This window comes from Pedobacter kyungheensis (assembly GCF_000812965.1).
GTDB lineage: Bacteria > Bacteroidota > Bacteroidia > Sphingobacteriales > Sphingobacteriaceae > Pedobacter > Pedobacter kyungheensis.
This window is the reverse complement of the sequence record NZ_JSYN01000020.1, coordinates 57,672-115,342: the sequence shown is the minus strand read 5'-3', so window position 1 is coordinate 115,342 and position 57,671 is coordinate 57,672. Positions and strand designations below refer to the sequence as shown.

Here is a 57,671-nt window from a genome sequence, read left to right as displayed (position 1 = left end):
CGAAGGTAGATCCGTCTATCCGTTATGCAGAGGTGTTATTGATCTATGCCGAAGCTTTGAACGAAATCAATGGTTCTTACAACATTGCTTCGTGGGATGGCAGCAAAACACACGCCATATCACGTAATATTTCGGAAATGAAAAGGGGAATTCAGCCCATTCGTATCCGTGCAGGTTTACCCGATTATGCTGGCGATGTATATTCTGATCCGAATAAATTCCGCATTAAATTAAAAAGGGAGCGCCAGGTTGAGCTGTTTGCCGAAGGACAACGTTATTTCGATTTGCGCCGCTGGGTAGATGCACCATCAGAAGAATCGGCACCGGTTTACGGTTACAATGCCTATGCTACCAAAGCCCAGGCCGATCTTTTTCATGTACCGGTTGAAACGCCTTCACTGCCTTCAATTTTTACCCTAAAAATGTGGTTCTGGCCTATCCATTACGATGAGCTAAGACGCAACAAATACCTGACACAAAATCCAGGCTGGACAAATCCTGAATAATTATTAGAATCTGCAAAATGAAAAAAAGTATCTATATACTATTTTTAGTGATAACAACAGCGGTATGCTTTGTATCATGTAACGATGAATGGAAAGAAGAACAATTTGTTCAGATGGCCTCATTCAAATCGAACCCAACCGCGCAAGGGGTAACCTGGTGTTATGTAAGGTATAATGCCGAAGGAAAAGTGCGTTTTAACCTGCCTATAATTATGAGCGGTTCTACGCCAAATGCTAAAAACCGTACCATTCACATCGGTTTAGATCCTGATACCCTGGCCCGGTTAAATCAGGAACAATATGGGCATCGCCAGGAATTGTATTTCAGGCAGCTGGATAATAAATACTATACCATGCCCCAAACAGTAGATGTGCCCGCAGGTGTAAGTACGGTTACTGTGCCTGTTGATTTTAAACTGGGCGACCTCGATCAGGCCGATAAATGGGTGTTGCCATTACAGATTTTAAACGATGCTTCGTACGATTATCAGGCTAATCCGAACAAGTACTATCGCCGTACCATGTTGCGCATTACGCCGTTTAACGATTATTCGGGCGAATATGGAGGTACTTTATATAAGATATTTCTCGAAGGCGATACCGAACCCTTAACTTTAAATACCTACCGCACTTTTGTGGTTGATGATAAAACCATTTTCCTTTATGCCGGAATCAGGGATATCGATTATCTGGACCGTAAAAAGTATAAGGTGTTTATCAGGTTCACGAACGATAATATCGATATACAAAAGAAAAAATTGGAGGTCTGGAGCGATAATTTGGATAATAAATTTAAGCTTGGTGCAGCACAATCTTACTACACCAGAGATGAAGCCTGGGATGCCAAACTGCCATACCTGAAACATGTTTACACCACATTGTTTCTCTCGTATGAGTTTGAAGATTATACCACCATCCCCGGCCAAAGGTTGAAATATAAGGTAGAAGGTACTTTATCTATGCAACGCGATCTGAATACGCTGATTCCTGATGAAGATCAGCAGATTCAATGGTAAGATAAGTTTGGTTTAGTTTTGTATAAGGAAGGCTGTCCGTAATTTTTCGGGCAGCCTGTTTTTGTTTAAAGCGTTTTCGGTAAATGATTCGTGTGGCCACGAACCATGGCTGTAGGGTGTTTTCTTAGTTTGTCAGTCTGAGCTTGTCGAAGACCGTGGACATTCCATTAGAAAAAACGTCATCTCGACTGAAGCGCAGCGAAATGCCTGCCCGTACAGGCGGGGAGAGATCTATAACAGATTTATCTTCGCTACGTACTTTCGCGATAGATAATCGAAGATCGTTTGAAGAAAGCAGGAGAGGCCCTGAAACAAGTTCAGGGTGACGCGTGTTTGTCCGTCATCTCGACTGAAGCGCAGCGAAATGGAGAGATCTATAAACAGTTTTCTCGACTTCGTTCCCCCCGATAGCTATCGGGGCCGCTCGAAATGACGACCCCGTGGAGAATTTTAATTTGTCAGTCTAAGTAGTCAAAGACCTTACAGTTTCAACTAGTTATTCCTGATCGAAAAACTACTAAACAACCCCTTTTGCGATGGATTTCCCTTCACCACAATACCAGCCCGGTAGCCCATGCCCCAAGGCACATATTTAGCTGCTAAAAATTCCGTACGGTGCAGGCTCACCCAATCTGAACCCGCTTTTTTATAGAAAAATTCGATCTGTTTGCCATCATTACTAATCTGCATTTTAAGCTGTGCAGGCCCTGTCAGGCTTTCTTTGCTGCTTTTAAGCTCCGTATAAGTTCCTTCGAAATTGTCAAAAACCACCAGGCCCTCTTTGGAAGCTGTAATGCCTGTTCCACCAAGTTCTCCCGGCCATTTGCTTTTAAAAATAGCGCCGCCCAAACAAATCCCCGCTTTGGCATCGCCAGGGTTCACCTGAGCCTCAATATTGAAGTTTACGGTTTTAATATATTGGCCCAAAAAGGTACCCAAAGCATGATTTTCGTCAGAAGCAGCCAGACTTAAGCCATTCGCAAATGTCATTTCAGGTCTTGTCGCTTTTGAAGGCCACTGCCAGGCCAGGTTCAATTTGCTGTCTTTTTCAAAATTGTCTGTAAAATCAAGATCTGATTTAGGCCGGTTAGGTACAGTTGCATTGTGCAATAGCGGCCAGCCATCGGCCCCCACAATTAACTCTTCAATAACCCCCTCTCTTCCCACAAAAACATCGTAACTTTTGTTAAAAGCATGGTAAAGCATAAACAGCCTGTCATCAGCAGTTTTTACCACAGTTCCGTGCCCGGGGCAATTCCATTTATTGGTACTTACCATAATCGGGTTGTTGGCGTATTTCTCCCAAACCCCGCTCGAGAGGTCTTTGGTGCGCGCTATTCCGGTTTTGTAGTTGCACCTGGCGTCGCAGCAGCCTCCAACAGAATATAAACTGTAAATGTATTCGCCGAGACTAAAAAAGCAGGCCCCTTCAACCAGTCCGGTTTCCCAGGGTTGGTTATTGGTAAAAACTTTACTTTTTTGTCCAAGCAATTGGGTGCGACTTTCGTTAATTTCCTGTTTCCAGATCCAGCTTTCTTTACCACAACCGTTGCCGTCGTTTTTCCAAAAAGCATAAATTTTACCATCGTGCTGAAGTTCAAAAGCATCAATCGCACCGCACTCATCTTCTATAATTACGGGCCCGTTATCGGTAAACTTTCCGGTTTCAATTTTATCGGCATCAATCCAGGCAACACCGCATTGTAAACCCGGGTTGCCTTTGGTTGCCCGGTTGTGGGCAGTATAATAGGCATATATCCGCTTTTGTTTCGAATCGTAAACCAGCTCAGAAGCCCAGAAATTATTTTCGCCCCATTGGTTTTTCATATCCTTAAAACCTTCAGGGAAAACGTGATTAACCAGTTTCCAGTTTTTAAGATCGGTTGATTTGTAAATGGTGAAATAAGGCGCCCACTCGTTTGTGGTAGAAGTGGCATAGTAAATATTATCAACCCTGATGATAGATGGATCCGGATTATCGCCCGGTAAAGCCGGATTAACCAATTGTGTAGGCACGTGTGGTGTGCTGGCATTATCTACGCGTGTTTTCTTAATTCCACAAGCGGTTACACTTAAGCCAATAAATGCGTAAATGATACTGTTTCTTAGGTGATGCCTGGTTAGCGATTGTTGGGTTTCCTGCGTTTGCAGGTGCTTTGCTTTCTTTTTTAAAAATCTGGATAGCGAAAAATGAATCATGTATTTCGAGGTGAAAAAGTTAGTCTGTTATTTGTTTGTTTCTCGAAAGTAACGAATTCTGAACACGATGAAAGTGAGGTCTGGCACTGAACGCTGGCATATCAGACCTTTTTTATTACGGATTAATGCAGCGTTTTTATTATATTTTTTGTGTTTAAGTTTCTGTTTGTCAGTGTTTTGTTTATATTTAATCGATCGCTTACAATTTAATTTTTTACACAGAATTTCGTTTTTACATCCATTTTTTGATCAGGTAATTGAGACGAATCGACAATAAATTGAACATATTTTGCAAGGAGCATTGGCTTACTTTGAAAATAAGAAACCAATTATAAACAGTGTAGCAGGTTCTGACAGCGATATGCTGCGGCCTAAGTGGCAGGATATTGATAAAGCTGAAATGATTTACCATAAACTTAGCATATTGAATTATCGTCCATCAACACTCCATTTAAACACATTTAAATCACTATAAAATTAAAATTAATGAAAAACTACAGGTTAATTTATACGCTTCTCTTAGGTATTTTTGCAGTAAATATGGCTTATGGACAAAATACCTTAAGCAAAGCCGAAAAAAAGGAAGGTTTCAAATTGCTTTGGAATGGTAAAGATGCCACAGGCTGGCGGGCCATATTTAAAACGGAATTTCCGGCCAAAGGCTGGGAAATTAAAGATGGCATTTTAACTGTATTGCCATCAAACGGAAAGGAGCAGGGCTCAGGTGGCGATATTGTTACCAAAGATGAGTATTCGGCTTTTATTCTAAAATTCGATTTCAAGCTGACTCCGGGCGCCAACAGCGGTGTAAAATATTTTGTAACCGAACAGGAGAAAACCAATTTATCGGGTATTGGCTTAGAATTTCAGGTGCTGGATGATGAAAAACATCCGGATGCGAAACTGGGTAAAAACGGTAACCGTAAACTGGGTTCTTTGTACGATCTGATTCCTTCAAACAAGCCAGCTTCGGTAATTAAACCTATTGGCGAATGGAACAGCGGCGAAGTTAGGGTTTATCCAAACAACCATGTGGAGCATTGGTTAAATGGTGTAAAAGTGGTTGAGTACGAACGTGGATCAGCAGCTTTTAAAGCTTTAGTGGCAGGTAGTAAATACAAAAACTGGAAAAACTTTGGCGAAGCCCCAAAAGGTCACATTCTGATTCAGGATCATGGTAACCAGGTTTCGTACAAAAACATTAAAATTAAAACCCTTAAGTAAGGTTATGGAAGAATCAAGAAGAGATTTTATTAAAAAGGCTGCTATTGCCGCTGCAGGTACCTATGTGGGTACTTTCGGCATGTCGGCAAAAAGTTATGCCAATATTCTCGGGGCTAACGACCGTGTGAGGGTTGGAGTGGTTGGCTTTTCCGACCGTTTTAAAGATACGCTGTTTCCCTGCTTTTTAAACCACAATAAAGAACTGAATTTTGATATTGTAGCCCTTTCTGATTTATGGAATTACCGCCGTAATTTAGGTGCCGACTATATCAAAAACAAGATTGGCCATGGCATTACCGCCTGCAAAAACAACGATGAACTTTATGCCCTGAAAGATCTGGATGCGGTAATTATCAGCACGCCCGATTTTGCACACGCCCTACATGCTATCGAAGCAGTTAACCACAAAAAAGATGTGTACTGCGAAAAACCTTTTGCCGAAACCATGGATGATGCCAACGCTGCGTTAAAAGCCGTACGATCATCTAAACAGATCTTACAGATTGGCTCGCAACGCCGTAGCGGACAAAATTATCAGGCTGCTGCCGATTTTATTAAGCAGGGCAAATTTGGCGATATTACCATGGTCGAGCTCAGCTGGAATGTAAATCAGCCCGGTCGCTGGCGCCGCCCCGATTTGGTAGCGAAACTGAAAGAAGAAGATACAGACTGGAAACGCTTTTTGCTGAACCGGCCTTACGAAGCTTTCGATCCAAGGATTTATTTGGAATACCGCTTATTCTGGCCGTACTCATCGGGTATGCCAGGGCAATGGATGAGCCACCAGATTGATACCGTGCACTGGTTTACTGGTTTGCAGCATCCGCGCAGCGTTACGGCAAACGGTGGCATTTACCAGTGGAAAGATGGCAGGCGGAATTGGGATACCACAACTGCTGTTTTTGATTATGGCCCGCTTGATGATCTGACTAAAGGTTTTCAGGTGGTATTTACTTCGAGAATGCACAATGGAGATGAAAAACCTGCCGAAATTTACTACTCGAATGGAGGGGAATTGAACCTGATTACCAATACCATATCGCCACAGGGTGGTTTAACCGCAAGGGCTGCCGCTGCAATGAAAATGCAAGCCAACCTGTTACCAGAAATTAAACTGGCTGCACCATCGGCTGCGGCTGCATCGGCCAATACCGGGGCAGATGTGCTGAGCTCTAACCACATGCGTAACTGGCTGGAGTGCATCAGAAGCAGAAAAGAACCTAATGCACCTGTTGAAGCAGGTTACCAGCATTCCATCGCCAATATCATGACTAATGCTGCTGTGCATACCGGAGAAAAAGCAACTTTCGATGCCAGCCGTAAAGAAGTGATGGTAGGAGGCAAAGTATTTAAATACTAAATTAATCTCAATCAATCAGAAATGCCCGGATAAATTCCGGGCATTTTTAGTTTACGCGAGACCTTGTCCCCCTTTGAAGGGGGCAGGGGGATGATGCGCGCTAATAAGATGTGAGTTAATGCCCTTCGACAGGCTCAGGGTGACAAACAAATTTTGAAGGGGGCAGGAGGATGATTAATAGCCAAAGCATTAAGATTCCCGCCTGCGCGGGAGCGACGGTTCCCGTTTGGGAGATATGCGTTCAATTTTTGCGTTTTGCCATTGGAGTTCGCAAAGATGATTTATCTAAAAAAGTAAATCTAAGTTTCCCCTTTGAAGGTAAGCCCCTTATGGTCGTCACCCTGAATCTATTTCAGGGTCTCTCCAATCATGAGATGCTGAAACAAGTCCGATAGCTATCGGACCAGCATGACGTTTCCCGTTTGGGGAAATTCTTCAATTTACCCTTCACCATCCTTACTTAACGAATTCATATACTCCTGTGGCGATACCTTAAAATACCTTTGAAAGTTTTTATTAAACAGACTTTGCGACCCATAACCCACCATTTTGGCGATTTCGAAGAAACTGAATTCGTTCTGTGCTATGAGTTTGGTCGCTTTTTTAAGCCGGGTAACATCAATCAGTTCTTTTGGCGAGAGCGCCGAAATGGCTTTAATCTTACGGTAAAGTGTAGGCCGGCTCATGTGCATGTGCTCGGCAAGCTGGTCGATATCCAGGTTGGGGTCCTGAATATTTTTGCGCACATACTCATCCAGCCGTTTTAAAAATGCTTCTTCTGTTTTAGAATTGGCCACTACGCGTACATCCTCGAAAGGTGCACTGGCGAAATGCGCTTTAATTTTTACCCGGTTTTGCAAGAGGTTGGCCACTTGCAGGCGTAACAATTGCGGCGAAAAAGGCTTTTTGATATATAAATCGGCCCCAACTTCCAAACCTTCTATGTGCGCCTTATAAGTGTTTTTGGCAGTCAGTAATATAATTGGGATGTGGCAATATTCTACGTTTGATTTAATGAGCTGACAGAGTTCAAAGCCATCAATTCCGGGCATCATGATGTCCGAAATAATCAGATCGATAATCTCCTTATTCAGAATTTCCTGTGCAATCTCTCCGTTAATGGCCAGATGTAATTTATAGGTGCCTGCAAAAACCTGAGTCAGAAACTCCAGGATATCTTCATTATCATCAATAATTAAAATACTGTCGGTCATATCTATTTTATCTTTTTCCAGCTACTCAGCTTAAATTCAAATTTTTGGTGGATGGGTAAAGTTAACTCGAAAATTACCTGGTTAACTTCACTTTCTGCTAATTTTAACGAGCCATTATGCAATTCGGTTAGCGATTTAGCTAGCGAAAGGCCAATTCCCGTTCCCGGTTTATCCTTACCATACAGTCTGAAAAATGGCTCGAAAATCTGCGCATGGTATTGTGCCGGAATGCCCCGGCCATCGTTGCTAAAGGTAATGGTAAAGTGCCCTTCTGTTTCGGTTGAGGTGCTTAAACGTACATTTACCTTGCTGGTACCATATTTAATGGCGTTCGAAATGAGGTTGTTGCAAATCTTTACCAAAGCTTCCCGGTCTGCAAAGGCAATTAGCGGATTTTTAGGCAGCTCCAAATCGAGTGTAATATTGCTTTTCTGCGCTTCCTGTTTAAAAATTTCAATTTGCTCTTTTAACAGGCTGTTGATATTGGTGTTAACAAAGTTTAAACCAAACTGGTGCATTTCTGTTTTACGGAAATCGAGCAGCTGATTGGTTAGCTTAGCCAAACGGTTGGCATTTTTTTCAACCATTAATAAACTGCTTCTAAAAGGTTGTTCTTTGGCCTGGTCCATCATCATCTCAACAGGACCCAAAATTAGTGTTAAAGGTGTTTGGATTTCGTGGGCTATATTGGTGAAAAATTCAATCTTAGCCTGATAAATTTCTTTTTCCTTTTCGTGTTCGAACAGTTGTAATTTGTTCAGGTTTTTGCGTTCGATATATCGGTGATAGTAACGGATCGCCAGAAAAAGTGCCGTTGCAATCAGCACCAGATAGCAAATATAAGCCGTAATGCTTTTCCAGAAAGGTGGCCTGATTTTGATAAAAAGACGTCGCTCTTTACCTGTCCAGCTTTCTACATTGCTTTTTGCACATACTAAAAAGGTATAATTGCCGGGCGATAAATCGGTAAAATAGGCTTTCCGGTTGTTGTTCAGGTAGGTGGTCGCCAGATCTACACCTTTCATTACATATTCGTATCGCGTAACTTCGGGCGAGGAATAGTTAAGAGCAGCAAACTCAATACTGAAATTATTCTGGTCGTGTGCGAGCACAATGGTATCGGTAAAAGAAATCGATTTGCTAAGCGGACTGTTTTTATCATTCGGAAGCACCTCTTTGTTGTTGATCTCGAAACCGGTAATGAAAGTGGGAGGGGCCGTATCTTTCTGCTCAAAATCTTTGGGGTTAAACGAAATCATCCCCCGTACGGAGCCAAAATACATGCGTCCGGTTGGATCTTTATAGGCAGAACTGAAATTAAACTGATCGGTAATTAAGCCGTTTGACTGGGTATAAACCTTAAATTTTTCTGTGCGCAGGTCAAAACAGATTAAACCTTTTAGCGAGCTTATCCACAGGTGCTTAGAGCCATCTTCGAGCGCGCGGAAAAGAATGTTTGTGGGCAAACCGGTTTCTGTAGTAAATTTTTTAAGCTTTTTCCTATCCGGACTTAACCTGATTAAACCTCCGCCCTCAGTAGTAAACCACATGGCCTTATTGCTGTCTTCCATAATGCCACATACCGGAAATTCGCGTACCGTACTGTTTTTAATTTTATCGCCGAAGGTAATGTTGCCCTGTTTGCCGGTTTTAGGATGGTACCAAAATGCACCACGTGATACGCTACCCGTCCAGATATTGCCAAAACGATCTTCCCAGATATCGTAAACATAAGAGTTCACCGGAATTTGTTTAACCCGTTTAAAAGTTTTGTTTTTTGGATTAAAAATAAACAGGCCTGAGCCCATGTTGTAGCCGGTACCTACGTAAATGGTACTGTCTTTGGCCAGGTAAATTGAAAGTACAAAGTCACTTGTTTCCTCATTTTCTTCACCAATGGTTTTAAAACGTTCCCTAACCGTGCCTTTGTTAATATCAATAATTTCCATTCCGTGCAAAAACGGGCCAACAAACAGCTGGTTGCCCAGGGCAAGCAAGCCATGGATATTAGGGTAAGATAAATTACCTGCTTTGCCATTGGCGGCGTAATTGGTAAAGATTCCGGTTTTGGGGTTAAACTTATTTACACTGGCATCTTCAGTACCAATCCATAAATTTCCTTTGTTATCAGGACAAATTTCGCGCACAGCATTGCCTGAAATAGAATTGGTGCCTACCAGTGGATAATATTTCTCAAAGCGGGCATTGTTCTTCGAAAAGTAACTCAGGCCTCCAAAATAAGTACCAGCCCACATGCCTCCCTCATTATCGCGGCAAACCGTATAAACCGCATTATCGGGCATAGAGTAAGGATCGCCGGCACGCTTGCGTAAGTTCTGGCTGGTGTTGGTGGCTAAATTATAAATGTAAATGCCCGATTCGGTCGCGATCCAGTATTCCTGTTTTTCGCCTGCAGTGATATCACGTACATAAATATCGGTATTGTCGCTGCTTTTAAGTATCAGCGATTTAATTGCCCCGGTATGTGAGTCGTAACTTTTTAAGCCCTGTTTAAAGCAGCCCACCAATATCCGGTTATTGGCAATTGGAAAGACTTTACTAATCGAGCGCCGGTTTGCAGGCACACGCTGGTCGATGATACTTACCGTGGTTTTAGCTCCATTTTGAGGGTTGTAGGTAACCAGTTGCCCATCGTCATTGCCAATTACAATATTACCACGGTCATCGAGCGCAATACAGGCTGCATTAATTTGCAGGTTTACCACCCGGTTATCGTGCTGGGTATATTTATGAAGTTCTCTGTTGGCTAAAAAGAAGAGATTGTTTTGCCTGTCTACCAGAATGTAGTTGATGTATTTTTGCAGGGTGGGCTCAAGCGGCGTAAATACTTCCTTGCGCGGATCGTATTTAAAAATACCGCGGCCGGTACCAATCCACAACATGTTCTTTTTATCTTCGGCCAGGCATACAATAATGTTGTTGCCTACATTACCAAATTTACTTTTTTCGTTTTTAAAGGTTTTAAAAGTATAACCATCAAAACGGTTCAATCCGCCACGGGTACCCACCCAAATCATGCCTTTTTTATCCTGTAAAATGGTATTTACCGAATTGTGGGCCAGACCATCATCTGCCTGATACTGTTTAAAGTAATAGGATTGTCCTTCGCAGGTAGAAACTGCAAAAAACGAAACCAATAACCAGAAAGATAAAAGAAACCGCATAGTTAAGCCAATATCAAATATAGAGATAAATTGAAGTGTTGAATCGGCATTACGCTAAACCTATTACAAGTGTGGGTTTGGTGTTTGTTGTTATTTGTTGATTATCAGTTTGTTGTTCTGTTTTGAGTTTTTGTAAAACACTCGATTTGAGACATATCGACAAAAAGATGAACAAATTTTACGGCCCTCAATGTTTTACTTTGATTTTGCAATTAACCAAATTATAAACCTTACTGCAAAATCTTCTACCGGCTAAACTATGCCATTGCAGTTTTAGTATTTTTTTATGAGAAACAAAATGTTAGCTAAACTGGCCGCTGCGCTGGTAATTTTAGCGGGTTCTTGTCAAAAAGGGCCATCAACTGGTATTACTGAAGAAGGACCCCAAACTGAAAAGCTTCAGGTACAAAATGTTATTGCTGCTGCACCTGTATTGGGCACTTTAATTGATGGGGCTATTTACAGGATAAGGGGTGTATCATCCTTATCAAACGGGCCGGTAGTTGAAGTTACCGGTAATTCTACAGCCGAAAATGCTGCTATACAACAATGGTGGTGGTTCCCCAACAATGGACAGAAATGGAAACTGGTAAAAATTGATGCCACTTACTACAAATTGGTCAACGTAACGAGTAATAAATGCCTCAAATCGCCATCGGCAACATCGGGCGATATTTTGCAGCAAGGCACCGACGATGGTAGTGATGCACAACAATGGGCTATTAATTACACGGGCAGCAACAATGTGTACACGGTTACCAATAAAGCTACCGGAATGAAAATGACAGTAGACCCTGAGAGCAGTACACCTGGCGCCAAAATAAGGCAAAAAACAACGGTAACGGGTACTCAGGATCAGTTTAATTTCCATGATACCAATTTTCAGAACCCGCTGATTGATGCCAGCAGACCAGATCCTTACGTGGCGGAGAAAGATGGCTATTATTATTTTATGTACACCAGGGGGAATAAAATAGGCTTGCGGAAAACCAAATCCATGTCTTTACTCTCAACAGCGGTTGAATCGGTTGTATGGACACCGCCTGCCGGAACGGCTTATTCTTCCAACATCTGGGCGCCCGAACTGCACTTCCTTTCGGGAAAATGGTATTTATATTTTGCAGCCAATGATGGTGGAGATGTGAGTCACCGCATGTTTGTGCTCGAAAATCCCAATGCCGACCCCATGACGGGTACCTGGACGTTTAAAGGGAAAATCAGCGATCCGAGCGATCAATGGGCTATTGATGGTTCGGTGTTAACCACTGGCTCGGCAAATTATTTCATTTGGTCGGGCTGGGAAAACGTAGCCACCAAATTTAAGCAATACCTATACATTGCGCCAATGTCAGATCCATGGACCATCAGCGGCGACCGTGTAAAAATATCATCGCCAACCAATAACTGGGAAAAATATGAACCCAGTGGGAATTTAGGTGCAGGGGTTAACGAAGGTCCGATTATGTTACAAAAAGATGCCAGCAGCCCGGTATTTATCATTTACTCGGCCAGCCGCTACAGCAGCGATAATTATTGCTTAGGACAAATTCAGCTTAAAGCAGGTGGTAACCCGCTGGTGGCTGCCGACTGGATTAATAAAAAACAGGTTTTTGTTAAAAGTGATGCCAACGGGGTTTATGGTCCTGGCCACAACGGTTTCTTTACCAGCAGTTATACCGATCCTAATGGGGTACTGCATAAAGAAAACTGGTTTATATACCATGCCCGTAGCGTAGCCAATACCACAAATGGAGCAAGAACGCCGCGGATGCAAAAACTGAGCTGGAATGCAGATGGATCGCCAAACTTTGGAACTGCAGTTGCCACCGGAATCAACATTCCAATTCCGGTAGGTGAGTAAGGTACTTTAAGTAAGAGCAGCCATGGTGGCTGCTCTTTTTGCTTTTACAGCACAATTGATATAAAACGACAAAAGAATGAACAAATTTTTCAGGGTACATTCTCTTACTTTGAAATGAAGAAACCAAATATCCACGCCCGCATACCAGATTAAAAAAATGAATGGGAAGTAAATTATCCAATATCGTCATTTCGAGCGGAGTGCAACGCAGTCGAGAAATCTGTCTCAATAGATTTCTTCCTGCCCGATGCAGGCGGGCGTTCCGCCACCGGTGAAAGGCCGGTTGGCTACAGTCGAAATGACGGTTCTTTTATTGGAGTGTCAACAAAAGTTATTTAAAGCTCCAAACAACCAAAAACAAAACTTAACCAAATATGAAATATAGTGTTTTACAAAAAAAAATTATAGCGCTCACCTTTTTACAAGTCGCCGTATCTGCTGCTTTCTTAAATGCAAATGCCGAAAACACGGCGGCAGATAGATTGGCAAATAAAAAGCTTTTGGTTGCCAGCTATAATCTGGCCGATATTATCATAACCGGTAAAGTAACTGATGAAAAAACAAAATCGCCCATCCCTGGCGTTACAGTTAAGGTAAAAGACAGCCAAACCATTGCCGTAACCGATGAGAATGGTGTTTATAAAATAACTGTTCCGAACGAGCAAACCATCCTTACCTTTAATTATGTAGGTTATGATGTGCAGGAAAAACAGGTTGGTAGCCTGAAAAACATCAATATCATATTAAAATCGGCCCAGGCCAATCTGGAAGAAGTGGTGGTAGTTGGTTATGGTACGCAAAAGAAAGCCGATGTAACCGGATCGGTCGTGCGGGCAAATTTAGACGATTTTAGAAATGCACCAACCACCAACGTAGCTAACCTTTTACAAGGAACGGTACCAGGACTAAATGTGGGGCAGGTTAACCGCGCAGGTGCAACGCCGGGCATCAGCATCAGGGGACAGAACACTTTGGGCGGTAACCAGAATGTGCTGATCATTTTAGATGGAGTGCAGTACAACGGTTCGCTAACTTCGATTAACCCCGATGATATAGCCTCTATAGATGTACTTAAAGATGCAAGTGCCACAGCAGTTTACGGTGCACAAGCCGCAAATGGAGTGCTACTAATTACCAGCAGAAAAGGTGCTGTTGGCCGCACGCGGATTTCTTTTTCAACCCAATATGCTACTCAAAAACCCAATATCGATCTCAGGCCCATGGCGCGCGATGAATATTTAGATCACATTAAATATTTATACTACGATCAGGCTTTCCTGGCTCCGGATTTTACTCAACCTAATCCGGCATTCGATCTGATTAGCAAGGTAGACCCATCGATGAAAGATGCACAGGGAAACCTGTTACCGAATGATTTTAGCTGGTATGATGAAGCGACTAAGAGAGGTTCGATTGTTGATAACCAGTTGAGTGTATCGGGCGGAACCGATAAAATCAATTACCTGTTGTCGGGAAGTTTAACCCGCAATTCGGGTTTTATTGAAAACGATAATTTCAAGCGAAAAAGCATCAGGGCCAATATCGAAACCAAAGCTACCAACTGGTTAACCATTGGTTTACAATCTTTCGGAACCTTTGTAAACGAAGATGGCGTAGAACCCAATTTTACCGATATCAACTTGATGTCGCCATTAATTTTGCCCTGGGATAACAGCGGAAACCTGAAAATTAATCCTTTCGGTACCAATTTAACTAACCCTTTGTTAAGCTACCAGGCCGACGATTACGATCGCCACAATTATTTCTTCGCAAATGTGTATGGCAATGTACAGCTGCCCATTAAAGGCCTGAGCTACAAAATCAGCTTCGGTAATAATTACAGGCTTGATTTTAAAAACATTTCGAATATGTACGATGCCAATCTAACCGGGCAGGCATCAAAAGAAACCACCACTTATTACGATTATACCTTCGATAACCTCTTAACCTATAACAAAACCATTGGCAAACACAGTTTTACCGGAACATTGTTGTACGGTGCTATTGAGCGCGAAAACAGTTATACCAGGGCTTATTCAACCGGCTTTTCGCGTTTAACACTGGGTTATGATAATTTACAGCAGGGAACCAACAGGTTTGCCATCTCAAACGCCTGGAAAGAGTCTTTAAATTACCAGATGTTCCGCTTAAACTACAATTACGAAAGCAAATACCTGTTTACCGGTACCATTAGAAGGGATGGTTTTTCGGGCTTTGCAGAAAATAATAAATACGGTATTTTCCCTTCCGTATCTGTAGGATGGGATATCTCTAAAGAATCGTTTTTTAAAGTAAACTGGGTTGATAACCTGAAATTAAGGGTAGGTTATGGTGTGGCCGGAAATCAAACCTCACGGTATTCATCACTGGCTAATGTTGGGGTAAGTGCGGCTTATGTTTTTGGCGATGGTGGTTCTACCCAGTTTGGCCAGCAGGTAAACGGTATGGCTAATCCCGATTTAAGATGGGAGCGTACCACCGGTGCCAATATTGGTTTAGAATTTACACTCCTTAAAAACAGGTTATCGGGTACTGTAGAGTATTACAACACCAAAACAACCGATCTGCTTTACTCGGTTAATATTCCGGTAATCACCGGCTTTAACAATGTGTTAACCAACATTGGGCAATTAAATAATCAGGGTGTAGAGTTTTCTTTAAACTCAAAAAACATCAATAGCGGCGGTTTTCAATGGAATACCAGCCTCAATTTTGCCCGCAATGCCAATAAGATTGTTAAACTTCTGGGCGATTTAAATGGCGATGGTGTAGAAGATGATTTGCCGCAAAGTGGTTTGTTTATTGGTCAGCCTACGGCTGTAATTTACGATTATCAGGTTAACGGCATCTGGCAGGTAGGCGAGCAAATCCCGACAGGTTATTCGCCGGGTACCTACCGTATTGTAGATCAGAACGGTGATGGCGTAATTAATGCCAGCGACAGAGCCGTTTTAGGCTCATCGGCTCCGGCTTACCGCTTGAGTTTGCTCAATAATTTCCAGTACAAGAACTTTACCTTAAGCATCTTTTTAAACTCCATTCAGGGTGGTAAAAATTCTTATCTGGCGGGTAATACGCCAAGAATTATCAGAGATGATAATGCCATCAGAAATAACTACCTGAGTGGTATCGATTACTGGTCGCCAGATAACCCCAATGGCAAATATCCCCGTTCTATCGTGTCGGCAACATTAAATCCGCCACTTTTTCAAAACCGCAGTTTTGTGCGCTTACAAGACGTATCGCTCTCTTACAAATTTACCGGAAAACTGATTGAACGCCTAAAATTGCAAAACTTAAATGTATTTGTAAGCGGCCGTAACCTGGCTACCTGGACCAACTGGGAAGGCTGGGATCCGGAAACCAATCAGGGATTAACCAATGATGGAAGACCCGTATTTAAAGGATATGCGGTAGGCCTTAATGTTACATTTTAAACCAAAAGCGATGAAAAAGATAACCCTAACCATAATAGCTGCATTTACCATTCTGTTTTCTGCCTGTAAAAAAGATTTTCTGGATGAAGAACCTCTTGATTTTTTAACAACCGATAATGCTTACATTACCGCTAAAGATTTCGATGCGGCGGTGAACAACCTGTATAGCCGGATAAGGCTCGAATTTTACAGCAGCGGCGAGCAAAGACCATTCGATTATGTATTTGGCTGCGATCTGGTTTTTGACGGCCAACCCGCTACCACCAGACATACCAATATGGTGGCGGCCTATTCGCCTTTGAGTACCGAAATTCCGCTAATTCACTGGACTTCTTTGTATAAAATCGTAGCCGAATCGAATACCATTATCGACAGGCTTCCTGCCTCATCGTTAACCGGTGCCGAAAAAACATTAATGGAAGCCAGGGCGAAGTTTTTCAGGGGTATGGCCTACCGTACGCTGGCCTATTTATATGGTGGTGTACCTTTAAATATTACTGAGGCTGTAGGCGCAAAAACCGACTACGTGCGGGCGCCTAAAGCAGAGGTATTGGCTCAATCCATCAGCGATTTGAAATTTGCCGCGGCAAATCTGCCAGCAATAAATCAGGTACAGGATGGTGAAATCAATAACCTGGCGGCGGCTCACCTTTTATCTGAAGTTTACCTGGCTGCAGGGCAGTTCCAAAATGCTGTTGATGCAGCTACTACGGTAATCAGTAATCCAAATGTGGGCCTAATGACAACCAGATTTGGGGTTAAAGCTTCAGATGCAACCAAAAATGTATATTGGGATTTATTTCAAAAAGGCAATCAGAACAGAAAAAACGGCACCAATAAAGAAGGCCTTTGGGTAATCCAGTTCGAAACGGATGTACCAGGTGGTGGTACCGTTTCTACAGGTATCGGCGGTTCTTACCAGATGGAAAGACATTTTGCACCTCAATTTCTCAATTTCCGACTTGCGGGGAGCAGTGTTCAGCCATTTTTATACCCCATTAGCGATTATACTGGTGGCAGGGGCATTGGCTGGGCCATTCCAACCAAATATTTTTCGGATGTAATCTGGCAGAGCGATTTTAATAACGACCTCAGAAATGCGCCATTCAATTTTGTACGCGAATTTAAAGTAACCAATCCGGCACACCCGCGTTTTGGCCAAACCATATCTACCATCAATCCACCGGCTGGCATTACCGTACCACGCAGAGATTTTTATGCTTTCCAGTCGAAGGTTACTACACCGGGCGATCACCCCGATGGCATGTTCCAGGATAAGTCGCAGCTTTTGCTTAAAGCCAGTGCTGGTGGAACCTACGCTGATCAGTACATGTTCAGGCTGGCAGAAACCTATTTGCTCAGGGCAGAAGCCTATTTAGGTTTAAGCCAGTTGGATAAAGCCGCCGCTGATATAAATGCTGTAAGGGGCAGGTCGAATGCTTCGGCAGTATTGCCGGCAAACGTTAATATCGATTATATTTTAGACGAACGCATGCGCGAACTGGGTTCGGAAGAGAAAAGAAGAATTACCCTGATGCGTTTAGGTTTGGTGTACGACCGGGTAAAAAAATGCAATCCTTATTACAATGATGTTTTAACTACTTACAATCTGTGGCCTATTCCGGCTTCAGAAATTGAACGTAACAACGGTGCTAAACTGGCACAAAACCCAGGTTATTAAGCGTAAGGTAAAAAATAGCAAATGAAAACAACTGTAATTGCATACTTGCTTAGCTTATGTTTGCTGCCCGTACTCAGTTATGGGCAGCAACCTGGCAAACAACCCAATGTGGTTATTATCATGGCCGATGATTTGGACAGCCGGCAGCTGAGCTGCTATGGTGGTAAGAATCTGAAAACCAGTAATATCGATCAGTTGGCGGGCGAAGGCTTACAGTTTAACAATATTTACGCTTCACATGCCACCTGTGTGCCTACGCGGGCATCGCTTTTTACGGGTTTGTATCCCATCAGGCATGGTTCGTACCAGAACCATAAACCTGTTTACCCCAATATAAAAAGCATTGGCCATTATTTAGCCGATTTAGGGTATAAGGTGGGTCTAACCGGCAAAGATCACAGCACCAAACCTGCCAGTTCTTTCCCTTTCGATATTATTAAAGGTTTCCAACCCAATTGTGTTTCCAGTAATGATGAATATGATCTGGCTGGGATTGAAAAATACATGACCGCGGGCGATAAACCTTTTTGCCTTTTTGTAATGAGTATCAATCCGCACATGCCCTGGGATCAGGGCGACCCGACGGAATTTGATGCTGAAAAACTGATTTTGCCACCCAATCTGGTCGATACCAAAGAAACCCGCGCACAGTTCAGGAAATACCTGGCCGAAGTAAGGCGTCTGGATAATCAGGTGGGTGATTTAATGCAGCTCATTAAAAAGAATAAGCAGGAAGAAAATACCATTTTTATTTTTCTGGGCGAACAGGGGCCACAGTTTGCCGGTGGCAAATGGACCTGCTGGGATTACGGACAAAAAAGTTCGATGATTGTACGCTGGCCGGGTGTAATTAAAGCAAAAACAATAACAGCTGCCATTGTGCAATACGAAGACATTACACCAACCCTCATCGATATCGCCGGAGGAAAACCCATTGCTGCCTTAGATGGCCAAAGCTTTTTGCCGGTATTGAAAGGTACTTCGAAACTGGCCAGAAACTATGCCTATGGCATGTACAACAATATACCCGAAGGACCTGCTTATCCCAGCAGGAGCATTCGCAGCAATCAATATAAGCTGATTTTGAATTTATCGCCAGAGAAAACCTACGGTATAAAATGGTACAATACACCCGGCGATTTGGGCGTGTGGCAATCGTGGAAAGAAAAGGCAAATAGCGATCAGGCAGCAAACGTTTTGGTGAAAAGAGTAACCAACAGACCTGCCATTGAGTTTTACGATGTACTGAAAGACCCCTACGAACTGCATAACCTGGCCGGTAACGATGGCTACCAAAAGACGATATCAGCTTTTAAAACAGAACTCGAAAAATGGATGAAAGCACAGGGCGATGAAGGCGCAGCGGTTGATGTACCTTTTAACCATAAATAACAGGAAAGATGCTAAAAGGAGTACGTATAAAACGGGTGATTTTATTGTTTAACGTTCTTGCGTTATTGGGCAGTTGTGGTGCCCGTAAGGAAAAATTACAAAGCAATCAAAGTTTAGATGTCTACATTTTAATGGGGCAATCCAATATGGCTGGCAGAGCGGCATTACGCGCCGAAGATAGTTTGGTGCAAAATAAAAACGTATTGATGTTTACAAAAAATATGGAATGGGCAGCTGCCAAAAATCCGGTACATTTTGATAAACCAGGTATTACCGGAGTTGGTCCGGGTTTATCTTTTGGGTTGGCCATGCAGCAGCACGCCAAAACAAAGCGCATTGGATTGGTTCCAACAGCTGTTGGCGGTACCTCTATCAATGCCTGGGTGCCCGATGGCTACGATAAGGCTACCAAAAAATACCCCTACAACGACGCCGAAAAAAGAATTATTGAAGCCATGAAAGCAGGAACAGTAAAAGGAATTATCTGGCACCAGGGCGAGGCGGATAGCCAGGCAGACAGCGCCCGGATTTACCTGCCCAAGCTCATTGCACTGATACAACGATTAAGGAAATTAACCGGAAATGAGGCTTTGCCTTTTGTTGCCGGAGAGTTGGGCCACTTTAATCCGAAATACGCAAATATTAACCAACAATTGGCCAAACTGCCCGGTTTAGTAGCCCATACAGCCGTGGTAAGCGCAGCAGGGTTAACCGATAAAGGCGATCATACCCACTTCGATACCCAATCGGCCATTTTACAGGGCAATCGCTTTGCGGAAAAAATGATCGCATTACAAAAACAGAAATAGGGGAAAGCATGATGAATTTGATGTATAAGAATGAAACAACAAATCCTTTAAGGTTGCGCAGTAAGCGGGCAACGGAACAAGAGATCAATAAGGTAAACGTATTGATTGACCTTTTGGGTTATGGCATTGTTGAACTGCCCGTAACCTACCGCTTAAAGTTTGAACATACCAGCCCCAGGGTTTGTCATGTAGCCTGCCACATCAGTTTACCCGATCCGGCAACTCATACCTGGCTGTATTCGCCCGATTTCAACATGGTTTTTGCCGAAATTGATGGAGGTATCGGACATGTGGTGAGTTTCAGTGGCGCAGGCCTCAACAAAAATGTTTACTACCAAACCATGGTAAATGTAGTTTCCGACTATATTTTTCTGAAGGAGAAGTTTTTTGGTTAATGGCCTCGCCATCAAATTAAAAGTAATCGTCATCTCGATCAAACAGCATAAGCTAAAAAACAAGAAGTCGAGTTTAATAACCAGTGTACTATAAAACTTGACTTCTTTACGTATCCAATTTTCAGATGGCTATCGGATGTAGCATAGCGGAATAGAGAACTGATTATTTACCATAGGGAACTTAAAATAAACCTTACCAATAACAATGAACTCAAAATATAAAAAACTAGCACAAACCTGGCGTTGGTATGGTCCAAACGATCCGGTTTCCTTACAAGACGTTAAACAAGCCGGGGCAACCGGAATTGTAACGGCCTTACACCACATTCCTCACGGCGAAATATGGCCTGTTGAAGATATTCTGGAGCGCAAGGCAATTATAGAGGCTGCTGGCTTAACCTGGGCAGTAGTAGAAAGTGTACCCGTACACGAGGCCATTAAAACCCGAAGGGCAGATTCCGACCGGTATATCGAAAACTATAAAATATCACTCAAAAATCTGGCAGCCTGCGGGATCAAAATTGTTTGCTACAACTTTATGCCGGTTTTAGACTGGACCCGCACGCAACTCGATTTAGAAATGACTGACGGCTCTAAGGCCTTGTATTTCAATTGGATTGATCTGGCTGTTTTTGATTTATATGTCTTGAAAAGAAGCGGGGCAGAAAGCGATTATCCTCAATCTGTTTTGGAAAGGGCAAAAACCAAATTTGCGACTTTAAATCAGCAGCAGTTAGATGAGCTGCGGGTTAATGTTTTGATGGGTATCCCGAACGAAAAAGAAATTGAATTAGAGGCACTTCGCAGCAGCATTAATGAATATGAAAAAATTGGCTTTAATGGCCTGCGCCAAAATCTGGTGTACTTTCTGTCAGCCATTGCTGAAGTATGCGAAAGTGAGGGGATCAAAATGACCATTCACCCTGACGATCCCCCTTACCCGATTTTAGGCTTGCCAAGAATTGCCAGCAGCCTCGATGATTTTAATTATATCCTGCAAAGTGTAAACCAGCCTTTTAATGGCGTTTGTTTCTGCACCGGATCCTTAGGCGCGGGGGTGGATAATAATGCCCTCGAAATATTTAATGCTGTTAAAGAGCGGGTTTATTTCGCGCATTTGCGCAATGTAACCAAAGATGAGGATGGCAGCTTTTACGAAGCAGATCATTTGGGAGGCGATGTAAACATGTATGAAATCATGAAAGCTTTATCGGAAGAAAATGCTTTGCGCAAACAGCAAATCCCGTTCAGGCCCGACCATGGGCACCAGATGCTGGATGATTTGGCCAAACAAACCAATCCCGGTTACTCGGCCATTGGCCGTTTAAGAGGTTTGGCCGAACTGCGCGGACTGGAGCTTGGCGTAACCGGCAACTATTAAATCAACATTAACCAAATTATAAACCTGTATGACTAAAAAACTCTCAACTTTACTCGTATTGTTCATTTCCTGCCAGTATTTATTTGCGCAGGGCAATTTGCTAAAAGACTTTCCCGAAGGTTTTGGCCCTAAAGAAGTAGGTAAGCGATTGGCTTACCGCTTTGTGGATAGAAAGCACATGCTACATGCTGGCAAGTGGATCAGCTATCCCGAAACTTTCAACTGGACGGGTGCCCTGAAGTACGCTGAGAAAACCAAAGATAAAAAGCTGTTTTCCTTGTTGGAAGCACGTTTTGATAAGCTAACTGCCGATGAGAAACAATTGCTGCCGATTATGAACCATGTAGATCTGAACATGTTTGGAAGCCTGCCTCTGGAATTCTATCTGGCTACCAAAGACAAGAAATATCTGGAACTGGGCTTGCCCTATGCTGATACGCAATGGCAGCTCCCCGAAAATGCCAATGCCCAGCAGAAAGCCTGGGCCGATAAAGGCTTTACCTGGCAAACCCGCCTGTGGATTGACGATATGTACATGATTACCATTGTACAGGCACAAGCCTATAAAGCTACCGGCGACCGTAAATACATCGATCGCGCTGCTAAAGAAATGGTGCACTACCTGGATGAGCTGCAACGCCCCAATGGCCTTTTTTATCATGCACCCGATGTTCCTTTTTACTGGGGTCGCGGCAATGGCTGGATGGCCGCAGGGATGACCGAAATTTTGCGCCTGTTACCAAAAGACAGTAAAGAGCGTCCGCGTATACTGGAAGGCTATAAAACCATGATGAAAAGCCTTAAAGATTTTCAAAGCCCTACAGGTATGTGGAACCAGTTGATTGATGCACCAGATTGCTGGCCCGAAACATCCGGAACAGCCATGTTTACCTATGCCTTAATTTCGGGCGTAAAACAGGGCTGGCTCGATCAAAAAGAATATGCTCCTGTTGCACGGAAAGCCTGGCTGGCTATGGTGCCTTATATTAACGAAAAAGGCGATGTACGCGAAGTTTGCGTGGGTACCAATAAAAAGAATGACCGGCAGTATTATTATGATCGCCCACGCAATGTAGGCGATTCTCACGGCCAATCGCCATACCTGTGGTGTGTTTTGGCACTTATGGAAAAATAAATCAGCTTAAAAGGTCTTCATTGTGCTGTATTTGGTTTTACACCGGCCGCCTCATCCGGCCGGTTTTGCACAATCTGATAATCCCGGGGCATTCGTTCCGGGTTATCTTTAAGCCACAGATTAACAGATTAGATACAATCTGTGACTTTTAAACGAATTTCATTGGTTTAGTTCAGCATCCGGAAAGTTTCATCCATAATATTTCTTCGAAAAAAACATTTATTTTAATTTTCACCTTGTCATTTGTCAATATCTGTTTGCAGCGAGCAAGGTTGAAACTTAATTTCGGTCGGATTATTTTAATGAATAATGAACGACTCAACAAAACTGGAAGATTTAAAAATGGCTTTACTTCAAAAAATTAAGCCAACAACCATCGACCGGAACTTTTGCAACTTACTTTCCATAGCAATATTTAGTGCACAGAACGATTATCTCAGCACAGCTACACTGATGAGATTGTTTGGCCTTTTACCCATGGATGAACGGAGCCTGAATCCGAAGGTGATTGATATGCTCTACCGTTACGTAAATGCACCCTTTTTAGCACTTTTTAGACAAGGTAAGGTGTTTGAATCTTTTGATATTCAATTTGTTAAGTAGCTTTTTAAGCGAGGTAAAATCCGCTTTTAAGTTTTTAATAAATGACATTTAATTAACGTGTACCCGTTGAATGTTGCCGGCCTGAAATTTGTTTTTTGAAAAAAATAGCTACTTTTGAAAAAATAAAATGAAATACACCAGTCTGTTTTTAGGCCTATTTATCATTATACTGAGCTGCATGCCATGCAGGGATGTATTTGCTATGGGCAATAAACAGAACCAGGTTAATATTTCAACAGGCCAGGAAGTAACACATACTGCTAAAGCCGAGGTTAACGATCTTTGCTCACCTTTTTGCATGTGTTCCTGCTGCAACGTAATGAGCGAAGTAGCTAAACCAGTTTCAATTGCAGTATTGTTGCCACAAAGCACTTCCGATTACCAGATTCTCAGACCTGCGCAGGTAACTTCCTTACCCTTATCTGTTTGGCAACCGCCTAAATTAGGTTAATTCAGCTTTTTTCGATGCCCATTGTTACGTCAATCTGATTGGCGTGATTGGATATGCATCGTTATTTTTTTGTTTTAACTTAATTAAAAGAATAATGCTTCAAAATATTATTCAGTTCTCTATAAAGAACAAGCTGATTATTGCCTTGTTCACGGCAGGACTGATTGCATGGGGAATATATTCCCTTAAAAAATTACCTATTGATGCCGTACCCGATATCACCAATAATCAGGTACAGGTAATCACGCTTAGCCCGTCGCTGGCCACGCAGGAAGTGGAGCGGCTTATTTCTTACCCGGTAGAACAAACTATGTCTACCATCCCGGAGATTGAGCAGGTGCGTTCCATTTCCAGATTCGGACTTTCAGTTGTAACCATCGTATTTCACGATGATGTAGATATTTACTGGGCGCGACAGCAGGTTAACGAAAAGCTTTCGGAAGCTAAAAACAATATTCCGGCAGGTTTAGGAAATCCTGAAATTTCTCCAATATCAACCGGGTTGGGCGAAATTTATCAATATGTTGTTCATGCTAAACCTGGTTACGAAAACAAGTTTAACGCCCGCGAGCTGCGTAGTATACAAGATTGGATTGTGAGGAGGCAGTTGCTTGGAACGCCGGGTATTGCCGAGGTAAACAGTTTTGGTGGCTTGCTTAAGCAATATGAAATTGCGCTCGACCCGGATAAACTCAGGAGTTTAAACCTGAGCATAAGCGATGTATTTACTGCGCTTGAACAAAACAACCAGAATACTGGTGGTGCGTATATCGATAAGAAACCCAATGCCTATTTTATCAGGAGCGAAGGTTTGGTAGGTAACCTCGATGATATCAATAAAATTGTCGTAAAAAACAATGCCAATGGTATTCCTGTGCTCATTCATGATATTGCAGCCGTTCAGATCGGAAATTCCATCCGCTACGGGGCATTAACACGGGCAACAAAACAAAGTGAGGGCGAAGCGGTAGGCGGGATAGTAATGATGCTCAAAGGTGCAAATGCCAATAATGTTGTAAAGCAGGTAAAAACTAAAATTGCCCGCATCAATAAAACTTTACCTGAAGGCGTTACTATCGAACCTTTTCTGGATCGGAGCGCACTGGTTGACCGCGCCATGGGTACCGTAGCCAAAAACCTGATCGAAGGAGCACTGATTGTAATTTTTGTATTGGTGCTCTTTCTCGGAAATTTCAGGGCTGGCCTGGTAGTAGCATCCGTAATTCCACTGGCTATGCTCTTTGCCATTTCGCTGATGAATCTTTTTGGGGTGTCGGGTAACCTGATGAGCCTTGGGGCTATTGATTTTGGGCTGATTGTAGATGGTGCGGTGATTATCGTAGAGGCAACCATGCACATCCTTTCAGAAAATAAACTGGGCAGGGCTTACACGCAAGGAGAAATGGATGCTCAGGTAGAAAAATCAGCGGTGCGCATGATGAGCGCTGCGGCCTTTGGGCAGATCATTATCCTCATTGTATATCTTCCTATTCTTGCCCTCGTAGGTATTGAGGGTAAAATGTTTGGCCCCATGGCACAAACCGTATCTTTTGCCATTATTGGTGCTTTTATCCTCTCGCTAACTTATGTGCCCATGGTATCTTCATTGCTGCTGAGCAAAAAAGTGGTGCATAAGAAAAACTTTTCCGATCGCATGATGGATTTTTTTCAGCGCTACTATAGCCCAATGATTAAAGGGGCATTGGTGCGGAGAAAGCTTGTCGTAATCTCTTCGGTGGTACTTTTAGCCATCAGCATTTTTATCTTCACCAGAATGGGAGGCGAATTTATCCCAACGTTGGAAGAAGGCGATTTTGCTGTAGAAACCCGTTTGCTTACCGGAAGTTCCTTATCTCAAACCATTGATAAGGTAAACCAGGCTTCGAAAATATTGGTTGATAAGTTTCCTGAAGTTAAGGAAGTGATTGGAAAAGTTGGTGCTGCCGAAATTCCTACAGATCCAATGCCCATGGAAGCCTGCGATTTGACCATTGTACTCAAAGATAAAAAAGAGTGGACCACCACACAGGACCGGGAAGAACTCGCTGAATTAATGAGTAAAGCCCTGGAAGATGTACCCGGAGTAAGTTTTGGTTTTTCTCAGCCCATTCAGCTCCGTTCTAACGAACTGATTTCGGGTGTAAGACAGGATATCGGGATTAAAGTGTTTGGCGATGATCTGCAAACCCTGACCAACCTCTCGCAAAAAATAGGAAAGATTGTTTCGAGTGTCGCAGGAGCAAAAGATTTGTACCTCGAGCAGGCAACAGGCTTGCCGCAAATAGTGGTTAAAATTAACCGCGACCGGATTGCACAGTATGGCTTGAGTGTCGAAACCGCAAATCAGGCCCTTAATACAGCTTTTGCAGGCCAATCTGCAGGCCTTGTTTACGAAGGCGAGCAGCGTTACGATATTGTTGTGCGTTTATCGCAACAGAACCGAAAAGGTATTGACGATGTGAAAAATGTTTATGTAACTGCGCCAAACGGAAATCAGGTTCCACTCGATCAGCTTGCCGAAATTGAGTTTAAAATTGGTCCGAACCAAATACAGCGCGAAGATACCAAACGCAGGATTATTGTTGGATTGAATGTGCGTGGACGCGATATTCAAAGCGTAGTTACTGAAATTGAGGACAAGATTAATCAGCAAATCAAACTGCCGGCAGGATATTATATTACCTATGGCGGCCAGTTCGAAAACCTGAAAGAAGCCACCGCGAGACTATCGGTTGCCGTTCCGGTAGCCTTGCTGCTCATCCTGCTGTTGCTTTATTTTTCATTTGGCTCGGTTAAACAAGCTGTACTCATCTTTTCTGCCATACCAATGGCTGCTATTGGTGGTATTCTGGGTTTATTGCTACGGGGCATGCCTTTCAGTATTTCGGCTGGAGTTGGCTTTATTGCGCTTTTCGGGGTAGCGGTTCTCAATGGTATTGTGCTCATTACCGAGTTTAACCGGCTCAGGAAAATGAATAAATACAGCATCAGGGATATTGTACTTGAAGGTACAGCGATCCGGCTGCGTCCGGTTTTAATGACCGCTACCGTGGCCTCTTTGGGTTTTCTGCCAATGGCCATATCCAGTGCAGCTGGCGCCGAAGTACAAAAACCACTGGCTACTGTAGTTATTGGCGGGCTAATTACTTCAACCATATTAACTTTAATTGTTCTTCCAGTGCTATATACTTATTTCGAGGGATTTAAAAAAAGTAAAAAAACAACTGTTCCCTCAACAGTTTTAACCTTTACTTTACTAATTGGTTTGTTTTCGCTGGTTAATCCTGCCAAAGCCCAAACCGTGCCCACGCAAGGCATCACGATGGATCAGGCTGTTCATATAGCGCTAACCAATAATCCGGGCATTAAATCGGCTTCGCTTCAAATCGGAAAACAGCAGGCACTAAAGGGCAGTGCAACAGATTTAGGCAAAACCAATATCGACTTCCAGTACGGGCAGATAAATACCTTCAGACTCGATAATAATTTTTCTGCCGCCCAGAATATTCCATATCCCGGTTTGTTCAAAAGCCAAAAGAATCTGTACGATGCACAGGTTAGGGGAGCAGAAATTGGTTTAACCGTTAGTCAGCAAGCATTAACCTATCAGGTAAAAAGTGTTTATGCACAATTGGCTTATTTTAATGCCCTTAAAAAGCTTTACATAAGCCAGGATAGCGTGTACAGTAACTTTTTAAAGGCGGCATCGTTGCGTTATAAAGCTGGAGAAACCAATTTGCTTGAAAAAACAACAGCCGAAACCCAGTACAATGAGGTGCGGAATCAAATGAGTAAAAATGATGCAGATATAATGACTTATATGGCCGAACTGAAACGTTTGCTCAATACCCGCGATCAGCTTAAGCTTACAGAAGCTGCATTTAAACAGGAAAACCGGATAGCCGAACCGGCTGATACCGTAACGTTAGATAATCCTGTTCTTTTACTTCAAAAGCAACAGATTGAGATTGCAGATAAAGCAATTAGCGTGGAACGCTCGCGATCTGGTCCGGATTTTAGCATCGGTTATTTTAACCAGTCGCTTATTGGCATCCAGAACGTCAATGGACAAGATGTTTTTTATACGGGAGGGAAGCGTTTCCAGGGCATATCAGCCGGAATATCAATCCCTTTGTTTTTCAAACCTTTTGCCTCACGCATTAAGGCGGCAAAAATTGATAAGCAGCTGGCAGAAAGTGAGTACGTACTATCACAAACCGATTTAAGGGGAAGGTATGAACAAGCCTATCAAGATCTGACTAAAAATTCGAAAAGTACAGGCTATTATGAAAACAGTGCTTTACCGAATGCTAATCTGATTTTAAAACAGGCGCAAATTGCTTTCCAGGCAGGCGAAATAGGTTATGTAGAGTACCTGCAGGCACTTCGCACTTATTCCGATATCCGGTTCAACTATCTGGCAGCCATTAACCAGTACAATCAATCCATATATACATTACAGTACCTCAAAGGTAAATAAGAACATAAAATGAAAAGAATAATTAAAGCCCTTAGCCAATTATCGTATGTAGCGCTATTAGGGGGCATACTTTCCTCATGCGGCGGTAAAACACACGATACCGCACTTGCAGCAGTTTCAGCAGATACCGCAGCAAGCAGCGAAAGCAATTCAGTAGCTTTAAATGCCGCACAATATAAAGCAATTGGGATAGAATTGGGGAGTGCAGAGCTGCGTGCGTTAAGTGGCATGTTGAAAGTAAACGGGTTTATTGATGTTCCGCCACAAAATCTGGTGAGTATTACCACGCAAATGGGAGGGATTGTGAAATCGACATCACTTTTGCAGGGTACCAAAGTAAGTAGAGGCCAGGTTATTGCCATTTTGCAAAACCAGGAATATGTACAGCTGCAGCAAGATTACCTGGAGAGTAAAAGCCAGCTCGAACTTGCTGAGGCCGAATATAAACGCCAGCAAACCCTTGCCCTGCAGCAGGTAAATGCACAGAAAACCCTGCAACAGGCCAAAGCCGCTTATCAGGGCAACCTGGCCCGGGCAAGTGCCTTAAAACAACGCCTGGAATTAATTAACATTAATCCTTCATTACTGACGGCAGGTAATATCAGGAGTCAGATTAACATCTACTCGCCAATAAATGGTTACGTTACCAAGGTAAATGTAAATACCGGGAAATTCGTTGCCCCCAACGACGCCATGTTCGAAATCGTTAACAGTACTAACCTCCACGTTGAGCTTAAGGTTTTTGAGAAAGATGCTCAAAAAGTTAAAAAAGGGCAAAAGGTAATATTCTCGCTTACCAACGATTCGACACAACGTACTGCCGTAGTACAATTGGTGGGTGGCGAAATTAATACCGATAAAACGGTAACGGTACATGCCATTGCCCAGGGCATTACAGGCTTTATACCGGGTACCTATCTTAAAGCGCTGATAGAAACAGGAACAATAAAGGTACTTGCGCTGCCTGCAAGTGCTGTGGTCGATTTTGAAGGAAAGAAATATATTTTCGTTAAAAATGTCGATGATGCTAAAGGAGAAGCCTATCATTTTGAAATGGTAGAGGTTACCACCGGGCTGGTTGATGGTGGATTTACAGAAGTGACATTACCATCAGCGAGAAATTTTCAGGGCAATGTAGTGATTAAAGGCACTTACGACCTGCTTTCGAAAATGAAGAATAGTGAGGAAGAATAATCCTGAAATGCCTTGTAAATATTAAAGTTAAGGTGTTCTGGTTGGCAGAACACCTTACTAATCAAAATGTTTATTGCTGCTCCCTGTTTAAAGAGGAGTGAATACTTTAATCTATCACTACTATGGATAAGAAGAAAGATCAACCGCATGTGCACCACAGCGGTCATAATCACGAAGCTGAAAAAGGAAAGGCAGCTTCGCAAAACAAAGCCGAAAAAGATGACCATGAACATGGTGGCATTTTTGGAAAGAACACCGAAATGATTTTTGCCATCATTTGTGCGGTAGCGCTGGCTATTGGCTACGGACTTACTTTTATGAATGGATTACCAGCCTGGAGCAGTTTGGCTTTTTACGTTTTGGCCTATTTCTTCGGCGGCTTTTTTACGGCTAAAGATGCTGTAGAAACCATTGCCAGAGGTGGTTTCGAAATTGATTTTCTGATGCTCGTAGCGGCAATAGGTGCTGCCATTTTAGGCTCATGGGCAGAGGGGGCCTTACTGCTGGCGCTCTTTAGCCTGGGGCACGCTTTGGAGCATTATGCCATGGGAAGGGCCCGGAAATCTATCGAGGCGCTAACCGATCTGGCTCCTCCGGAAGCATTGGTTGTGCGCGATGGAAAAGAGCGCATGGTTCCGATTGAAATGCTCGTGTTGGGCGACGTAATTATCATTAAACCCAATAGTAAAATTCCTGCAGATGGGGTTGTGATAAAAGGGGAGGGAGCAGTTAACCAGGCGCCCATTACAGGCGAAAGTGTACCTGTTGATAAAATGCCGGTAGATGACATGACGATAGATTATGCCAGGGAAAAAACAATTAAAGCTGTACACAGGGTTTTCGCCGGCACCATTAACGGAACTTCAGTACTGGAAGTAAAGGTCATTCGCGAAGCCAGCGATTCGACCATATCACGTCTGATTAAGCTGGTAAATGAGGCCGAAAAGCAGAAATCGCCCACCCAGCTTTTTACCGATAAATTTGAACGTTTCTTCGTGCCTGCGGTTTTGGTATTGGTAACCTTGCTATGCTTTGCTTTTCTGGTAATTGATGAACCATTTGCCAGAAGCTTTTACAGGGCAATGTCGGTTTTGGTTGCTGCCAGTCCGTGCGCCCTTGCTATATCTACGCCAAGTGCGGTGTTGAGCGGAGTAGCGCGGGCAGCGCGCGGGGGTGTACTAATTAAAGGAGGGAAACCACTGGAAGACCTTGGCGAACTCAATGCCATTGCTTTTGATAAAACCGGCACCCTTACCGAAGGCAAACCTCAGCTTACCAATGTAATTGTTTTAAATGATTTTGACGAAGCCGAATTGCTCAGGCTGGTTGGTGCAGTTGAAAAACGAAGCGATCATCCGCTGGCGCAAGCCATCATAAAAGGCATTGTGGAAAAATCAAAAGATATCGAATTTCCCGAGGCCAAACAGGTTAAAGGTGTTACAGGGCGTGGTGTTGAAGCTGAAGTTGGCGGTAAAAAGATTTTTATCGGTAACCGGGCACTTTTCAAAGCCGATAAAATACCACAGGAAGCGCAGGATAAAATGACCGAACTGGAAAAAGGTGGACATACCGCCATGTTGGTAAAGATTGGTGGTGTTTTTGCCGGAATTTTGTCTTTGATGGATATTCCGCGGAAAGAAGCCAGACAAGCACTGGAGGATTTGAGCCAGCTTGGTATCAAAAAAATGATTATGCTTACCGGGGATAACCAAAAGGTAGCGGATGCCGTTGCCAGACAGATTGGTGTAACCGATGCCTGGGGCGATCTCATGCCCGAAGATAAGGTTGCGGCCGTGCAAAAACTGGCCAAATCAGAAAAAATGGTGGCCATGGTAGGCGATGGGGTAAATGATGCCCCGGCAATGGCCAAAAGTACAGTGGGTATTGCCATGGGGGCAGCGGGTTCTGATGTGGCATTGGAAACAGCCGACATTGCCCTGATGGGCGATAAACTGGAAAGCCTTCCCTTTGCAATAGGTTTAAGCCGTAAATCGAGATCCATTATCAAACAGAATTTATGGATATCGCTGGGCGTAGTTGCTGCGCTAATTCCTTTAACCATTGCCGGTATAGCTTCAATTGGTCCTGCTGTTATTGCACACGAAGGGTCTACACTTGTGGTCGTTTTCAATGCCTTGCGTTTGCTGGCTTATCAAAATCAATATGCTAATAGCGCTACAAAGCAAAAGAAATAACCATTATTATTTGCTTATATGTGCAGGGAAATACGCTAACCAATACATCACTTAAAGATGGCCTGGTTAGCTATCTCCTTTCTTTAATTCAAGTGTTAATGGCGCCTCATTTTACTGATTTGTAAAATTTGCAGCGCCAATTTGCGCGGTAACATTTGGTATGTATATTGCGGTTAAGCATAAGCTTAAAGAAAAAATGAGAAAAAGACATGTTTTTTATATCCTGATGGCCACTTTGCTATTTGGCTGTACGGGTAAACCACAAGAAACCGTACAGGCTGAAGAAAAACCACAAAGCACGGCGGTTGCTTCACAGCATCCCAATGCACCTAAACCACGTTATGAAAAAGGTTTACTTTACGAAAACCAAAATTTTGCCTCTTATATTGATGAGGTGAAAAGGGGAGCAGGGGTAATCTCATTTACACTTGAGGTAAATGACAGGCTGGATATCTGGAATCTGGACGATACCAAATTTGGCGAAATTGTGATGAATGAAGATTTGACTTATTTTACCTTAAATCTGCCCAAAAAAGTAATTGCCCGTAAATTAATACCTGAAAATGATTTCGCAGCTTTCGAATTTGATGCCGAAAAGCCTGAACCGGATGCCAAATACTTGTTTATCTATGTAAATAAAGAAAAACGCAAGGTTGAAAAAAAGGGAACTCATTTTGCTTTCACCGCCTGGAAATAGATTAAGCCTGTATTAAAAATAACATTTGGGCCTGCGACTTTTTTTAGTTACAAGGTAATAACCCACTGAGATTTCGTGCGAGCCATAATCATAATTGCTGAGTTTATTTAAGCTATAATCATAACCATAACCAATACGCAGGTTGCTGCGTACAAAAAGTTCCGATATTAGTCCAACGGCACTTCTTGCGGTTAAATTGCTTTGCAAATTTGATTTCGGATACAGCTTAACCGAGCTGCGGTATACCCCGCCAATCCAGAAACGCTCTTTAACCAGCAAAAAAGCATTTAAATCAAGGGAGGTTGGCCCGTGTAAATCGTCTTTAATTAAGAAGGTTGGTTTAAACACAAAATCATCTGCAAAAGGTAAAGCTACTCCGGCACTCAGGTAAAAATGCGGCTGCATTTTAACATTCAGTAATTTATAATCGCCAAAAAACGATAAGCTTTTACCCAGTAAATTATTGGCCGAGAAACCAATAAAGAATTTCTCATTCGAATAATGAATACCCGCGCTGATATCGGGCGTAATCTGGCTCACACTACCCGTCGGAATACGGTTATCGCCCTGTTCAATCGGATCAAGTAAATTGCCGTTTAAGCCCGCCTGCATTACGCCAACGCCCAAACCAAAAGCCAGTATGTTGGTTTCTGTGCGGTCGAGCTTAATACGGTAGGCAAAATTGGCGGAGGCGTTTAGCGAATTTTGTGCCCCGATTTTATCTTTGGTAATAATGGCACCTATGCCCAGGCTTTCGTCGTTTATGGCCTCATCAGCCGAGATCGAAAGTGTTTGCGGTGCACCTTTAACACCTGTCCATTGTGCGCGGGCAAAGGCCTGTAAGTACAACTCTTCTTTGTAACCTGTGTAGGCAGGGTTAATGTACATACCGTTAAAAACATATTGTCCAAACTGTGCTTCTTGCTGTGCAAAAACCATTTTGGTAAAGCAACACATCAGCACCATCATTAATTTCAATATCCTTTTCATGTTGTCTTAATTTTATCTGATCACGGTTACATATCCTTTGTACACAATCCAGTCGGCATTGCCATTTTTTACTTTTACTACATAGAAATAAGTGCCATCACTCAGGCCCGGAGCCATCCAGTCGTTCTTATAATCGTTGGTTTGGTAAACCGTACTTCCCCAGCGGTTAATAATGGTAACTTCGTTAAACTGATAGGAGTTCAGGTGTTCGAGGTAAAACGTTTCGTTCTTGCCATCCCCATTAGGCGTAAACACATTTGGTATCCTTAAACCCGAAATTTCCTTGTTATCGGTTGAAGTATTGTTGCTGAGATTTGGATCGGCCTCATTTGCACTTACGGTTGCTGTATTGCTCACCATTCCCATTTGTTTCGAGCGCACTTTAATCACCAGCTCTGCAAATTTGCCATTGGCCAGCCCGTCAATTTTCCATTTCACGCTTCGCAGTGAAGGGTCGTAATCTGCAGTGCCGTCTGTTGGTGCCGAAAGGCTTTCAAAACTGAGGTATTCAGGTAGCTTATCTTCAATAACCAGCCCTGTAGCATCATCTGCACCATTGTTTCTTACGTTGAGGTAATATTCAAAAACCTCATCCTTTACTACCGTTTTCGATGCCGATCTTTTGGTAATCGATACATCGGCCGAACTGGCCGGTACTACCAGAACACGTACATCTTCCGATAAATCTGAAGTACAGCCGCTTTTGTTAATCGAGGCTACCTTATAAAGCCCTGCTGTGGCGGTAATCAGTGTCGGTTTATTTTGCCCCGGAATCAGTATCCCATCTTTAAACCAGATATACGTACTGGCCCCAACCGAATTGGCACGCAGGATTACAGACGACCCTTCGGCGATCGTAATCGTTTGGCGCCCTGGCGGAGCATCCTGACTGTATCCCTTTGTGTTAAATAATAACAGGAATAGCAGCAACAAGAAGGTATAAAACCTCAGTTTCATGTATCAGATTTTACCGGGAATAGCAGGTTTATTTAAAAAGTTACTGCAGTGGCTGTACCTTGTGCTGTACCAATACTGATTGTTGGTTTGGTAGGTTTAGCGGTTACCGTAATGGTTTTATCTACAATTTGCGGACAATATCTGCTGCCGTTAATTTCATATCCAACCTTTAAGCGGTAAGTAATGCTTCCAACGGTTGGAGCTGTTGGTGTATAACTTAATGTATTTGCTCCGGCAATAATGGTTTCGGCACCTCCGGCTACCGTATACCACTGGTAAACCAATGCCGCTTTTGCAGGGTCTTCGGGGTTAGTAACGCTACCAACCTGTGCCAGGGGGCTTTCCACGCAGAAATCGGCAGGCGTAATGTTTGGTGCCAGTGGCTTTAAAACATAAACCGGAATTTCCTGCATTTCCGATTCGCAGGAACCTGGAGTGCTGGATTTTGAGCTCAGATAATAGTAACCGGTTTTTAAATCGGCATTCGCCACCTTATTTCCGCCGCTTAAAGTAATTCCAGTTGAAGGTGTGGTGGTAGCGGTTGCGCTGTATTTTACAATCCAGTCGGTACCCGCAGTAGCCGCAGGGAGGGTAAGCTCTCCGTCTGAGCAAAAAAGGTTTACGCCGGCCGTATTTGGTGCTAAAGCTTGTGCCGATGCGGTTAAAAAGCTACCTGTTAATAAGATGGTCGCAATGATTAAAAGGGTTTGGGTAAAGAAATTTTTCATGGGGATTTTTTTTAAATGAGTTAATATTGTGAATTGGCATTAACCAGCACATGCGGTGCTGATGGTTTTGGATTTATTTTGATGTTAAAATTGATTTGCGTGGTACAGCCGGCAGCATTTTTTAGCGTTAAAATTCCGGCATGAGTGCCTACAGGCGCATCGATTGGAACACTAACGGGGATATTTGAAGCTGGAAGTGCCTGGTTGTTTTGAGCCGGAAAACCTGATGATACCCAGCTAATGCTGTAAGTAACAGGACTATTTATCGGGTTGGTATAACTTAATTGCGTGGTATTAAAACCCTGGCAAAGTTCGGGGTCGCTACCCAGTGTGAGACCCGGTGGCGGATTTACCGTAACTACAAAAGTCTCTGTTTTTTCTTCGCAACCTTTTGCTGTTGCGGTGATGGTGGCTGTTCCGCTAAAACTAGCCGACCAGGTTAGCTGCCCGGTTGAAGCATCAATTAAACCTGCCGACAAAGGTGATAAGCTGTAAACAATGCCTGTGGTGTTGCTGGCTGTGGCTAAATAGGTATCTGTACCGGTTCCCATACAACGACTGCTGGTTAAGCCGCTGTTAAATAAAAGGTTGCTTACATTGCCGTTTACGGTAATGCTACCCGATGAGCTAAAACTGGATGAAGGCGTGGTAGAAATGCTGTAAGTAGCTGCTGCACCCGCTACAGTTGGTGTACCACTAATAGTTAGTTTTTTAGCGGGTTTGTTATAGCTATAGGTAATTCCGGCAGGGAGGTTGCTCACCACAACGCTGTTGGTGCCATTTGGCATGGTATAAATAATGGGATCCATAGCTGTATTGATGCACACAACCCGGTCGCCAGATCCCGTAGTGGTAGATATGCTGCTTTGATCGTTATACGTTACCTGATCGGGTTGCGAGCCTGTAATCGTAGCTGTATTGGTAAGCACTCCGTTTTGTACCACTTTGGCCGTAATTTTTAAGGTAACGCTAGCCAGGCTGGCCAAATCGCCTATGGTCCAGATCCCCGTAGTTGCATCGTAGCTGGTACCCGAAGGCGCTATGCTGGAAACATAAGTATAGCCAGCCGGTAATTTATCGGTAACCGATACCCCAACGGCATTACCATTGCCCAGGTTTTCTGCTTTTAAGGTAAACACTACATTGCTGTTCAGCTCGGGATAATCAATATCAACTGTTTTAGTAATGGCCCTGTCAATATTACAAAGTGAAATGTTGATAGGCAGTGAAGGGGCACTAACCCCGCATTCGAGTTGATAGCTTACGCTATAATTGCCTGATGAGCTTGCTTCGTAAGTATTGGAGGTGGCACCACTAATGGCCACTCCATTTAAATACCATTGGTATGGGGCAGCATTGGCAACAGCTGTTAGTGTAGCCGATGCACAGTTGGTTTGGCTTACGTTCGGCTGCTCGGCCATTTCCGGAAAACGCGTAATAAAGTTCGACATGGAGAAACCAGCGCCCTGTTGCACCATCGAAATGGTAAGCCTGCCCAAACTGGTAATAGAAACAATGCCGGGCTTTCCGATAGTGGTATTGGTAAAGCTGATTAAAGAAAGGCCGGTACTGCCCAATGGCTTGCGGGTACCGGCAATCGTTTCGATATCCTGATTGGTATAGGTTGGTGTGCCGCCAATTGTGGTTAATAAAATCGGATCCGCACTTCTGGTTAAGATATAACCGAAATAGGGCAGATCATTGGTGGGAATATAACCTGTAAACTTGGTCGTTTCTACGCGTTTGGAACCCGAGCATCCTGATATGGGAACCAGGGCTGATACGTCTACCTCACAACCTCCGCCGCCCGAAACCCCACCTGTTCCTGAAAAAACTTCGATGTTTTTATTGGCCACAATGATAGACGAGGAGAAGCGTGCAGTGTTATTATCCGGGTTGTAATCGCCATAAACATAACCATGGTTAAAAGTATACTTATCTCCAGGCTGCAGAAGCGTAATGGTTTGGGTCGTTTTTTGAGTTCCATTAACATCGAAATTAGTTATCGTAACCGTTGTATTGGCTTCGCTGGCAATAATGGTCGATTGTTCTGCTGTAAGATTTCCTTCCCCTCTAACAATTACATATTCTTTTCCCAATGAGGAAATTGGTGGAACAGGGTTAAAGGCTCCATCGCCACAGCCCCCGGGCGCATCAAGATCAGCAGACGTGTTCATCACTGCCGAAGCGGAAGATTCGACAAGTGTGCCTATAGGGGCATGAAAAAGATAACTTTGGCCGGCATTTAAAGTGGCTGTGGCCACACCACCAATTTTAACAATGGTGTTATTTTCAATGGCCATGATGCTGTAAATGGGGGTGTGAGTTGGCCCGGCCAGCTCGCCATCGCGATAATAACCAACCCTGAAAGCATTGCCAATGGCTGCATCGCCAAAGCTAAACAAAGAAGCATTTCCTTTAATGTCGCTATCTGTTCCATCGTCGCCCAGGGCATCCGAAGCTATATTTCTTAAATTCACAGCAATTGAAGCGGTAGCCTCTACAATAATACCGGCAGCCGATATTACCGTGTTTAAACTGTAAGCAGGAACATCTTTTGGCAAACCAGCAAAACGATAGGTGAAAGGGTTGTTTTGCGAGCAGCTAAAGGTGGTAATCAGCGTGCCGTCACTTTTTTTAATGGTTCCGGTTACCGTGGCAGTGTTATCAGTCGTAATAACAATTTCGTTGGCCTTGCTCCAGTATTGCCAGGGGGCAGGTGCAATATAGTGTTTGGAATAGCTAAGCGCCCTTGAATAATAGTTGGTTTTAAGTGTTTTTTCAGTAAGAGAATTTGTAAAAGGGATAGCCTTAACCGAAACAGGCATGGCATAGGCAAACGCTCCCGCAAAAATGGGAAAAGAGGCAATAATTATAGAAAATACTAACCTAAGTAGCGCTTTAATCATGTTTGGTTTAATTATCCCTAATTCCAATACTGTACGCGTCAAACACTAATCGAAACCTACAAAGCAAGTCAGACTAATTTTTGACAATAGATTATTACTCCTTAGTAGGATTATTAATCTGATTTGGGATATGAAAACTCAGTTTGAGGATTTCTTCAACACTAAATTAGTTCAAATATTGTTTGCCAAAATACGTGTTGTGTTAATTTTACACCAACTTAAAGTGCTGTTTTCTTATTATTTTCATATAGCTATAAATAGGTATTATTAAAGCTACATTATAATTAGGTGTTTTGAATCTATCGTCGACTGCGAAACGTAAAGTTTTGCTAAATAAACTACTCATAAATAAGTAATTAGAGCTGTTGGGAATGTTTCTGTAGTGGCTTTGTCTTTTTGTTTCTTATTTGTTGTAGATAAAGGCCGTATTTGTTAGTTTTTTTGATGAAACGGCATAAATGCATGATGAATTTCATACTCAAAGCATTGTAATATTAAGCTTATGTAAATAGTTGAACGGGAGTTTTGGCCTTAAGATAGCCTGTTAGCCTGCTCATTAATTTAGCACAACTCCAGATTTGTAAACTTTCACTGCGATAACTAAATCCATTATTACTCAAATCGCAAAGTTTGAAGTACAATAGGCTAATATTTAAGAATAATTTGACAAAATGACTAAATTTATATCAAACAGTTATTGTTTAATTGCAGTATTCAAAGAAATAGAATGCTAACCACTCAAGAACATTTTATAAAACCGCTTATTTAAGTTGTTTTGTTAAATGTTCAATTTTCTAGTCGCTGCCGATACCATGTTTAAAAGTAAATATGTTAATGTAATTTAGTTGAAATTTTAGCTGCTAAAATTAAATGTCTATCTATAAATCACTTAGCGACCAGGAGTTGATCATTAGGACTAAAGCCAATGATCACATGGCTTATACCGAAATATATGATAGGTATAAAAAGGATTTACAAACGCACATTTATAAAAAAACTGGCAATTTTGATGAAGTGAAAGATATTTTACAAGAGATTTTCATCAACCTCTGGATAAATAGAGCAAAATTACCTGTAACAGATAATCTGAGTGGTTACCTTTATATTTCGGCAAGAAATAAAATTCTGAATATTATTTCGCATAAAAACGTTGAGTCAAATTATATCAGATCATTACAACTTTTTATTGATGAAGCAAATTATGTTACTGATTTAAGCATCAGGGAAAACGAATTAACAAGTCTTCTCAAAGATCAGATTGGAAACCTCCCGCCAAAGATGGGTGAAGTATTTAGCTTAAGCAGGTTTTCTAATTTTAGTCATAAAGAAATTTCAACTAAATTAAATATATCTGAACAAACAGTTTCTAAGCAGATTAGTAATGCCATTAAAATTCTAAAAAGTAAACTTAACCTGGATTTAGTTAAAAGTTTATTTATTTGATAATCAGTTGATTATATAATTTTTTATCATTTTCTTAAAATCATCTACCTGTTATGCCTTAGCTACCTGTCTTACAATCATAACGATAACCTTGTATTATTGATATGGTGCAAAAAAAAGACGCAAAACAGTTGTTAAAAAAATATCTCGAAGGTAATTGTACCGACGAAGAAAAGGCACTGGTAGAGGCTTGGTATAATCAATTTGAAGAAAATGAACGCCCCCTGATTACAGCGCAAGATCAAGAATTACAGTTAAAAGAAATTCGAAGCAAACTTCCTCCGCATTTTAAGTCACCGAGAGCTATTCCATTATGGCCGATAATTGCCGCAACAATAGTTATTGCATTATTGGCAACCTTACATTTTTACAACAGTTACAGCAAAAAAATAGCAGGTAACCCAAATAATGATGCCCGGGCCACAGTAAAAGTACAACCAGCAGGTAACAAAGCCACTTTAACCTTGCCAAACGGGAAAGTAATAGTTCTTAATGATGTTAAAAGCGGAGAAATTGCCCAGGCAACTGGTTTTAAGATTATGAAATCTAAAGATGGCAAGCTTTCATACATCATTGATGGGCTGGGGGGCAATAAAGAAATCGGATCAAATACAATTGCGACCCCAAGAGGTGGACAATATCAGATTAACTTACCGGATGGGAGCAAAGTTTGGCTTAATGCCTGCTCTAACCTGCGTTTCTCAGTTGGTTCTTCACCATTTAAGCGAGAAGTAGAATTAACAGGTGAAGCATATTTTGAAATAGCAAAAAAGACTGATAAGCTAGGCAATCGGCTCCCTTTTTTGGTTAAAACATCAACTCAGACAGTCGAGGTTTTGGGTACTCATTTTAATATTTCTGCCTATCGTGATGAACAAAAAACGACAACTACACTGCTTGAAGGTAGTGTGAAAATAAACCTTCCAACAGGTTCTAAGCTGTTAAAGCCAGGCCAGCAAGCTACTGTACAAAATAACCAGATTAATACCCAGGAGGCGGATATAGAATATGTAATGGCCTGGAAAAACGGCATGTTCATTTTCGATGATGAACCTATTGAGGAAATCATGAAGAAAATTAGCAACTGGTACGATGTAGATGTTGTTTACCTCGACGCGGATAAGAAACAATTATTTGGTGGTAGTATTTCGCGTTATGCGGAAATTGGTAAAGTGCTCGAAAAATTGGAATTAACAAACGGCGTTCATTTTAAAATTGAAGGGAGGAGGGTTATAGTTATGAAATAAAACAAAATGTTAACTGCTCAATCTAAAGCGAAAAGAAGCCGAAAGTGCGCTAACACTTTCAGCTAAGTTTAAGATTGCATCGAATGCCCCTTAATAAACAAACTATACAATAAAACTAACCAAATATATGATTTTTAACTATTTGTTAAGGCATAGGCCAGCCGCCTATTTCCTTAACGCAGCTAGTGGTATGCTTGGCAAAATTGCCAGCACCATAGGCAAAAACAGCAGGAGAACACTTATGCGTATCAACCTTACAATTATTTTACTCTTTATAATCTTAGCACAGGTTACCGCAACTGGCTTTGCACAAAATTTAACCATTAGTAAAGATAACGCAAGCATAAAATCGATCTTTAAAGATATCAAGAAGCAAACTGGTCTTGCAATCATTTATCAAACACAGCATATTTCAAGCTTTACACCCATTTCTTTGCATGTTAGCAATATGAGTTTAAATGAGGTACTTACCATGCTTCTTGCTAAAAGAGGTCTTTCCTATATTATTAAAGATCAGACTATTGTTATACGGGAGGAGGTTAAAAAAACTCCTGAAGCCGCTTATAAACCTCAAACCTCAATAGAAACCATATTAAATGGAATAGTTACAGATGAAAAAGGAAATACCTTACCATCGGCAACAATAAAATTAAAGGGAAGTACATTAACCGTATTAACCGATCAGGAAGGGAAATTCAGGTTGAAATCTCCAACTGATGAGGGTACATTGGTTATTAGTTACATAGGTTATAATGTACAAGAGGTTGCCTTTGATAAAAATTCTACTGTTCTGAAAGTTAGTTTAAAACCCCTCAATAATGTAATGAATGATGTGGTGGTTGTGGGCTACGGTACGGTAAAAAAATCAGATCTCACGGGGGCAGTATCTTCTGTTTCTGCCGATAAAATTACACAGGTTAAAGGAATATCGAATGTTGCCCAGGCGCTCCAGGGAAATGCAGCCGGAGTACAGGTAAATCAGTCATCAGGGCAGCCTGGTGAAGCGATGATCATCAAAATCAGAGGTACAAACTCTATTAATGGGGGAAACGCCCCGCTTTACGTGGTAGACGGATTGCCAACCGATGGTATTAGTGCCCAACTTAATCCTGATGATATTGAAAGGGTAGAAGTATTAAAAGATGCGTCTGCTACAGCAATATATGGTAGTCGTGGGGCAAATGGCGTAATCATGATTACAACCAAAAAAGGAAAGTCCGGAAAAACACAGGTAAGTTATAACGGCTATTACGGCTTTCAAAATTTAAGGAAAAAATTGGATATTATTAATGCCCATGATTATGCGATACTTCAAAATGAAGTGGTAAATAATGATAATGCATCAGGCGTAAACAATCCTGCTAAACCTTTGCCCTGGAAAACCAGTCAGATTGATTCGTTAACAGGTAAAGGAACGGATTGGCAGGATCTTGTTTATCAAAATGCACGTGTTCAAAATCACGACCTCTCTTTTTCCGGCGGCAATGAGAATACGAGATATTATACTTCGTTTGGTTATTATGATCAGGACGGCATTATTAAAAATTCGAACTTTAACAGACTCTCATTCAGGGTAAATCTTGATCAGAAATTAACTAAAAAGCTTTCGTTAAATACAACCTTTTCTTTACAAAACTCTACCTACACGCAAGCTGTATATGGTGGCGCCGATGGCGGTGGAGGTATCCCATGGACTACAATGGTATTGCCACCTACCCAGGGAGTATATGATGAGAAAGGAAATTACACCAAGTTTACCGGTGTATCATACGGAGAAACCAATCCTGTTGGTATATCAAATGAATTGTACAACCCCTCAACCAATTTAAGAATATTGGGTAGAACCAATGCAATTTACGATATAATTGATGGATTGAAATTAACAGCCAGCGCTGGTATTGATGCCGGTTTCGATAAGTCCGATTATTATGCCCCATCTAATATCAGTATCGGGCAACCAGGAGGCCGTGCATCGAAAAGTTATGGTAACAGCAGAACATTTACAACCGAAAACTACCTTAACTATGTAAAATCTTTTGATAAACATAATCTGGATGTAACTGCCGGCATCAGCTATCAAACTACAAAGTCACAAAACCTGAGTAGCGGAACGGGTACAGGTTTTATTTCTGATATATTTCTGAATAATAATTTAGGGGCGGCAGTTACACCTGCCCGTCCGGGAACTGGTTTTAATGATAGTAAACTAATTTCTTACCTGGGCAGGTTAAACTACAACTATGGAGGCAAATATTATTTAACCTTAACAGGAAGGTACGATGGCTCATCGAAATTTGCCGAAAACAAGAAGTTTGCATTCTTCCCTTCAGCAGCAGCTTTTTGGAGAATTTCAGAAGAGCAGTTTATGAAAAGCATTCCAGCCATTTCTAATCTAAAAATTAAAGCCAGTTATGGGCATTCTGGAAACCAGGCTATTGCTAACTACCAAACCTTAGCCAGAATATCCAATACCACCGTTGTATTTAATAATCAGGATTATACTGCTTATTTTCAAGGTGGGCTACCCTATAACAATCTTAAGTGGGAAACTACAAAACAACTCGATTTAGGCTTAGAATTAGGATTATTTGCTGAAAGATTGCAGTTTACATTTGATTACTACAACAAAAAAACAGTTGATTTATTGCTCAATGTAGACCTGCCAACTTCTTCCGGCTTTGGTTCTGTATTACAAAATATTGGCGAAGTACAAAACCGGGGGCTTGAATTTCAGCTAACTACACTAAACACAAATGGTGTTGTTAAATGGTCCAGTACACTAACCGTACAGCGAAATGTAAATAAAGTATTGTCTCTTGGCTCAACACCTCAAGGCCAGCAGGTTACCTATAAGGAAATTGGGGCAGGTGGAAACTGGTTTCCGACCATCGTAGGCTTGCCAACCGGCCAGCTTTATGGTTATGTTGTAGATGGCATTTATAATACCAATGCTGAAGCTATTGCAAATGGCGAACCAAACAAACGTGCCGGCGATTATAAATTCAGTGATCTTGATGGGAACAAAATAATTGATGGTAACGACAGGAAAATATTAACGCATATGCAGCCAAAATTTACGTTTGGTTTTAATAACAATCTTAGCTATAAAAACTGGAATTTAAGTTTGCTCTTTGTAGGATCATATGGCAACGATATTGTAAATGAATTCAGTAAATACCGAAACAGTTTAAATGGCCAATGGGCACCTAGTCAGACTGCTTTTGATAATAGATGGACTGGCCCGAATGCCGGCGCCACAATCGATAAACCATCGGTAAATAGTGCCGCATCATTACGGGATTTTGCCAACAGTACCTGGGTATCACCTGGTTCATATATAAAACTGAGGGATATTACATTAGGTTATAATATCTCGGCTCCGCTATTAGAGAAGTTTAAAATTTCATCCATAAATATATTTATAAGTGCCCAAAATTATGTCACGTTTACAAAATATGATGGTTATGACCCTGAAGTAGCGTGGAGTGCAACTACGGTAAATGGTTGGGATAGAGGAAACTACCCTTCTATGAAGTCGTTGACTGCTGGCATTAAATGTAACTTTTAAAGAATAATTGAAATGAAAAAATACTATATCATATTCACCTTCGCTATCCTGTTTATTGCCTTACAAAGCTGTAAAAAAGGCCTGGAAGAAAACCCAAAAACATTTGTTAGTCCTTCATCATTTTTTACCAATGCAGATAGTTACGAACAGGCTGTTTTAGGCATATACACCAATATTAGGGGAGCATATACCCAAAACCCAATGATGATGCGCGAAATGTTTAGCGATATCTGTGGAGCTCCCGGAAATGCAGAGCAGGCTCAGGCATCCTATGAAAATAATCATCAGCCTTTTTTCTATAGCGTAAGAGCCGAATGGTCTAATAATTATACCATTATTAAAAATGCTAACTTTATTTTAAGTTACATACCCGCTGCAACATTGATTAATGCTGATAAAAAAGCACTTCTTACTGCTGAAGCGAGGTTTCTCAGGGCCTATGCCTATTTTCAACTGGTGCAGTTTTATGGTGATGTGCCATTACGAACAACGCCATTAACAGACTATTCTGAAGCACAAAGCCCCAGGGTAGCACAGGCAGATATTTATAAATTTATTCTGGAAGACCTGACATTTGCTGAGGCCAATCTTCCTGAAAATGCACCTCAACAAGGCAGGGTGTATAAAATGGTTGCCACAGCATTACTGGCCAAGGTTTACCTTACCATGGCGGGCTATCCCCTCAAACAGATACAGTATTTTCAAAATGCCAAAGAAAAGGCATTGTTGGTAATTAACTCTGGTAAATTTCAGTTGGTAAGCGAGTATGCCAAGGTATTTCATAACACTGCTTACACTACCGAAAGTATTTGGGAACAATTATTTCGTGTAGATGTTGGCGGAAATGCGATGCAAGGCCTGACTAGTACTGCCGAAGGTTTTGTGCCCATATTAAAACCTGCAAGTTCATTTATGAATAGTTTTCCGGTTGGCGATCAACGCAGAACCTGGGGAATACAGGATAGTTATATCGGTCCGAAGAAAAATACCTTAGCACCCTTTTTTCAAAAATTTGTAAACACCAGTTTTATCGACGCCGGAACAACACCTTCTGGAATTATAAACAACTATAGCATTCCATTTATTCGCCTTGCAGAGATGTATCTTATTGCTGCAGAAGCAGAAAATGAATTAAATGGCCCAGCTGCAGCATACGATTATATTAATAAGATAAGAGCGAGGGCAAGAATAAATAAAACCGATCCTACTAATGTGCCAGATCTTACCGGCCTTACAAAAGAGGCATTCAGAAAGGCAGTATATATGGAAAGAAAATGGGAGCTTCATTTAGAAGGCAGTACCTGGTTTGATTTAAAACGAACACAGACCATAGATGTAATTCAAACAATGAGAGGTGCAAGCCTTGTGCATCCAATTGGTACTTATAATTATAACTGGTATATTCCTGATAGTGAAATTTTAAATAATTCCATACCTCAGAATGCTGCTTACCAATAAAATAGCTATTAAATAAAAATTTAATATATAATTCGTCCAGTTCTTTTACTGTGTGAAATTGAAAAGATTTAGTTAAAAAAATAACCCCACAAAACTCGGAAAATGATAAAGCAATTTTTATTAGTTGTTTCTATTTTGTTTGTTTGCAGCACTTGCAAGGCACAAACCATTTACATTTCTACAAAAGGAAATGATAACAATGCAGGTTCCATTTACCATCCGGTAAAAACGTTTGCAGCAGGCGTAGCAAAAGCTATGATTCACAAAAATAAGAAAGTAATTATCGAAATAGATGGTGGTACCTATCCGGTAGATAAAACTGTTGAAATTACATCAGAAAAATTTCCTCTGCGCGAGCTTACAATTAAGGCTAAGGCAAATGAAAAAGTAATAATTTCTGGAGCGCGACAGTTTAAACTGTCATGGAAACCCTACAAGAACAACATGGTATCGGCTAAAATAAAGTTAAACAAAGCGCCTGATCAGTTATTCATGAATGGTAAAAAATTACCGATGGCAAGATATCCTGACTTTGATTCCACTGCAAGAGTATTTAACGGAACAGCCGCCAATGCAATTTCTATTGAGCGAAGCAGAAAGTGGCTTAATCCTACGGGTGGTTATATCCATGCTTTACACCAGGGTGAGTGGGGCGATTTCCATTATCGCATTACCGGAAAGGATGCTACAGACAAATTGCTTTACGAAGGTGGATGGCAAAATAACCGTCCGGCCAAAATGCATACACAATATCGTTATGTAGAGAATATTTTCGAAGAACTGGACCATCCGGGTGAATGGTTTTATAATCAAAAAGAAGAAACGCTTTACCTGATTCCACCTGTCGGATCTAATCTGCAAACGGCCGATTTTGCCTTTACCATGATAAGTGATATCTTACATATTAAAGGAACATTGGCAAATCCGGTTAAAAACATAACAATAACCGGCGTCGATTTTGTGCAAACAGCCCGAAGCTTTATGGAGGTAAAAGAGCCTCTTTTAAGAAGCGACTGGGCCATTTACCGTGGAGCAGCAATATTGTTGGAAGGTACTGAATCTTGTATTATTAATAACTGTAATTTTTACGATTTAGGCGGAAGTGCTGTTTTTCTAAGTAATTATAATAAAGAAGATCGCATTAGTAACAACCATATTTATAACATTGGGGCTAATGGAATTGCATTTGTAGGTAATCCAAATGCAGTACGTTCGCCCGCTTTCAGGTATGAAAATTTTGTGCCGTATGCTCAAATGGATATGGAGCGCGGGCCAAAAAACGCAGATTATCCCCAGCATTGCCAGGCCATCAATAATCTGATACATCATACAGGTTCAATAGAGAAACAATCAGCAGGAGTTCAGATATCTATGTCTGCCAGTATTTTGGTCAGCCACAATACTATTTACCATGTACCAAGAGCCGGCATAAATATTAGTGAAGGAACGTGGGGCGGACATATTATCGAATTTAATGATGTTTTTGATACCGTGCTTGAAACCGGAGATCATGGGGCCTTTAATTCCTGGGGCAGAGATCGTTATTGGCGGCCAGAAAGAAGTATTATAGATAGTATTGTTGCCGCAAAACCTGGAATAGAACTTTTGGATGTGATTGCGCCGATTGTTTTACGCAATAATCGTTTCCAATGTGATCATGGTTGGGATATCGATCTTGATGATGGAAGCACTAATTATCAGATTTATAATAATGTTTGTTTAAGTGGTGGTTTAAAACTTCGTGAAGGCTATCATCGCACTGTATTTAACAATATTATTATAAACAATACCTTTCATCCACACGTTTGGCTAAAAAACAGCGATGATGTTTTCAAAAATAACATTTTAACTGCTGCCTATGCTCCCATACTGATGGAAAGCTGGGGAAAAGAGATTGACCATAACTTCTTTTTAAGCAAAGAAGCATTAATCAAAACACAGAAATTAAATGTTGATGCCAACAGCCTGTCAGGCGAGGCAGGTTTTGTTGAGGCAAACACAGGTAACTATCATCTTAAAAAAACTTCAGCTGTGTTTAAAACTGGTTTTAAAGATTTTGATATGAATTTTGGTGTTACAAATCCCCGACTAAAAAAACTGACTGCTTCGCCTGCTATAAAGCCATTAAATGATAATTCAGATAATATTAAAACTACAATAGTGGATTGGTTGGGGGCCAGGTTTAAAAACATCGAAACCCTGGGCGAAAGATCTGCAGCCGGGCTTCCAGATAACAATGGTGCTTTACTTACGCAATTAACCAAAGGCTCGGTGGCAGAGAAAAATAATTTAAAGAAAGGTGATGTAGTTGTACAACTGGATAATAATGAAGTGAAATCTGTTAACGAACTAATAAAAATTTATAACGAAATCCGTTGGAAAGGGCATAGTCAGATTATTATTATCAGAAATCAAAAAGAACAAAGGATGGAGGTATCACTTAAAGATTAATACCACTGCAATTACCTGGAATCTATAAAGCTTTAGTAAGGCTGGTGAGGGGTAGTTATGTAAACGGATGTTTCGATAACCCTAAACTTAAAATTGCGAAGTAGGCAAATTGAGTGGCTTACAGCGCATGATAAGTTTAAAAAGCTACCGGAAAAGAAAACGCCTGTAAATTGTTGGTTTACAGGTGTTTTTTTGTGGAGCGAAAGGGAGTCGAACCTTCTCTTTAATTGTTTTATAATCAGTATTTTGAATTATTTTTTTTGGTTAGCTACCTAAAAACTCACCTCTATTTTTTAATGCAAATTCATTATCGTAAGTGTACGAAAATTTAATACCGTATGTAAATTAACATCTTCGAAAGGATGAATTCATAATCTGGGTATTTCGGCAAAAGTGTACGCGCTGATCTTTGGATCAGTATTTCTTCTCTCAGCAATTCCTTTTAATTTTTTAAGTTCAGGCCAAATAAAGGGCTCAGCAGTTTAAATGTTATCTGATGTGATCTTGGATCCCTCGGATGGGATTTGAGCGTTTTAGGGCTTCTTTTGAAGGGATATTTAGCTTTGCTCTTTAGATTATGCTTTGCCGATCTTTAGGAAAGCGTGAGCTACCGTCATCGGACTGGATGATTGAGAGTGTTTCCTAGTGGAAGAAAATTTGAGGTCGAGGCCTGTTTTTGTTCAGAGGGAAAGGAACAATTTAGGCAACCGCCCGGCAGTAGAATTTGCGGATAGTTTGGTCCGAAACGGACTGTACAGTTTCATTGAAATATGCATCTTAATATTTAAACGAATAAAAATGCCGATGGCTTTTAAGCTTTACTTTTTAAGTAATGCTTTTATTTCCGATAGCTGAGTAACTGATAGTTCTGCAACCAATGGATTAGTCCGATATTGTATATATCTAGCCTTACTGCAACTATCATGCAGTTGTTTATATCGGCTTCCAATCTCACTGCCTAATTTTTCGTAAGCTAAATTTATTGTTGCATTATGCCTGCTAGGCTTAGATTCCTTAGACACAAAATGATGATTGTAATAATCGTCAAAATTTTTATACGTGCGTTCTCCTTTGGTAAAAGGAAATATTTCAAACTGAACAAAGTGTAAAGCCGTATAAAATGCAGTGGTAACTACCCAGTCATGAGCTTTTCCAAATGAGACAAGTTCTTGACAAACTTGAAAATTATGTTCTGCATGAAGTTTTTGAGTATATGGAGGTGTGCCCAAGGTTAATTTAGAATTGAGAGGAAAATTGTTAGCTTAAAAGGTTGATAAAACCGTCACAATCTAATGCGCTGGTTTCGAATTCGTCATCTTTATACATAACGGAAAAAGAGGCTCTGTACAGGCCAGACCTTGAATTTTTTTCGATTTTTTGTATTTGACTATAAAAGTCTAATAGCTTCCCACTGACGTAGTCTTCTAAGGAAACAAGGAAAACAACAGATTGAGAATGGGTATTCTCAATTTTTAGAAAAATCCCCAGGAGCTCAATATCTTTAAGCTTAGCGAATTTGATAAGCTCGTGGATAAAACCCATAGTGTAATTCACATTAGCCTTGATTTTATTTTCAAACTTTTCTTTATCATCAATTCCTCTAGCTTCCCATCCGTCACCAAAAAACCTCATCATATCATTATAATATGCATCTCCTGTTTTAAGGCTGAATTCAAAGCTTTGACTATGAGCTGTATGTGGTGTTATCTCCATATTGTTAAACAAATACATAACGAAATCCGAAGCTAAATAGTTTTCAGATTATTATGAATTCGAAAGAGTTGTGTTAATTCGTTGGACAAAGGTATAAATTTATGGGAAACAAATACAATGTGTAAATCATTAATGTGTAACAAGTTCTTGTTTTTTACACCAACCCTATCAAATTACCACCTGCATTGACCTGCTTGGACTCATAGGACAACTATTTTTACATGAAAGGTTTTCTCAGTAATTTCTTAATTAAGGAAATAAATCAATGCGACCGCAGAATCTTTGATCCACTCTCTATGGATGAAGCGATAGCCTGCAATTGTAATAGTTTTTGCGTAAGGGTTATTTTTACACCGCAAAGGGAAACTACATAAATCATTTATGTATTAATAATACTATAATACTTCCAGAATACACTTTGTCAACTAAAAGAGAAACCCAGTTTTACAACCAATCTAACAAAGAAATATATCAAGATATGGGCTTTGATGTTAAAGGCATTAACTGTGATAGTTTGGCTCAATTTGGAGGTTAATTACACTGCTTAAGCTTTACGTATTAATTATTTAATCGTAGAAAAATTTCGAAAATCTTTGAAGAAATTATTTAAAAAGAAGATTTTTATAACAAAAAAACAAATTTCAAACTATTTATGTATGTTTAATGCTATATGAATTTTTTAATTTTATCGGCTGAAGCAAAATCAGCAATTGACCCAACAGTTACGGCAGCTGCGATTGCAACGTTAATATCTAGTGCAGTCGCATCAACTGTTGCTTTAAAAATTAATAGCTACAATTCACTAAAAAGCTTAAATGACCAATTAGACGCTATTTTAAAAATTGCTATCCAATATCCTTATTTGGAAAATCCAAATTTTTGCTCCACTTGGAATGAAAATAAAAATTTAGATAAAGACGAGTATTTACGATATGAGATGTACTGTAGTCTAATTTTCAACTACTTAGAAAGATTGTGTAAGTATTATAATTTTAATGAAAAGAAGATAAATAATCACTTAAATATTGAAGGATGGATAATGGTCCACAAAGATTGTTGGAATAATCCTACTATTCCAAATGAAAATGATGGTTATGATGAACGCTTAAAAAAAATAATTGAGAAATTTATAAACTAGTATGATAAGAAGAGCATTAATTATTTATTGTGATAATACATATAGTGGTAAATTACCAGGGCCGATCAAGGATGAGGAAAATTATACCAAGTTTTTAACTAGCTACTTAGGCGGAGAGTGGTATGCTGGCGAAATTCGATCCTTAAATAATCCAACTAAATTAAGGATAGACGAAACGATTCAAAAATTTTTAAATGGTGCTGATTATACTTTCATTATTTTCAGTGGACATGGATGTATAAATCAGTTAGATAATAATTTACAATATTTTGAAGTAGCAGATGGCAATATTTCTATTAGAAAGTTAATCACTGATGCTAAACGACAAACAATAATTGCAGACTCATGCAGAGGATTCGAAAAATTTATATCTGAAGAAATGACGAAAGCAATATTAGAAACTAAAATGTTTTCCGCTGGCTCATCAACAAGGAATTTATTTAATAGTGAAGTTCTAAATGCTGAAGCAGGTTTAAGTATACTGTATTCTTCGAGTGAAGATCAGTCAGCTGTAGATAGTGAGAATGGTGGTGTATATTTACTATCACTACTAGCTATTGCTAAAGAGTGGGGAAATCGGTACGGTAATGAATTTTCAATTGATTTAAAAACAGTACACAATCTAGCTATAGGATATTTAAATCAAAATTTCAATACAATTCAAGTGCCAGTTATAGAACCAGAAAAGAGAACAAAATACTTTCCTTTTGCAGTTAAAAATAAAAGACTGATTTAATATATAAATATTTTTTACGAAGAATTGTATGGGATCTTGTATGGGAAAAAAGAAAATCCGCGAGATTATTGAAATTTCGCGGATTCTTTTAAAAATTTGTGGAGCCGAAGGGAGTCGAACCCTTGTCCAGTTGTGAGATAAATTATACCTTCTACATGCTTATTTTTCAATTGATTTTCGGGAAATAAACGGGCTGAAAACCGACCTTATTTAGATCCTTAGATACTTGATCTCACTTTAAGTCGTATCTCCTTAAAGCCAGCTTTGTTGTTTCGATGCCCCAGGTTCTAACCCAACAATGCAGCAGTTAGAGGGACAAAAGCTAAGCGTAGTTCTAAACTAGGCAGCTAAGGCGTAAGTATTTTCGCCAATTAAAATGTGATCGTTCACTTTAAGTGCTCTCCGAACAACGCACTGCATGCTAACATAACCTTCGCCACCCTGTCAAATCCAAGAACGGCCCCAGTTTTAGTTTTCAGTTTTCAGTTTACAATTATCAATTATCAATTATCAATTATCAATTATCAATTATCAATTATCAATTATCAATTATCAATTGCAGAACCGGGGTACAAATATACAAAAATATTGGTTAACTGGTTAATTGTTTAACTGTATCCCCATCAAATTCCCGGCTTGTTCAGTAGTTCATTGGTCATTAGTTAATTAGTAACTGCAAACTGCGTTAGAGTTAAATGGTTACTGTTAACTGTCATCCCTTCTAAACTCCAAACTTGTTCACTAGTAACTGCCAATTGCCAACTGAATTAAGATTAACTGGTTAATTGTTTAAATCGGTTAACCGTTTTGTTCTTCTAACAATTAACCGATTTAATCAGTTTCAACAATTAAACAACTCGACCAGGGTATTGTTGTAAAGCGATTTCCAAACAATCCATGGCTGCATTTAAATCATCAGTATTTAACACATAAGCCATGCGTACCTCGTTTTTACCCGATCCTGGTGTAGAATAGAAACCAGTGGCTGGTGCCATCATCACCGTTTGGTTGTTGTGACTAAATTTTTCTAAAATCCATTGGCAGAATTTATCTGCATCATCAATCGGGAATTTGGCCACCACATAAAATGCACCACCCGGGTTAGGGCAGTAAACACCTTCAATGCTGTTTAAGCGTTCTACCAAGGTATCACGGCGTAAAGTATATTCAGTATTTACCTTTTCAAAGTAACTGTCTGGCGTATCAACTGCAGCTGCACCGGCAATTTGCTCAACCATACCCGGACTTAACCTGGCTTGTGCAAATTTTAATCCCGAAGCAATTACTTCCTTGTTTTTAGTAATTAAACAACCTAAACGTGCTCCACAGGCACTGTAACGTTTAGAAACAGTATCCATAATTACCACGTTTTCATCCAGGCCATCTAAATGCATTGGCGAAATAAACTCCCTGCCATCATAACAGAATTCGCGATAAGCCTCGTCTGAGAATAAGAACAAATCGTATTTTACGCAAAGGGTTTTTAAAGCTTCAAGCTCTTCTCTCGAATATAAATAACCGGTTGGGTTATTCGGGTTGCAAATGATAATTGCCTTGGTTTTTTCGGTAATCAGCTTCTCAAATTCTGCAATTGGAGGCAAAGCAAAACCATTTTCGATATACGATAAAATAGGTTTTACCACTACATTACTCATGCAAGCAAAACCATTATAATTGGCGTAAAAGGGCTCTGGAATGATAATTTCATCACCTTCATTAACGCAGGTTTGCATGGCAATGGTAATGGCTTCTGAGCCACCAACAGTTACCAGTATATTTTCGGGGCTAATGTTATAGCCCAGTTTGTTGTAGTATTCGGTAAGTTTTAAACGGTAGGCGAGGGTACCTTCTGATGGTGTATAGGCCCAAACATTAAAATCAATGTTTTTAATGGCATTCAACATCCCTTCAGGTGTTTCAATATCAGGCTGGCCAATATTTAAATGGTAAACCTTTTTACCATCTTTTTTAGCTTGATCAGCAAATGGAGTTAACTTTCTAATGGGCGATGCAGGCATCTGCACGCCTTTTTGTGAAATTTTTGGCATGGCACAAAAATAAAAAAGTCCCGATGAAAATCGGGACTTTTTAAAATAATATCATTTTAAAATTACTTTGAAGCCGGTGCAACAGTTTCGCCTTTAATGTAAAGCACTTTAACCGGTGTTTTAGCATTCGAAGTAATGGTTACTGCTTTAGAGAAAGAAGATGGTCCAGCTGCAGCGTTGAAAGTTACTGAAATTACACCTGTTTCACCTTTTTTAAGTGGGGTTGAAGTGTATTTAGGCACTGTACAACCGCAACTTGCTTCAGCTTTGCTGATAATTAACGGCTCTTCGCCAACGTTGGTGTATTTAAAATCGTAAGTTACCGGTTTGTTTAAAACAATTTTACCGAAATCATGTGTTTCCGATTCAAACTTAAATTCAGCAGGTTTAGTTTGTGCGTTTGCTACAATACCAAAACCTAATACAAAAGCGAATAATACTAAGATCTTTTTCATGTTATGTGGGTATATTTTATTTTTAAATTACTCAAACAAATTTAATGTTTTCAAATTAAAACAAAAACTATTCCAATTATATTTTCCAATTCCATATATAATTTTACATAAGAGGATAAAGGCAAACTTTTAATTTTGTCTATATTTGCCGCAACCAATCTTTGATTACTATGCAGAATGAAAAATTGATTACCAATGCTATTGACGCTGCTGAACTGAGTTTTAACGATTTTAAATCAATCGTGATAAACGACTACAGAATAGCGGTTGAGAGCAGGCAGGCCAGTATTTTAGGACGAAGGGAAGTGTTAACTGGCAAGGCTAAATTTGGCATTTTTGGCGATGGTAAGGAAGTACCTCAGGTGGCGATGGCGAAAGCATTTAAGAACGGAGATTGGCGTTCGGGCTATTACCGCGATCAAACCTTTGCTTTTGCAACCGGTATTTCAACAATTAAAGAATTCTTTGCACAGCTTTATGCCAATCCGGCTAAAGGAGCCGATCCTTTTTCGGGTGGCAGGCAAATGAACTGTCACTTTGCAACCCAGTCTATTAACGAAGATGGTAGCTGGAACGATTTAACGCAAATTAAAAACTGCTCATCTGATATTTCTCCAACAGGCGGTCAAATGGCCCGTTTAGTGGGTTTGGCTTATGCCTCTAAATTATTCAGGGAGAATAAAGAACTCGATTATTTAAAGCACTTTTCGGTTAACGGAAACGAAGTGGCTTTTGGTACTATTGGCAATGCTTCTACATCAGAAGGGGTGTTTTTTGAAGCTATTAATGCTGCGGGCGTACTGCAGGTACCCATGGCCATCTCGATCTGGGATGATGCTTACGGTATTTCTGTACCTGCAAAGTATCAAACTACCAAAGAAGATATTTCTGAAGTTTTAAAAGGATTTCAACGTGATTCGGAGAATCCGGGATACGAAATTTATAAAGTAAAAGGCTGGGATTATCCTGCCCTTTGCGAAGTTTATGAGAAAGCCATCAAGGTTTGCCGCGATGAGCACGTACCGGTTTTAATTCATGTTACCGAGCTTACGCAGCCACAGGGGCATTCTACTTCAGGTTCGCACGAAAGGTATAAATCGAAAGAACGACTGAGTTGGGAAACTGAGCACGATTGTATCCTTAAAATGCGTGGATGGATGCTCGATTCGGCAGTGGCCACTGAAGAAGAAATTCTGGAGATTGAAAAGGAAGCTAAGGTTTTTGTGCGGAATGCCCAAAAAGAGGCCTGGAACGAATTTTTAGATAGTATCAGACCTGAGCAAAAACAGGTTGTTGATTTAGTGAGTGATATGGCCAAACACCAACCCGAGCTGGCTAAAATTGCAGCTACATTGGCTGCTACAGCAGATGCACAGCGCAGGGAAGTATTTGCCGCTGCGCGTAAGGCAATCCGCTTATCAACAAAAGTTACTTCACCCGAGCGTGACGCACTTTTAACCTGGTACAAAAAGCAAGAGTCGCTTAATTACGATCGCTATAACTCTAAACTGCATACCGATGGCATGGAAAGCCCGGATATGATTCCGGTGGTGGATGCGGTGTATGATGAGTTTTCTAAAATGATTGACGGCCGTGAAGTACTTAACGCCTGTTTTAACGAAAACTTTGCCCGCGACCAGCGTTTGGTAGCTTTTGGCGAAGATTTAGGCAATATAGGCGATGTGAACCAGGGTTTTGCAGGTTTGCAGGCCAAATATGGCGAATTGAGAATTACCGATACCGGCATCAGGGAAATGACCATTATGGGGCAGGGTATAGGCCTGGCGTTACGTGGTTTAAAACCAATAGCCGAAATCCAATATTTAGATTATTTAATATTTGCCTTAAACGTATTAAGCGATGATTTAGCATCGCTTTCATATCGTACAAAAGGCATTCAGAAAGCCCCTGTAATTGTGCGTACCCGTGGCCACAGGCTCGAAGGCATCTGGCACTCTGGTTCGCCTATTGCCATGTTGCTAAGCTCTTTAAGGGGAATGCACCTTTGCGTACCACGCAACATGACTCAGGCTGCAGGGATGTACAACACTTTGTTCAGGGCCGATGAACCTGCGGTGGTAATCGAATGCTTAAACGGCTACCGCCTGAAAGAAAAATTACCGGTTAACGTCGGCGAATTTACCGTGCCGTTGGGTAAAGCTGAGATTTTGGAAGAAGGTACTGACATTACCGTAATTTCATACGGATCGTGTTTAAAAATTGTACAGGAAGCTGCTGAAGAACTGGCATTGTTGGGCATTTCTGTAGAAATTATTGACCCGCAAACCCTTTTGCCTTTCGATAACAGCCAGGTTTGTGTAAGCTCACTGGCTAAAACCAATAAATTATTGGTGGTAGATGAAGATGTACCAGGAGGTGCTTCGGCTTATATCCTGCAAAAAGTGCTCGAAGAACAAAAAGGTTATTTCCATCTGGATGGACAACCTAAAACCTTATCGGCCAAAGCACACCGTCCACCGTTTGGTTCGGATGGCGATTATTTTAGCAAACCTTCGGTTGATGATGTAATCGAAACCATATACCAGATGATGCACGACGCTAATCCGAATAAATATCCCGCACTTTTTTAAGGCTGTTGATTAATTTGTTTTAGAGGAGCGTCTTCTGTTAAGTGATTGTTAATCATTTAATTATGGGTGTTTTGTGTTCTTGTTCGACATAAACAGGCTGCGTTTTTAGCTACAGCGTAAACATTTGATTACCCAAATGATCAGATTTTTACATACATTTATATACCAAACCCTATTTTTTGTTATTTCAGTATGTTCCAAGTCATCCCCATTGGAGATTGCTGCATGATGCAAGTTTTTTGTTTATCCCTAATAAATAATCAATAGTTTTTATTTTAGGATGAGTAAAAGTCTTGTTTTCAGCTGGTTGATAAATAAAGCTTATTTCTGTAAGATAGGTATTGCATTTACTTTGTTTTTATTTCTGGGCTTAAAAGGCTTTGCGCAAACCAATGCTTCACAAAAAAAGCTCGACAGTCTTTTATATCTGAACGAAAGAAATCTGAAGACCGATTCATCTAAAATAAAAATCCTGACTGAGATTTACCGCCAGTACATGCGGATGAAAAATGTAGATAAAGCCGAAGAATTCCTCAATAAAAGTATTCAGCTTTCGCACGAAAAAAACATGAAGAAATTTTCGGCGATGGCTTATTACCGAAGGGCTTTAATGTACCATGGCAGGTCTAATTACCAAAAAGCTGAAGAGAATTACCTGATTGCCGTTACTGAATTTACCGCTGTAGGCAATTTGGATATGACCGCCGGTACCTATCTTAATCTGGGTGCTTTATATGGCAGTATACCCGATTATGTTAAAGCTTTGGAGGTGAACCAGAAAGCGATTACCATTTACCAGAAACTGGGTAACGAGACCGATATGG

38 protein-coding genes and 1 other RNA gene (2 of these 39 cut by a window edge) are annotated in these 57,671 nt (G+C 41.0%); 27 read left to right on the top strand and 12 right to left on the bottom strand.

Translation table 11 applies throughout. The features are described 5' to 3' along the window. Together OC25_RS17085 and OC25_RS17080 are read left to right on the top strand one after the other, a co-directional pair. A protein-coding gene (locus OC25_RS17085) for a RagB/SusD family nutrient uptake outer membrane protein (protein ID WP_039478487.1) crosses the window boundary here: on the top strand, nt 1-506 show its final stretch. It extends 1,573 nt beyond the left edge of the window; only the last 506 of its 2,079 coding nucleotides appear in the window; the start codon falls outside the window, past its left edge; it ends in the stop codon at nt 504-506. 17 nt (nt 507-523) lie between these two features. Further along, nucleotides 524-1,522 (top strand): DUF4973 domain-containing protein, encoded by a 999-nt coding sequence (locus OC25_RS17080; RefSeq protein WP_039478484.1) that lies wholly within the window; start codon nt 524-526, stop codon nt 1,520-1,522. A gap of 492 nt (nt 1,523-2,014) precedes the next feature. Here the strand turns inward: OC25_RS17080 and OC25_RS17075 are convergent, their stop codons facing one another. Beyond that, nucleotides 2,015-3,721, bottom strand: a complete 1,707-nt coding sequence (locus tag OC25_RS17075; protein ID WP_052266274.1) for a glycoside hydrolase family 43 protein — start codon at nt 3,719-3,721, stop codon at nt 2,015-2,017. A gap of 486 nt (nt 3,722-4,207) precedes the next feature. Here OC25_RS17075 and OC25_RS17070 point away from each other — a divergent pair, with 486 nt between their 5' ends. Next, nucleotides 4,208-4,945: a 3-keto-alpha-glucoside-1,2-lyase-like domain-containing protein gene (locus OC25_RS17070; RefSeq protein WP_052266273.1), complete on the top strand. Its 738-nt coding sequence runs from the start codon at nt 4,208-4,210 to the stop codon at nt 4,943-4,945. Nucleotides 4,946-4,949: 4 nt separating this feature from the next. Further along, nucleotides 4,950-6,305 carry a Gfo/Idh/MocA family protein gene (locus OC25_RS17065; protein WP_039478656.1) on the top strand — a complete coding sequence of 452 codons (1,356 nt, stop codon included), beginning with the start codon at nt 4,950-4,952 and terminating at the stop codon, nt 6,303-6,305. Nucleotides 6,306-6,745: 440 nt separating this feature from the next. Here the strand turns inward: OC25_RS17065 and OC25_RS17055 are convergent, their stop codons facing one another. Both OC25_RS17055 and OC25_RS17050 read right to left on the bottom strand, forming a co-directional pair. Continuing rightward, a complete protein-coding gene (locus tag OC25_RS17055; RefSeq protein WP_039478480.1) occupies nt 6,746-7,519 on the bottom strand; it encodes a response regulator transcription factor in 774 nt (257 codons plus the stop codon). A gap of 2 nt (nt 7,520-7,521) precedes the next feature. Further along, nucleotides 7,522-10,704, bottom strand: coding sequence for a ligand-binding sensor domain-containing protein (locus OC25_RS17050; protein WP_039478476.1), 3,183 nt, complete (start codon nt 10,702-10,704; stop codon nt 7,522-7,524). Between the two features lie 286 nt (nt 10,705-10,990). Between OC25_RS17050 and OC25_RS17045 the strand changes: the two genes are divergently transcribed. The 14 genes from OC25_RS17045 to OC25_RS16980 all read left to right on the top strand — a co-directional run bounded on the left by OC25_RS17045 (nt 10,991) and on the right by OC25_RS16980 (nt 32,415). Next, nucleotides 10,991-12,565 carry a family 43 glycosylhydrolase gene (locus tag OC25_RS17045; RefSeq protein ID WP_052266272.1) on the top strand — a complete coding sequence of 525 codons (1,575 nt, stop codon included), beginning with the start codon at nt 10,991-10,993 and terminating at the stop codon, nt 12,563-12,565. A gap of 374 nt (nt 12,566-12,939) precedes the next feature. Continuing rightward, nucleotides 12,940-16,002, top strand: a complete 3,063-nt coding sequence (locus tag OC25_RS17040; protein WP_082018631.1) for a SusC/RagA family TonB-linked outer membrane protein — start codon at nt 12,940-12,942, stop codon at nt 16,000-16,002. Nucleotides 16,003-16,012: 10 nt separating this feature from the next. Continuing rightward, a complete protein-coding gene (locus tag OC25_RS17035) occupies nt 16,013-17,683 on the top strand; it encodes a RagB/SusD family nutrient uptake outer membrane protein (protein WP_039478647.1) in 1,671 nt (556 codons plus the stop codon). Between the two features lie 21 nt (nt 17,684-17,704). Further along, nucleotides 17,705-19,075 (top strand): sulfatase family protein, encoded by a 1,371-nt coding sequence (locus OC25_RS17030; RefSeq protein WP_039478475.1) that lies wholly within the window; start codon nt 17,705-17,707, stop codon nt 19,073-19,075. Between the two features lie 8 nt (nt 19,076-19,083). After that, a complete protein-coding gene (locus tag OC25_RS17025) occupies nt 19,084-19,884 on the top strand; it encodes a sialate O-acetylesterase (RefSeq protein ID WP_039478472.1) in 801 nt (266 codons plus the stop codon). An 8-nt stretch (nt 19,885-19,892) separates the two neighbouring features. After that, nucleotides 19,893-20,279, top strand: coding sequence for a hypothetical protein (locus OC25_RS17020; protein WP_156131509.1), 387 nt, complete (start codon nt 19,893-19,895; stop codon nt 20,277-20,279). A 205-nt stretch (nt 20,280-20,484) separates the two neighbouring features. Continuing rightward, nucleotides 20,485-21,660 (top strand): mannonate dehydratase, encoded by a 1,176-nt coding sequence (uxuA, locus tag OC25_RS17015; RefSeq protein WP_039478468.1) that lies wholly within the window; start codon nt 20,485-20,487, stop codon nt 21,658-21,660. 28 nt (nt 21,661-21,688) lie between these two features. Next, nucleotides 21,689-22,795 carry a glycoside hydrolase family 88/105 protein gene (locus OC25_RS17010; RefSeq protein ID WP_039478465.1) on the top strand — a complete coding sequence of 369 codons (1,107 nt, stop codon included), beginning with the start codon at nt 21,689-21,691 and terminating at the stop codon, nt 22,793-22,795. 309 nt (nt 22,796-23,104) lie between these two features. Continuing rightward, a complete protein-coding gene (locus OC25_RS17005; RefSeq protein ID WP_039478464.1) occupies nt 23,105-23,398 on the top strand; it encodes a hypothetical protein in 294 nt (97 codons plus the stop codon). Between the two features lie 127 nt (nt 23,399-23,525). Beyond that, nucleotides 23,526-23,849 (top strand): DUF6660 family protein, encoded by a 324-nt coding sequence (locus OC25_RS17000; RefSeq protein WP_039478462.1) that lies wholly within the window; start codon nt 23,526-23,528, stop codon nt 23,847-23,849. Between the two features lie 94 nt (nt 23,850-23,943). Then, a complete protein-coding gene (locus OC25_RS16995; RefSeq protein ID WP_039478461.1) occupies nt 23,944-28,329 on the top strand; it encodes a CusA/CzcA family heavy metal efflux RND transporter in 4,386 nt (1,461 codons plus the stop codon). A gap of 9 nt (nt 28,330-28,338) precedes the next feature. Continuing rightward, nucleotides 28,339-29,523, top strand: coding sequence for an efflux RND transporter periplasmic adaptor subunit (locus OC25_RS16990; RefSeq protein ID WP_039478459.1), 1,185 nt, complete (start codon nt 28,339-28,341; stop codon nt 29,521-29,523). A 122-nt stretch (nt 29,524-29,645) separates the two neighbouring features. Further along, the gene (locus OC25_RS16985; RefSeq protein ID WP_082018630.1) at nt 29,646-31,718 is read left to right on the top strand and encodes a heavy metal translocating P-type ATPase; all 2,073 of its coding nucleotides are present in this window, start codon (nt 29,646-29,648) and stop codon (nt 31,716-31,718) included. A gap of 196 nt (nt 31,719-31,914) precedes the next feature. Then, complete coding sequence (locus OC25_RS16980; protein WP_156131508.1) at nt 31,915-32,415, top strand: hypothetical protein; 501 nt, start codon at nt 31,915-31,917, stop codon at nt 32,413-32,415. A gap of 12 nt (nt 32,416-32,427) precedes the next feature. Here OC25_RS16980 and OC25_RS16975 read toward each other — a convergent pair whose 3' ends face one another. The 4 genes from OC25_RS16975 to OC25_RS27000 are packed head-to-tail and all read right to left on the bottom strand — an operon-like array spanning nt 32,428 to nt 37,999. Next, nucleotides 32,428-33,405: a PorP/SprF family type IX secretion system membrane protein gene (locus tag OC25_RS16975; RefSeq protein WP_039478455.1), complete on the bottom strand. Its 978-nt coding sequence runs from the start codon at nt 33,403-33,405 to the stop codon at nt 32,428-32,430. Between the two features lie 12 nt (nt 33,406-33,417). Then, on the bottom strand, nt 33,418-34,362 hold the full coding sequence (locus OC25_RS16970; protein WP_039478453.1) for a T9SS C-terminal target domain-containing protein: 945 nt from the start codon (nt 34,360-34,362) through the stop codon (nt 33,418-33,420). A 32-nt stretch (nt 34,363-34,394) separates the two neighbouring features. After that, nucleotides 34,395-35,090, bottom strand: a complete 696-nt coding sequence (locus OC25_RS16965) for a hypothetical protein (protein WP_039478452.1) — start codon at nt 35,088-35,090, stop codon at nt 34,395-34,397. Between the two features lie 20 nt (nt 35,091-35,110). Next, complete coding sequence (locus tag OC25_RS27000; protein WP_156131507.1) at nt 35,111-37,999, bottom strand: DUF11 domain-containing protein; 2,889 nt, start codon at nt 37,997-37,999, stop codon at nt 35,111-35,113. Between the two features lie 870 nt (nt 38,000-38,869). Here OC25_RS27000 and OC25_RS16955 point away from each other — a divergent pair. From OC25_RS16955 to OC25_RS16935, 5 genes are all read left to right on the top strand, one after another. Continuing rightward, the gene (locus OC25_RS16955) at nt 38,870-39,442 is read left to right on the top strand and encodes an RNA polymerase sigma factor (RefSeq protein ID WP_039478449.1); all 573 of its coding nucleotides are present in this window, start codon (nt 38,870-38,872) and stop codon (nt 39,440-39,442) included. A 104-nt stretch (nt 39,443-39,546) separates the two neighbouring features. Continuing rightward, nucleotides 39,547-40,689: a FecR family protein gene (locus tag OC25_RS16950; protein ID WP_039478447.1), complete on the top strand. Its 1,143-nt coding sequence runs from the start codon at nt 39,547-39,549 to the stop codon at nt 40,687-40,689. A 127-nt stretch (nt 40,690-40,816) separates the two neighbouring features. Further along, nucleotides 40,817-44,257, top strand: a complete 3,441-nt coding sequence (locus OC25_RS16945; RefSeq protein ID WP_245222036.1) for a TonB-dependent receptor — start codon at nt 40,817-40,819, stop codon at nt 44,255-44,257. Between the two features lie 12 nt (nt 44,258-44,269). After that, complete coding sequence (locus OC25_RS16940) at nt 44,270-45,715, top strand: RagB/SusD family nutrient uptake outer membrane protein (protein ID WP_039478445.1); 1,446 nt, start codon at nt 44,270-44,272, stop codon at nt 45,713-45,715. A 102-nt stretch (nt 45,716-45,817) separates the two neighbouring features. Then, nucleotides 45,818-48,166: a PDZ domain-containing protein gene (locus OC25_RS16935; protein WP_039478442.1), complete on the top strand. Its 2,349-nt coding sequence runs from the start codon at nt 45,818-45,820 to the stop codon at nt 48,164-48,166. A gap of 818 nt (nt 48,167-48,984) precedes the next feature. Here the strand turns inward: OC25_RS16935 and OC25_RS16930 are convergent. Together OC25_RS16930 and OC25_RS16925 are read right to left on the bottom strand one after the other, a co-directional pair. Then, on the bottom strand, nt 48,985-49,395 hold the full coding sequence (locus OC25_RS16930) for a hypothetical protein (RefSeq protein WP_039478439.1): 411 nt from the start codon (nt 49,393-49,395) through the stop codon (nt 48,985-48,987). Between the two features lie 28 nt (nt 49,396-49,423). Continuing rightward, nucleotides 49,424-49,879 carry a hypothetical protein gene (locus OC25_RS16925; protein WP_039478438.1) on the bottom strand — a complete coding sequence of 152 codons (456 nt, stop codon included), beginning with the start codon at nt 49,877-49,879 and terminating at the stop codon, nt 49,424-49,426. A 670-nt stretch (nt 49,880-50,549) separates the two neighbouring features. On the opposite strand from OC25_RS16925, the gene OC25_RS16920 reads away from it, so the two are divergent. After that, the gene (locus OC25_RS16920) at nt 50,550-51,017 is read left to right on the top strand and encodes a hypothetical protein (protein WP_039478436.1); all 468 of its coding nucleotides are present in this window, start codon (nt 50,550-50,552) and stop codon (nt 51,015-51,017) included. Between the two features lies 1 nt (nt 51,018). Then, nucleotides 51,019-51,753: a caspase family protein gene (locus tag OC25_RS16915; RefSeq protein WP_039478434.1), complete on the top strand. Its 735-nt coding sequence runs from the start codon at nt 51,019-51,021 to the stop codon at nt 51,751-51,753. 96 nt (nt 51,754-51,849) lie between these two features. On the opposite strand, the gene ssrA is transcribed toward OC25_RS16915, so the two are convergent. From ssrA to OC25_RS16905, 3 genes are all read right to left on the bottom strand, one after another. Next, nucleotides 51,850-52,217, bottom strand: a transfer-messenger RNA (tmRNA) gene (gene ssrA / locus OC25_RS27370). Nucleotides 52,218-52,601: 384 nt separating this feature from the next. After that, nucleotides 52,602-53,801, bottom strand: a complete 1,200-nt coding sequence (locus OC25_RS16910) for a pyridoxal phosphate-dependent aminotransferase (RefSeq protein ID WP_039478432.1) — start codon at nt 53,799-53,801, stop codon at nt 52,602-52,604. Nucleotides 53,802-53,863: 62 nt separating this feature from the next. Further along, nucleotides 53,864-54,256 carry a DUF1573 domain-containing protein gene (locus OC25_RS16905; RefSeq protein ID WP_039478431.1) on the bottom strand — a complete coding sequence of 131 codons (393 nt, stop codon included), beginning with the start codon at nt 54,254-54,256 and terminating at the stop codon, nt 53,864-53,866. 170 nt (nt 54,257-54,426) lie between these two features. Here OC25_RS16905 and OC25_RS16900 point away from each other — a divergent pair, with 170 nt between their 5' ends. Together OC25_RS16900 and OC25_RS16895 are read left to right on the top strand one after the other, a co-directional pair. Further along, the gene (locus tag OC25_RS16900) at nt 54,427-56,847 is read left to right on the top strand and encodes an alpha-ketoacid dehydrogenase subunit alpha/beta (protein ID WP_039478430.1); all 2,421 of its coding nucleotides are present in this window, start codon (nt 54,427-54,429) and stop codon (nt 56,845-56,847) included. Between the two features lie 280 nt (nt 56,848-57,127). Then, a protein-coding gene (locus OC25_RS16895) for a tetratricopeptide repeat-containing sensor histidine kinase (RefSeq protein ID WP_039478427.1) crosses the window boundary here: on the top strand, nt 57,128-57,671 show its start. It continues 1,772 nt past the right edge of the window; the window shows 544 of its 2,316 coding nt (coding positions 1-544); the start codon lies at nt 57,128-57,130; its stop codon lies off the right edge, out of view.

Excerpts from the sequence above, each read along its gene's own strand:
- OC25_RS16990 (WP_039478459.1), top strand. The coding sequence starts at position 28,339 with ATGAAAAGAATAATTAAAGCCCTTAGCCAATTATCGTATGTAGCGCTA.
- OC25_RS16905 (WP_039478431.1), bottom strand. The coding sequence starts at position 54,256 with ATGAAAAAGATCTTAGTATTATTCGCTTTTGTATTAGGTTTTGGTATT.
- OC25_RS16950 (WP_039478447.1), top strand. The coding sequence starts at position 39,547 with ATGGTGCAAAAAAAAGACGCAAAACAGTTGTTAAAAAAATATCTCGAA.
- OC25_RS17055 (WP_039478480.1), bottom strand. The coding sequence starts at position 7,519 with ATGACCGACAGTATTTTAATTATTGATGATAATGAAGATATCCTGGAG.
- OC25_RS17020 (WP_156131509.1), top strand. The coding sequence starts at position 19,893 with ATGATGAATTTGATGTATAAGAATGAAACAACAAATCCTTTAAGGTTG.
- OC25_RS16975 (WP_039478455.1), bottom strand. The coding sequence starts at position 33,405 with ATGAAAAGGATATTGAAATTAATGATGGTGCTGATGTGTTGCTTTACC.
- OC25_RS16900 (WP_039478430.1), top strand. The coding sequence starts at position 54,427 with ATGCAGAATGAAAAATTGATTACCAATGCTATTGACGCTGCTGAACTG.
- OC25_RS16940 (WP_039478445.1), top strand. The coding sequence starts at position 44,270 with ATGAAAAAATACTATATCATATTCACCTTCGCTATCCTGTTTATTGCC.
- OC25_RS17070 (WP_052266273.1), top strand. The coding sequence starts at position 4,208 with ATGAAAAACTACAGGTTAATTTATACGCTTCTCTTAGGTATTTTTGCA.
- OC25_RS17030 (WP_039478475.1), top strand. The coding sequence starts at position 17,705 with ATGAAAACAACTGTAATTGCATACTTGCTTAGCTTATGTTTGCTGCCC.
- OC25_RS17080 (WP_039478484.1), top strand. The coding sequence starts at position 524 with ATGAAAAAAAGTATCTATATACTATTTTTAGTGATAACAACAGCGGTA.
- OC25_RS17050 (WP_039478476.1), bottom strand. The coding sequence starts at position 10,704 with ATGCGGTTTCTTTTATCTTTCTGGTTATTGGTTTCGTTTTTTGCAGTT.
- OC25_RS17000 (WP_039478462.1), top strand. The coding sequence starts at position 23,526 with ATGAAATACACCAGTCTGTTTTTAGGCCTATTTATCATTATACTGAGC.
- OC25_RS17075 (WP_052266274.1), bottom strand. The coding sequence starts at position 3,721 with ATGATTCATTTTTCGCTATCCAGATTTTTAAAAAAGAAAGCAAAGCAC.
- OC25_RS17065 (WP_039478656.1), top strand. The coding sequence starts at position 4,950 with ATGGAAGAATCAAGAAGAGATTTTATTAAAAAGGCTGCTATTGCCGCT.
- OC25_RS17025 (WP_039478472.1), top strand. The coding sequence starts at position 19,084 with ATGCTAAAAGGAGTACGTATAAAACGGGTGATTTTATTGTTTAACGTT.
- OC25_RS17035 (WP_039478647.1), top strand. The coding sequence starts at position 16,013 with ATGAAAAAGATAACCCTAACCATAATAGCTGCATTTACCATTCTGTTT.
- OC25_RS17010 (WP_039478465.1), top strand. The coding sequence starts at position 21,689 with ATGACTAAAAAACTCTCAACTTTACTCGTATTGTTCATTTCCTGCCAG.
- OC25_RS17045 (WP_052266272.1), top strand. The coding sequence starts at position 10,991 with ATGAGAAACAAAATGTTAGCTAAACTGGCCGCTGCGCTGGTAATTTTA.
- OC25_RS16925 (WP_039478438.1), bottom strand. The coding sequence starts at position 49,879 with ATGGAGATAACACCACATACAGCTCATAGTCAAAGCTTTGAATTCAGC.
- OC25_RS16910 (WP_039478432.1), bottom strand. The coding sequence starts at position 53,801 with ATGCCAAAAATTTCACAAAAAGGCGTGCAGATGCCTGCATCGCCCATT.
- OC25_RS16980 (WP_156131508.1), top strand. The coding sequence starts at position 31,915 with ATGAGAAAAAGACATGTTTTTTATATCCTGATGGCCACTTTGCTATTT.
- OC25_RS16985 (WP_082018630.1), top strand. The coding sequence starts at position 29,646 with ATGGATAAGAAGAAAGATCAACCGCATGTGCACCACAGCGGTCATAAT.
- uxuA (WP_039478468.1), top strand. The coding sequence starts at position 20,485 with ATGAACTCAAAATATAAAAAACTAGCACAAACCTGGCGTTGGTATGGT.
- OC25_RS16945 (WP_245222036.1), top strand. The coding sequence starts at position 40,817 with ATGATTTTTAACTATTTGTTAAGGCATAGGCCAGCCGCCTATTTCCTT.
- OC25_RS16995 (WP_039478461.1), top strand. The coding sequence starts at position 23,944 with ATGCTTCAAAATATTATTCAGTTCTCTATAAAGAACAAGCTGATTATT.
- OC25_RS16965 (WP_039478452.1), bottom strand. The coding sequence starts at position 35,090 with ATGAAAAATTTCTTTACCCAAACCCTTTTAATCATTGCGACCATCTTA.
- OC25_RS16935 (WP_039478442.1), top strand. The coding sequence starts at position 45,818 with ATGATAAAGCAATTTTTATTAGTTGTTTCTATTTTGTTTGTTTGCAGC.
- OC25_RS16920 (WP_039478436.1), top strand. The coding sequence starts at position 50,550 with ATGAATTTTTTAATTTTATCGGCTGAAGCAAAATCAGCAATTGACCCA.
- OC25_RS27000 (WP_156131507.1), bottom strand. The coding sequence starts at position 37,999 with ATGATTAAAGCGCTACTTAGGTTAGTATTTTCTATAATTATTGCCTCT.
- OC25_RS16955 (WP_039478449.1), top strand. The coding sequence starts at position 38,870 with ATGTCTATCTATAAATCACTTAGCGACCAGGAGTTGATCATTAGGACT.
- OC25_RS16915 (WP_039478434.1), top strand. The coding sequence starts at position 51,019 with ATGATAAGAAGAGCATTAATTATTTATTGTGATAATACATATAGTGGT.
- OC25_RS17040 (WP_082018631.1), top strand. The coding sequence starts at position 12,940 with ATGAAATATAGTGTTTTACAAAAAAAAATTATAGCGCTCACCTTTTTA.
- OC25_RS16970 (WP_039478453.1), bottom strand. The coding sequence starts at position 34,362 with ATGAAACTGAGGTTTTATACCTTCTTGTTGCTGCTATTCCTGTTATTA.
- OC25_RS17005 (WP_039478464.1), top strand. The coding sequence starts at position 23,105 with ATGAACGACTCAACAAAACTGGAAGATTTAAAAATGGCTTTACTTCAA.